Genomic DNA, 57,497 nt, shown 5'->3' with positions numbered 1-57,497 from the left:
TCTGCATACTGCGTCAGCACCTTCCCCTCTGGTTGGCGCAGCCGATGCGGCTCCGACCAACGATACACCGCTCCTTGGTGGAGCTTTTCATTGTCGCGCATACTTCGCTATATGCGCTGAAAAATTCTTCATCTAGTGAGAATTTCTTCAGATCATGCCCAGCAAGGGCCTATCCGTCAACCCACAAAACGTCCGAATTTTGGGCATTTTGCTGCATTTCACGGCAGGCATGGTCCACATTGGCAACCTGGCGGCACGGCAATTTTTGCCGGTTGATGTCAGAATCGTGACCCAAACAGGCAATAATTGCCTAGCAATCCGGCAGATATTTCCTATCTGTGGAATATACGCACTCCGTGCACATTTGATTTTGCCAGATAAATTGAATTCCGGTACCCTTGGCACGTAGTTTGCAAAGTAAAATCTCAGACTATTTCATGGCATTTCTGATGCCTGCGTAGAAATCACAAGGATCAAAAAGACGAGTAACAGAACAATAAAATAAAAACTGGGGAGACGTGGCACCTCAGCCGAAAGGCTGAAAAGGAGAAAACCATGCGTCTCGACATAACGAAAGACTGTGCACTTGCAGTAGCAACAATACTGTCCCTATTAGGTGCGGCCTTTGTGAGTACCGCCCCCACGCAAGCCCGGGACTACCGGCCGGCACTGGCTGCCGCCGCGCAATACACCTACGATCCGGCCAACGAAGTGGACGTCGAACTCGTCCTGGCTGTCGACATCTCACAATCCATGGATACTGAAGAGCAGGAAATTCAGCGCGCCGGTTACGTTTCGGCCCTGACTTCGAGGGAATTTCTCGATGCAATCCAGGTTGGCCCGATCGGCCGTGTCGCCGTCACCTACATGGAATGGGGCGGTGTCGACGAACATTTCATCGTCGCCAATTGGACAATCGTTCAGGACGCCGCGTCTGCGTCCCATTTCGCTTCCAAAATCGCCGAAGCTCCGCTGCGCCAGGTGCAGCGCACATCGATTGCATCCGCCCTGCAGAAATCGGTCGAACTGGTTGAGAACAACAAGTACATGGGCCTGCGGCGCGTGATCGACATATCCGGCGACGGGCCGAACAACCAGGGAGGCTCGGTTACGGAAATGCGCGACCGGATGATTGCCTCGGGCGTGACCATAAACGGGCTTCCCCTGATGATGAAGTCGAACAAGAACACCTGGCAGGCGATGCTCAACCTTGATCACTACTACGAGGATTGCGTGATCGGTGGACCGGGTTCATTTGCAATTCCCGTTCGCTCCAAGGAAGGATTTGCAGATGCTATCCGCATGAAACTCGTCCTCGAAATCGCCGGACTGCACCTGAATGAACCCGACCCCTATTTCCAGCGTGTTTCGGCCCGTGAACCCGTGCGATGCAACCTTTTCGACTGACCGGGCCACGTTTCTTTCTTTGATTGACCGTGTTCCGGCTTGGAACACGGTTTTTTTGTTTCTGGCGGCCGGCGACAGCACCGTCCGACTGAACCGGTTCGGTGATTTCACATCGTCTTTTGCACATCGCCCTTTGCGCTGACGTGTCTTTGCGGCTAATACCAACCCGCCGTCTGTCATATCGCAATGAGGATCTGCATGTCCGAAATACCCACGCTCGCGCTTATCGCCCATGACGCCAAGAAAGACGTTATGGTTGAGTTCGCCAGGGGCCATCGGGACAAACTGGCAGCATATGATCTGGTCGGAACCGGGACCACGGGAGGACGCGTCCTGGATGCCTGTCCGGAACTCTCCCTCACCCGCCTCAAGAGCGGCCCGCTGGGTGGCGACCAGCAGATCGGCGCCCTGATCGCGGAGGGAAAGCTGCAGGGGCTGATCTTTTTCGCTGATCCCATGTCACCCCTGCCGCACGATGTTGATGTCAAAGCCTTGATGCGCCTTGCAATCGTTTACGATATTCCGATGGCGCTGAACGTATCCACTGCGGAAATACTCCTGCGGTCCGCGCGATTGAAGGGGCTTGGTACTACGTCAGATACGCCTGAGGTTGGTTCGACTGCATCATGAGTTTTTCCGATCATTCCAAATCATTTGCCTATCCGGTTCTGGTTGCCGATATCGGCGGAACCAACGCTCGCTTTGCGCTGGTCGACCACGCCAACGCACCGACCCGCATGTGTGGCAAGACCGCGACGGCTGGGCATTCCGATATCTCGTCCGCCGTCCGCCAGGTTGTCCTGCCCGAAACTGAAATCAAACCCAGAACAGCGATCATAGCTGTTGCCGGGCCGGTTACGGGCGATGCAATACCGCTCACCAACGCTGCCTGGGTTATCGAGCCCCTGAAGATGATCGCCGACCTCGGGCTGGATGAGGTCATTGTCCTGAATGACTTCGAAGCGCAAGCGCTCGCTTTGCCAGGCTACAGCGGCACGGATGTCGAACAGGTCGGAAAGGGCGCCGTTCGCAAAGACAGCGCGAAATTCGTGCTGGGGCCGGGAACCGGTCTTGGGGCGGCTGCCATGATCTTTGCGTCCGATACCTGGGTTCCGGTACCTGGCGAAGGCGGTCATGTGGAACTTGGCCCCGTGACCCGGGAAGACATGGATATCTGGCCGCATATCGAGCAGGTCGGCGGACGCATAGGCGCTGAACAACTCCTCAGTGGAACAGGACTGCCCCGTCTTGCGCGGGCCGTCGCAGTCTGGATGAATGCCGAGCGCCGGTTCGAGACACCGGCAAATATCACCCAGGCTGCGGACGACAACGACCCGATTGCCGTGAAGACACTGGAAGTGTTTGCACGATGCCTCGGTCGCGTGGCAGGCGACTTCGCATTGACCGTTCTTGCCCGGGGCGGAGTTTATCTCACCGGTGGCATAACACCGAGGATCACACGTTTCCTGACCGATGACGGTTTCCGGGCCGCCTTCGAGGCGAAAGCACCCCATGAGACCCTCATGGCCAAAATCCCGACTTTCATCGTCCGACACCCGGATCCGGCCCTGGAAGGTCTTGCCTCCTTTGCCCGGTCGCCAGACACCTTTGCGGTTGACATGCACGGGCGCCAGTGGACGTCCGGCCGCGTCGCCGCGACGGGCTGAACCGGCGGTAATGACCGTGCGCCGCGCTTTTGGAACAGCACTTCCCATTGACGGCGTTCTGCCGGACCTGCTCAGGACGCTGGACACCGGCACCAATGCGGTTCTCGTGGCCGAACCCGGCGCAGGCAAAACAACGCGTGTCCCGCTTGCCCTGCTTGATGCCAAATGGCGAAAGGACGGCAAGATCCTGGTGCTGGAACCACGCCGGCTCGCCGCCCGCGCAGCCGCACGCCGAATGGCGAGCGAACTTGGCGAAAAGCCCGGCGAAACCGTCGGCTACCGTGTTCGCATGGAGACCAGGGTCAGTTCCAGGACACGTATCGAGGTCATTACGGAGGGGGTGTTCACGCGCCTCATACTCGACGATCCCGAGCTTTCCGGGATTGCGGCCATCCTGTTCGACGAGTTTCATGAACGGTCCCTTGATGGCGATCTCGGGCTTGCTCTCGCGCTTGATGTTCAGTCCGCCTTGCGGGAAGACCTGCGGCTTCTCCCGATGTCCGCAACACTGGATGCTGCAAGTATTTCGAAACTGCTTGGCGATGCTCCCGTTCTGGAATGTCAGGGACGCAGTTTTCCGGTCGAAACGAAATATCTCGGACGTGATCCGAAGGACCGGATCGAACCGCAGGCCGTGCGCGCCGTCCGGCAGGCTGTCAGTGAGGAGACTGGCTCGCTGCTTGTGTTTCTGCCGGGCCAGGGCGAGATCAGGCGCACGGCCGACCTTCTCTCCGGCCGATTGCCCGCCAATTGCCAGGTTGCACCCCTCTACGGCGGTCTCGACGCAAAAGCGCAGGACGCCGCCATCAGACCGGCAGAAGACGGCACCCGGAAGATCGTGCTTGCCAGTTCGATCGCTCAGACATCCCTGACCATCGAAGGCGTGTGCGTTGTCATCGATTGCGGTCTAGCACGCGTTCCGAAATTCGAACCGCAAACGGGCCTCACCCGGCTTGAAACAGTGCGTGTATCGCGTGCCTCCGCGGACCAGCGAAGAGGCCGCGCGGGACGGACGGAACCCGGCGTTTGCTATCGGCTTTGGGACGAGGCTCAGACTGTTGCCCTCCCTGCAGCCGAAGCACCTGAAATCCTCGAAGCGGATCTCACAGGTCTCGTTCTGGATCTGGCGACCTGGGGCACGCTCGACCCGACAAGCCTCACTTTCGCCGACCCGCCTCCCTCAGCCGCCTGGAAAGAGGCCAAATCACTCCTGGCGGATCTCGGTGCGCTCGATGCGGCCGGTCATCTGACGAGGCAGGGAAAAGCACTCTCCAGTCTGCCGCTGCACCCCCGCCTTGCGCACATGGTGATTGAAGGTGCCGATCGGGGTCTCGGATATACCGCAGCCCTGATCGCACTGCTCCTGTCCGAACCCGGTCTCGGTGGCCGTGACCCGGATCTGCGCGCACGCTTGCGGGCTGTCCGGAACGAAAAGAGCCAACGTGCAAAGGATGGCCGCGCGCTCGCTTCAAGGTGGCTCAAACAGGCTGGTGGCAATGGCACCGGAGTTGAAATCGAAAGCGCAGGAATATTGTTGGCTCTCGCCTATCCGGACCGTGTCGCCCAGGCGCGTGGCCAGATCGGAAGATTCCGTCTCGCCAATGGCCGAGGCGCGGAACTGGAGCGCGAAAACGCGCTCGCAGACGCTGAATTCCTGGCGATTGCGGAAGTACAGGGAAAGGCGGCGAATGGCCGGGTCCAGCTTTGCGCTCCCATCACACGGAGTGAGATCGAAGAGCTTTTTGCCAGTGACATCGTTGAGGAGGACGAGGTCCAGCTGACCGGAGAAGGTGCTCTCAAGGCCCGCCGTGTCGTCCGCTACAAGGCCGTGGAACTTCAGTCGACATCAATCAGGTCGGCAGATCCCGCTGCGGTCGAAAGAGCCCTGATCAATGAGATCAGGCGCAGAGGGACGTCCCGTTTGCCGTGGAGCAAGGACCAGCAACGGCTGCGCAAGCGGGTCGCATACTCTCGTGAAAACGGTGCGGATGACCTGCCCGACCTTTCCGATCAACACCTGACCGGCACGCTTGATGACTGGTTGCAACCCTATCTGTCTGGCCTGACAAGTCTCGCAAGTGTGAATGCCGCTCTCCTCGGCAACGCACTTGCAGGCCTCCTGCCCTTTGATGCTGCCGCGAAACTCGATGCGCTTGCACCCTCCCACTTCACTGCGCCAACGGGCAGCAAAGTTCCGATAGACTATGGCGCTGCCGCCGGCCCGTCGCTTTCGATCCGTGTCCAGGAACTCTTTGGACTGACAATTCATCCTAGCGTCTGCGACGGCAAGCTTCCGCTGATCCTGGAATTGCTGTCACCTGCGCAACGGCCGATCCAGATCACAAGGGATCTTCCGGGATTCTGGGCGGGCTCCTGGAAAGACGTGAAGGCCGACATGAAGGGACGCTATCCGAAGCACCCGTGGCCAGATGATCCTACCCTGGCCGACGCGACCCGGCGAGCAAAGCGTCGCGGGACCTGACTCGCCCAGACCTGCGCCTGTTGGCGGGCGACCGCCCCGACCTGATGAACAGGGTGTGCATATTTCATTCACGAAGCGTTGTCTTGACCGTGTCACACAGCCTGCGCGATGGGACGGTCACAGATCATGTCTTGAATCGAGGACCAGGATGAACCGACTGCTTGCTGCCGGAACAGGCATTTTCGCTATGTTATTGGCCACTTTTTCAGTGAACGCTCAGGGGCAGGACTGGCAGACGATTCTCGATGATGCAAAGGGCGAGACCGTCTATTTCCACGCATGGGGCGGTGAACCGCGCATCAATGCCTATATCCAGTGGGCTGCCCGTGAAGTGGAGCGCGATTATGGCGTTCGCGTGGTTCATGTGAAAATCAGTGACACGGCGAGCGTCGTGTCGCAGGTTCTGGCGGAAAAGTCGGTCGGAAAGGCAACCGGCGGTGCCGTCGACCTCATCTGGATCAACGGCGAGAACTTCGCCTCCATGAAAACGAATGGTCTGCTTGCGGCGCCCGGCTGGGCGCAAACGCTCCCCAACTGGCAATATGTGGACGTCGAAAACAAGCCGACGGTGGTCGTTGACTTCACCGTGCCGACCGACGGGCAGGAAAGCCCCTGGGGAATGGCGAAGCTCGTTTTCATGTATGACAGCGCGCGGCTGGACACACCGCCGTCGACCCTTCGGGAGTTGATGGATTTTGCCAGGGACAATCCGGGCCGGTTTTCCTATCCCCAGCCGCCCAATTTCTACGGCACGACCTTCCTGAAACAGGCCCTCGTCAATACGGTCCCCGACAAGACCGTACTGTCCGAACCGGTCGACGATGCAGGTTTCGACGAAATCGTTGCACCCCTGTTCGCCTATCTGGATGAGCTTCATCCGCATTTGTGGCGCAAGGGCAGGGCTTTTCCCAAGAATGCCGCCGACATGCGCCAGCTTCTGGCAGACGGCGAACTGGACATAGCGTTTTCATTCAATCCCGGGGATGCATCAGGCGCAATCGCGAACGGCGAACTGCCGGATAGCGTGCGCACCTTCGTTTTCGACGGCGGCACAATCGGCAACACTCATTTCGTCGCCATTCCCTTCAACAGCTCCAACCAGGCGGGGGCGAAGGTCTACGCGAACTTTCTGTTGAGCCCCATGGCCCAGACACGGAAACAGGAGCCTGAAATCTGGGGTGATCCGACTGTTCTGAATGTCGACGCACTGCCGGCGAATGAACGGTCGCTTTTCACATCCCAGGATCTTGGCCCCGCGACCCTGGCGCCGGAAGACCTTGGCCCGGTTCTGCCGGAACCGCACCCGAGCTGGGTGAGCGCGTTGGAAGAGGCCTGGACGGAGCGATACGGTTCAGGGAGCGAGTGAGGGCCCTTGCCCAAATCAACCGGCAGACCGGACATTGCAACCGTTCTCGTTACGATCCTGCTTGCAGGACCGGTTCTTGCCGGTCTCGCCGGTACGATCCTGCCCGCTTTCGGCTATCTGCCGGTTCTCGGCTATCGCACGTTTTCAATTGAACCTTTTCGTGCCCTGTTCAACATGCCGGGCATTCAGATTTCCATTTTGTTGAGTTTCGGTACGGGTCTTGTTGCGTCGATCCTTTCATTGGCAATCGTGCTGTTGTTTACCGCCGGCTGGTCGGGAACCAGGACCTTCGTGCGGCTGACCCGATTTCTGTCACCCTTGCTGTCTGTGCCGCATGCTGCGGCAGCAATCGGGCTCGCCTTTCTCATTGCCCCTTCCGGGTTTCTCGTACGTCTTTTATCGCCCTGGGCAACCGGCTGGACGCGCCCGCCCGATCTCCTGATCCTGAATGACCAGGCCGGTATCGCAATGACACTGGGGCTGGTTGCAAAGGAAGTTCCCTTCCTCTTCCTGATGACACTTGCAGCCTTGAACAGGCCGCATATCCGCGACTTCTACAAGTCCGGGGCGAGCCTCGGGTATGGCCGGATGAGCACGTTCATCAAGGTGATATTGCCACAGATCTATCCGCTTATCCGCCTTCCCATGCTGGCAGTCATCGCCTATGCGACATCCGTGGTCGACGTGGCGCAGCTCCTTGGACCGACGACCCCACCACCGCTGGCGCCTCGACTGATCGGCTGGATGAACGATCCGGACCTGAGCAAAAGGCTGATGGCATCCGCAGGTGCCCTTCTCCAGCTCTTCGTCAGCGGGGTCTCGCTGATTGTCTACCTGCTTCTGGAGCGTGGCGTGACGCTTTGGCTGAAGTCGCGCTTTGAAAGTGGCCACCGGCGACGGCAGGACGCTGCAGCTCGGCAGGCGGGTCTTTGGGCGATGTCGATCATCGTTGCACTCATGACTGTCTCCATCGTTCTGCTTGTGGTCTGGACGACGGCGAAATCCTGGTGGTTTCCAGCTGTTCTGCCGCAGCGCTGGAGCCTTGCGAGGATGATGGATTCTTTCGGCACGGGTGGCCCTGCCCTGTTGGCAACCCTGTTGCTTGCGATATCTGCCGCCGGTATTGCGACCGCCCTGACCCTTTGGGTGCTCGAGGGGCGCGGCTTTCGCAAGAAACCAAGACACGGCTGGCTGAACACTTACATCTTTCTGCCCCTGCTTCTGCCGCAGATCAGCTTCCTTTTCGGTTTGCAGACACTGTTTCTGGTCGCAGACCTCAGCGGCACGATGGAAGCGGTCCTGCTTGCGCACCTGATATTCGTTTTCCCTTATGCGTTTCTTGCGCTCAGCGATCCCTGGAACCGGCTCGACCCGCAGTATGCAAAGGCAGCAGCCTCCATCGGCGCTTCGCGGGCTCGTATTTTCTGGCAGGTGCAGCTGCCGTTGCTTCTGCGCCCGGTGCTGGTGACTTTTGCGGTTGCCGCAGCCGTTTCCGTCGGCCAATACCTGCCGACGCTGATGATCGGTGCAGGACGTGTCGTTACCGTGACGACGGAGAGTGTCGCGCTGGCAAGCGGCGGCAATCGCCAGGTTGCCGCTCTATATGCCCTCTTGCAACTGGTCATACCGCTGTCAGGATTTGTCCTTGCAGCGCTGCTGCCATCGCTGGTGTTCCGAAATCGTGCCGCCATGCGGTTGGAAAGGTAGTTCTGAATGCTTGAAGCACTAGACCGCGCGGGTCTGACCCTGGAAGCTGTCAGCATCCATGTTGACGGCGCACCGCTGCTTGACATCGATTGTCACATTCCGCCTGGGAATATCCTGACAATCATGGGTGAAAGCGGCAGCGGCAAGTCCAGCCTGCTGGATTTCATCGCAGGATTTTTAAAGCCGGCTCTTCATGCCGAAGGGCGAATTTTCCTCAATGGCAAGAACCTGACTGATCTGCCTGCCCAGGAACGGCACATCGGGCTAATGTTTCAATCTCCCTTGCTCTTTCCCCACATGTCGGTGATGCAAAACCTCATGTTCGCAATACCCGCCAAGGTCAGGGGACGCCAGCACAGGAAGGAAATCGCGCGGCAGGCGCTCGAAGATGTGGGGCTGAACGGATTTGGAGACAGGGATCCGGCAACACTCTCCGGAGGGCAGCAGACACGTGTTGCGCTGATGAGAACCCTGTTGGCCCAACCGATGGCTTTACTGCTTGACGAACCGTTCTCAAGTCTCGACCAGACCCGTCGGGCAGAAGTGCGGGAGCTGGTGTTCTGTCAGGCCAGGAAGAATGACCTGCCGGTGCTCCTGGTCACCCACGATGAAGAGGATGCGCTTGCGGCCGGCGGATTGGTTCATTTTCTGGACAACCACAAAAACAACAACGGCTGCTCCAAGGTGCAGCAGCCGCAAATCTCGATCGCGAAACGTTGAGGCCCTATTCGGCCTGGTCAGCCGATTTCGCCTGCAGGAGCGAATAGTTGTCGATGCCGATCCGCTCGATAAGGTCGAGCTGGGTCTCCAGATAATCGATATGACTTTCTTCGTCGCTGAGGAGTTTTTCAAACAACGCCATGGACACGTAGTCCCCGAGGTCGCGACAGATTTCGCGTGCTTCATGATAGAGAGCGCGGGCGACATATTCTGCCGCAAGATCACCTTCCAGGCATTCCTTGACATTTTGACCGATGCGCAGCGGATCGAGTGTCTGCAGGTTGGGCAGCCCTTCCAGAAAGATAATCCGATCCATCAGATCCTGGGCGTGCTGACGCTCCTCGTCTGCTTCTTCCAGTTCCTTGTCGGCGAGCTTGCCGAAGCCCCAGTCCGCAAGAAGGCGCGCATGGACCCAGTACTGGCTGACCGCGGTCAACTCATGCCGCAAAGCCTTGTTCAGATAATCGATTACTTGCGGTTCACCCTTCATCAGACCCTCTCCAGATCACCGGCTCGCCGTTCGTTTCAAAGGCGCGGGTGCCGGTTCAGTTTCCCTTGCCTCTTCTGACCCCTTATCGTGAATGGTGTCAATAACCGACGGAAAACAACCCCCACATCGCGGCCGGCAACCCAGATGGCGAAAGACAGCTCCAGGTGTCGGCACTTTCCCGTTGGGATCGGCGCGCATTTCCTCTGCAGCTTTTCGGAGCTGCTCGTCAGAAAGAACATTACAGGAGCATATGATCATTGTAGGGTTCGGTCAGGATCCGTTTGCCCGGTCATATTGGCATTGTGGGTTTAATGCGCAATAACGAAACCCTACTATAAGAGTCAACTTTTTCTGCATCCCTCGTAATCTGGCAAGGATCTTACATGAGCGGCAAGGACACCTCCGACACCCGCCCCACACTTGTGTTGACTGGTGCCAGCCGTGGCATCGGTCATGCGACCGTGAAACGGTTTTCAGCGGAGAACTGGCGAGTGATCACCTGTTCCCGGCAAGCTTTTTCAGACAAGTGTCCCTGGCCCATGGGGCCAGAGGATCACATACAAGTCGACCTGTCCGATCCCGAAAACCTGGGATATGCAGTCCAGGAGATCCGCAAGCGGCTGGAAGCGAACGGATCGCGACTGAATGCACTGGTCAACAATGCCGGTATCAGCCCCAAGGGTCCGGAAGGTCAGCGCCTCAATTCTCTGAATACCGCAATGCACGAATGGCGAACGGTCTTTCAGGTCAACTTCTTCGGCCCTATTCTCCTGGGAAGGGGACTTTTTGAGGAAATGAAAGCCGCGAAAGGTTCCGTTGTGAACGTAACGTCGATTGCCGGCATGCATGTGCATCCCTTTGCCGGGACGGCCTATGCAACCTCGAAAGCCGCCCTGGCCTCCCTCACCCGCGAGATGGCAGCTGACTTCGGACCGCATGGCATACGCGTCAATGCGATCGCACCGGGAGAGATCGACACGTCGATCCTTTCACCTGGAACGGAAAAACTCGTTGCTGACATACCGCTGCGGCGCCTGGGGCTACCTGAAGAAGTCGCGGATACGATCTTCTATCTATGCTCGAATAACTCTTCTTATGTTACAGGCGCCGAGATCCACATCAACGGTGGACAACATGTTTGAACTCTACGTCAGCCATCCAATAAATAAATTCGATAAATTTATTTCGGCAACCTGAATATCGTATCCAATATACTTGGATTGCACTATTTTTGTGCAATATATCCAACTCGAACCCTAGTTTACCCAATATTCATTGCTCCTGCGAATACTGACAACGGGTAATGCTGTTCCTACAGCCGCGCGGGGATCGAATGAAACGTATATTGAAGACTTTGGTCGACCTTAAATTCGGATTTAAGGTCGGTGGTGGTTTTTTTGCAGTGCTGCTGCTGACCGCGATGGTTGGAGCCGTCGGGTTTGTGGCCATCCAGAACCTTTCATCGAGCTTTGTCGTTGCCGACCATGCGGCCCAGGTCGCCGGCCGGGTTCAGTCGACTTCCCTTAAAAGAGAAGACTATCTGAACAATCCGGCACCGGAACTGAGCGACGCGGTCCACCAGGAGATCGCCAGCATTGATACCGCACTTCAAAGACTCGAACACGAAGTTGCCGGAAACCCGGAAGCGGAAGACCAGGTCAGCGGAGCCAAGGAAGCTGTCGCCGAATTCGGGACGACATTCGATCAGGTTGTCGACCAGACAAACCAGCAGGCCTTGCGTCTTGCGACGCTGCAAGACAGCACGTCCGATCTCGGAAAACTGGCTTTCAACATCAGTGACGCGGTCGCGACCGAGGAAAAACGCGTCAGCGCGGAAGCTTTCTCCGCCGACAGTCGCCTGGATGACGCTTCTCAAATTCAACGCGGTATCTTCGAACTCAAGGACGGAGTAATCCAGGTCCAGCTCATGTATCTGGAAGGCAGCGGCAATCTTCAGGGTGAAGCCCTGGAAAACTCGATTCATATTGCACGCGGCCTGGTCTCCTCTGCCAAGCAGATGCGCTACAAGCAGGTCGAGGGCATGGACCCGAAGGCACTGGCCCAGCTTGCCGGTCAAACGAAAAATCTACTTGGTGCACTTGAAAATCTCACCAAGGACCTCGGCTTTTCAGAAGCTTACGAAGCCCGACTCGCGGTTGGCGAAGGCATCGAGGGCATGAATGCCCAAACGGTGGAAGTTTTGAAGCAGGTCGCCCCTGTGGTCGACAAGGCGAAAACCGATGCTCTGTCAGCCTCCACGAGACTGGCAACGATCCGCTCTATTTCCGACAAGGCGAAATCACTCAACCAGAATGCCCAGACAGCTCGCGCTGAACTCTTGTACCTCTTCGGCGCGTTTGGCGCGGATGACACAACAGAGGTCGAACACCAGATCGCCTCGCTCGCTAAACTTGAGGAAAGTCTGGTCAAGTATGCCAATGTTCTGCCTGCTGCGGCAGAAGCGATCGAGGGGATCGCGACGTCGATTGCAACACTCGACCGGTCCTTCAAGGAAATGCTGTCCGCCAAGTCCGAGTTGATTGTGAAACGTCAGCAGCTGGACAATCTGACCAGAAAGATGAGCGCTGATATCGCGGCAATCTCCAATGCTCAGTCCCAGGCCGCCAATTCCGCAGCCGGAGCTGCCGAGATGCAGATCATCATGACGATCCTGCTTGCCATTCTAGGTGGTGTCGGTCTGGCCTTCGTTTTGAACATGGCGATTACGCGACCGATCCAGACGATCACGAATGTCATGGATCGTCTTGCGAACGGCGACAACGAAGTTGATATCCCGGGTATCGACCGTGGCGACGAAATCGGCAACATGAGCCGCACCGTTCAGGTCTTCCGTGACAACGCCATTGAACGCGCGGAGCTACAGGTACAGAACGCACAGGAAGAAGCCTCGCGGCACGAACGTCAGCAGCGGGTCGACGATCTGATCAACAGTTTCCGCGCAACTGCCGAAGACGCCCTCGGATCCGTTGCGACCACCGCAGGCAGCCTCGACACGACTGCACAGGCCCTGACGGAGATCGCGCGCGACAGTGCCGGTTATGCCACCGAGACCCAGGCCTCGTCGAACGAAACGACGAACAACGTACAGACGGTCGCAAGCGCGGCGGAGGAACTCGCCGCTTCCATCGGTGAAATCTCCCGCCAGGTCGCTCAGACCACCGAGATCGTGGACCGGGCAACGACGGGCACACAGGTGACGAACGAAAAGGTTGAAGGACTTGCAGAAGCGGCAACGAAGATCGGCGAGGTCGTCACGCTGATTCAGGCAATTGCCGAGCAGACCAACCTTCTTGCCCTCAATGCGACCATCGAGGCCGCACGTGCAGGTGAAGCGGGCAAGGGCTTTGCGGTCGTCGCTGCCGAAGTCAAGGAACTGGCGACACAGACCTCGAAAGCCACAGAGGAAATCAGCTCGCAGATCACCGAAATCCAGAACGCGACCAAGGAATCGGTTGTTGCCATCGGCGAAATCACCGAAACGATGAACGAAGTCAACAGCTACACGACGGCGATTGCATCCGCCGTCGAGCAACAGGGAGCCGCGACGGCGGAAATTTCACAGAACGTGCAACGTGCCGCGGAAGGCACCGGCGCGGTCACGTCCTCCATGACACAGCTCTCCCAGGCTGTCGATCAGACCTCCTCGTCCGCGGACATGGTCCTGTCGGCATCCGGCGAACTGACGGAAAAAACCGACCAGTTGAAGCAGGAAGTCGAGCAATTCCTATCGGAAGTTGCTGCGGCCTGACCGGGAACCGCATCGGTTCAACAGGGCGGAGTGCCAGGCACTCCGCCCTTTTTCGTTCACCACTTCGGGCTGAACATTGACCTTGCCGCGCAGGACGACTAAGGCGAGAAGACACTCGAACAATCGAACCAACGAGAGATCATCGTGGCGGACAAGACCAACGCCCCTTCCTTTTCCCCATTCGGAAAACCGCCCGACCAGATCTGGCCCGTCATTCTGGAAACAAAGGGATGGAAAGACTACCGGCTGCTGGACATGGGCGCAGGCGAAAAGCTGGAACGCTACGGTCGATTTACGATCGTGCGGCCGGAACCCCAGGCCATGGGTGCCCGCAAGCTCAAGGAAAGTTTCTGGAACCGGGCGGATGCCGTCTTTTCCGGAGATACGGAGGAAGAAGGGCCCGGTCGCTGGAAGTTCTCGGGCAATGTGCCTGAAACCTGGCCGATGTCTTACGGACCGGCTCGTTACAACGGCCGTTTCATGTCGTTCCGCCATGTCGGTGTCTTTCCGGAGCAGGCCGCGCACTGGGACTGGGTGAACGGCAAGGTTCGCAGTGAACTTGAGCGCGTTCCCGACAGACCCCTCAAGATCCTCAATCTCTTTGGCTATACCGGCCTTGCTTCTCTGCTGCCTGCTGCGGAAGGTGCCCAGGTAACACACGTTGATGCCTCCAAGAAGGCAATCGGTTATGCACGTGAAAACCAGGCACTGTCCGGCCTCGACAATCTGCCGATCCGCTGGATCTGCGAGGACGCATCCAAGTTCGTTGCGCGGGAAGTTCGGCGCGGCAACACCTATGACGGCATCATTCTCGATCCGCCGAAATACGGACGCGGCCCCAAGGGCGAGGTCTGGGATCTTTACACCAGTCTTCCAGGAATGCTGCGGGATCTCAGGCAGTTGCTGACCGAGGACTCCCTGTTCATGATCCTTACAGCTTACGCGATCCGTTCCAGCTTCGTGGCCATACACGAACTCATGGCGGAAACACTGTCGCAACAAGGCGGCCTGCTGGAGTCGGGGGAACTCGTCATCCGTGAAGAAAACGGCGAACGCGCGCTGTCGACATCGCTCTTTTCCAGGTGGAGCAGCCGATGATCGAAAAGCACCAGGGCGCGGTGAAACAGATCACCAGCCATTCGAACCCCATAGTCAAGGAAATCAAGGGCCTCGTAGCGCAACGCAAGCACCGGAATCAGTCAGGCCTGTTCGTTGCCGAGGGTCTGAAGCTGGCAACCGATGCGCTGGAGGCCGGCTGGAATGTGCGGTATCTGGCGATCGGCCCGGAAGCCAGGAACAATCCAGCTGCCCAGAAGGCCGCTGCGAACGCCAAGGCACGCGGTGCGTTGATCCTTGAAGTCTCGACAGCTGTGATGTCGGCAATGACCCGCAAGGACAATCCCCAGACGGTCGTCGGGGTCTATGAACAAAAGATCCTTTCTGCACAAGATATCGACCCAACGAGCGGCGTCCTCTGGGTTGCCCTCGACAGAGTGCGCGATCCGGGAAATCTCGGAACGATCATCCGGACAGTCGACGCGGTCGGAGGAAGCGGTGTCGTCCTTGTCGGCGATTGTACGGACCCGTTCGCGGTCGAGGCCGTTCGGGCGACCATGGGCTCCCTGTTTCATGTGCCGCTCGCCAAGATGACAAAGGAAGAATTCAAGACATTTGCCGCAAAGTGGCCCGGAACGGTCGCCGCCACCCACTTGAAAGGCGCCGTCGACTACAGGACGCCCGATTACTCCGAACCGGTCCTTCTGGTCATGGGCAACGAACAGAAGGGGCTTGAAGACGACATGGCCGCTGCCTGTTCCACCCTGATCCGAATTCCGCAAACGGGTCAGGCCGACAGTCTCAATCTGGCTGTTGCAACCGGTGTTGCACTCTACGAAATCCGCCGAAACCACCTGGAGCTCTGACTAGATGCGATTGTTTGTCTTTGGTGTCGGCTATTCGTCAACAGCGTTTGTCGAGGAAGTGCGCGACCAATTCGAATGGATTGGCGGAACGACCCGCTCGACGGAAAAAGCAGACGCACTCAGGAAGCTGGGAGTAGAGCCCTTTCTTTTCAATGGCGAAGCAAAGGGTGATGGCATTGCCGGGGCGCTGCAGCGGGCAACACATGTGCTGATTTCAATTGCACCGAACGAAACCGGTGATCCGGTACTCAATCATCACGGAGAAGATATCGCCTCCGGGAAACCAGACTGGACCGGCTATCTGTCAACGGTAGGTGTCTACGGCAATCACGATGGTGCATGGGTTGACGAAACCACGGTCTGCAAACCGGTCTCCAGGCGCTCCGTACAACGCGTCGCAGCCGAAGAAGCCTGGTTGAAGTTTGCAGCGGAACATGATCTGCCGGTTCAAATTTTCAGACTGTCCGGAATCTATGGCCCCGGACGCAACACGTTCGAGAACTTCAAAAAGGGCAAAGCCCGGCGGCTCGTCAAACCGGGTCAGGTCTTCAACCGGATCCATGTCGCAGATATCGCGAGCGCCATGAGCCTGGCCATGAAACGGCCTGTGACCCGGGTCTTCAACATAACCGACGACGAGCCTGCTCCCCCGCAGGACGTTGTTGCCTTTGCCGCCGAGTTGCTTGGTGTCGAGCCGCCGCCGGAAATTCCGTTCGAGACCGCTGACCTGACGCCGATGGCCCGATCTTTCTATGGAGAAAACAAGCGGGTCTCAAACAAGCGAGTGAAGGAAGAACTGGGATACTCCTTCAAGTATCCCAACTATCGTGTGGCACTCGAAGACCTGCTACAACCGAAACAGGTATAGTCCATCATCTGCCCGGATCGTTAGGCCAACCAAACAATGCGCATTGCATGGAAGATATTCGGAATCTCGCTGATCGTGTTTCTGGTCATGGCGACCGCTGCCACCTATTCGATCTACAAGATCTTCGAGATCAACAAGGAACTTCAGCTGATCTCGCAGGTCTTTTCGCCACTCCGGCATGAAGTCGCGCAAATCGAAGTGATTGCGTTAAAGGAAGAGCTTGAACTGGAGCGGGTTGAGAAACTGGAAGCGGAACTGCGCGCGGACCGTCTTGAAGCACTCAATTCCGGAGCAACCGATACGGAAATCGATGCCGCGATCAGTGAACATCCGGACATTGAAGCGAGGATCAACCACCTGGAAGCAAGGCTCAAGGCGGGTCTCAACCTGTTCGAGACCCATGCAAACACCGTTGAGTCTCTTCTGAGATCGGCTGAAAGACGCGTCCGTTCCGCTCAGGACACGGCCTCGTCTCTGACGGACAAGCTGGAACTGGCAGCCCTCTATCCGACGCTGATCGCGATAGAAACACAACACAGCAGTTTCCACAGCCATGCACTCAATCTGGTGAAGTCAGCGGACCTGCCACCAGCGACACGGGAAAACCTTGAGGAGCAGTTGGAGAGTGAAGAACAAAAACTCACAGAACGGCTCGACTCGCTTCGCCAGCATGTCAGCGCCTTTACCGACCAGTCTATTGCTACCGCTGCTCTTCACGAGCAACAGGCCCTATATGCCAGCATAGCGGCAACGGCCTCCGCCGGTGCGTTGGCCTTGTTGCTTTCAACCCTCGTCATATCCGGCATCCTCAAACCCATGCGGGCCCTTTCGTCCGGGGCAAAGCGTGTCGAGGATGGCGACTTTGACGTCCGGCTCCAACCGCTGTCGCGCGATGAGATCGGTGCCCTGACCCAAAGCTTCAACACAATGGTCGACGGTCTGAGATCGACGCAGAAGATCAAGGACACGTTCGGCCAGTATCTTGATCCGCGTGTGGTTACAGGTCTGATCTCGGATCAATCCGACGCGTCGGCGGGCGAGAAAAAGGTGGTCACCGCATATTTCTCCGATCTGGCTGACTTCACAACGATATCCGAGCAGTTCACACCCGGTGGTCTCGTTCGGGTCCTCAACAGGTATCTCGACCTGATGTCGACCGAGATCACCGACCGCCAGGGCGTGATCGACAAATATATCGGTGACGCGATCATGGCTTACTGGGCCCAACCGTTCAGCAATGACGGGGATCAGGCAACACTCGCGGTTGAGAGCGCCCTCAGCAATGTCCAACTGATGTTGCAGTTCCAGAAGGAACTGCCGGAACTGACCGGTCTTCAAAAGAACCTGCCGGTCCTGAGGCAACGGATCGGACTTGCGACCGGCGATGCCGTGATCGGCTCCATCGGGTCGGAAAAGACCAAGAACTATACGATCATGGGCGACACGGTGAACCTTGGCGCGCGGCTGGAAAGCGCCAACAAGATCTATGGCACCCAGATCCTCGTTTGCCAGAGAACCCGGGACACGGTCTCGGCAATCGAATTCCGCGCAGTCGACAAGATCCAGGTGAAGGGCAAGACGGAGCCGACCAGTGTCTACACCCCGCTGGCGCGATCAGACGAAATGACCGAGGATCTGTCGAAATTGCAAACCGCTTCAGAAGAAGCACTTCGTGCCTTCTCCCAGGCACGCTGGTCGGAGGCGCAGCAGGCTTTTGAAGAAATTCTTGGAACTTTTCCAAACGATCAGATCGCTACGGTATTTCTAAACCGGCTTGAACTGATCTCGGCGCAGGGCGCACCGGCCGACTGGGATGGCGTGTGGCATTTGAATACGAAGTAATCTGAAAGTCGCTGGATCCGGCTGCCAGGGTCCACATCCAGTTTTTCGGAATCCGAAAAAGAGCTCAACCTTGACGCAGCCTCCGGAACACCTCAGCGTCAGCATCAATTCAAGTTTCCCAAAGAACCAATGATCAAGAGGTCGATAGCATGAGCATGTGGCGCGTTTATCTTTCCGGTGAGATTCATACCGACTGGCGTGAAAGAATTGTCGACGGTGTGAAAGCACTGGACCTGCCGGTGGAATTTTCCGCTCCGGTGACAGACCATTCGGCGAGCGATGATTGCGGCGCTGTCATTCTCGGCGGCGAGGACAAGAAATTCTGGTATGACCACAAGGGTGCCAAGGTCAATGCGATCCGGACCCGTACGCTGATCGAAAAGGCGGACATCGTCGTCGTCCGGTTCGGGGATCAGTACAAGCAATGGAACGCGGCCTTCGACGCAGGCTACGCGTCTGCGCTTGGAAAATCGCTGATCGTCGTTCACGATCCGTCGCTGACCCATCCGCTCAAGGAAGTCGACGGTGCTGCGCTTGCCGTTGCCGAAACGTCGGAACAGGTTGCTGAGATCCTGAAATACGTGATCCTCGGGCAGTTGGACAGGTAACTGCGTATTGCCACGGCGGACCGGTCCGGCGACCGCCGTGCATCGATTTGCGGTCCTGGACTTGTCTCTATCTTCGAAGTCCGCGTCTTCGCCAAATCGTCTGTCTAATTGGCTCTGTCCTTCACTTCTCTTTGCAACGAGAGAAGAGCTTCCACCCAATCCTCATCAGTGTCTTCGCGTGCCTTTGAAATCTTGGCATCAATGTCTGGGAGCAGTTCGTGTTTCTCAAAGTTCAGACAAATCTTTTTGACCCGGTCAGCGCCGGGCCAATTCATGTCTTTCAGCCACTCCAAGAGGTCGGGAACAAACTGCACAACTTTTGAAGGCTCAAGACCTTCGAGTAATTCGGCTGCATTTTCCCATTGGGTTTTCCGAAGGTTCTGGATCATTAGCGGAGAAAGATCGTCACCGATTTTCCGCCTAATGGACTCTTTAGCTGAGGCTTGCACTTCTTTTGGCTGCTTCCAATCCAGGCCAGCAAGTTCTTCGGTGAAAAAATCTGTTGGATCCATGCACAATCCGTTTCAGTTTCCTATCGATCAGAGCGGATGTGGCCGCCAATCTGTGTTGCACTGACTTGCAATCCATCCACTCTTTTGGTTCATGTTTTTTGCACCCGTGTCGTGTCTCATTATTTCCGGACAGCAAAAAAGCTCTACGGCAGTCTCAACACCCTTGTTCTGCCAGGATGAACAAACACCGCGAGCGCGGCCTAGATCAAGCGTTTTAGGTCGTACCTTGAAATTAACAAATTCCTTACCATACTAAGAGAAGCTAAGACTTCCCGCACTTATTAGCCGGGAAAGCTGATTCCTTCTGAAATTGAACTGCGCAAAAGTTTGCGGCGGCACACAGTAGCTGCGCACGTGCGTGTTTATTTCAAAAGGAAATTTGGAAAGTACTTTAGCGCTATCAGAAACACTGTCATCAAGACGTCGAAAAATGAAGGTAGAAACTCAAACTGTATGTCTCGATGAGTAAAATTGGAAAGTAAGCTCCATGCAACATGGAAATGTGAAATGGTTTGATAAGGGCCGCGGTGTCGGCACAATCGAACCCGAAGACGGCGAGGACATCCTCGTTGACATCTCGGCCCTGCACCGGTCCGGCATCGACACCTTGACGGAAGGCCAGCTTGTGGTTTTCGATCTGGAGTGGCGCCGTGGGCAGATGGTGGCTGAAGACCTGAAAGTCCTGTAAAGTCGCTTTACAGAACTTTCCGAATGCAAGGGCGGTTCGACCGCCCTTTTTTATTGGGGGAAACATGCAGACTGATGAAAGGTTGCAGGAAGGCATCGCAGCACATCGCAAAGGTGATCTGGAAACTGCACAAGACATTTATTTGGAAATATTGAACAAGGATCCGGAACACGCGGACGGACTACATTTTCTCGGCTTGCTGCATTTTGATGCGGGACGAGCCGACAGCGCGATCGATCTGATCCAGAAATCGCTTGAAAATGATGAACGCAACACGTCGGCCCTCAATAATCTCGGCAACATTCTCAAGATCGTCGGCGAGCCAAAGGCAGCATTTGCAGCCTATGTTCGCGCCGTGGAACTCGATTCCAGGCACGAAGAAGCGTGGAAAAACATCAATGTCCTTCTGCGGGCGTCGGGCGACTATGACGAAATCCTGACGATCATGTCGGAGATCGTTCGCCTCGACCCTGATAATCCCAACGCCTGGCATACCTACGGCCTCGCGCTGATGTTCACGGGTTCGAAGGAGGAAGCTTCAGACGCCTTCGAGAAGTCGCTCAGGTTCGATGACCCGAAAGCGCCGCAGGCTCTTTGGCGCGCGCGCGTTCTGAGTGCACTTGGACGCCCCGATCTTTCCAAAATCCACCTCGAGAATATTGTCGCTGCCGATCCGGAGAACAAGGCCGCGCACTATCATCTTTCAGCGGTACGCGGAGATGACCTGCAACACGCTCCGGAGGACTATGTCAAAACCCATTTCGACAAGTTTTCCGACTCGTTCGATGAAGTTCTTGAAGGTCTCGGGTATCGCGCGCCGGAACTCGTGGCCGAGGACGTTGTTGCGCTCGCCGGTCAAAAGACGGAACCCTTTCCGGACGTCGTCGATCTCGGCTGCGGAACCGGTCTGTGCGGTCCGCTGATCAGCGACCACTGCGGCAAGCTGACCGGTGTCGACCTGTCCCGCGGCATGATGGAAAAGGCAGCGCAACTGAACGTCTATGACTTTCTGGTCGAGGGAGAACTGGTTTCCTTCCTGAATTCGGACCTGCCAACCCGTTTCGATCTGGCTGTTTGCGTCGATACGCTTTGCTATATCGGCAATCTGCGCCCGTTCATGAAGGCACTGGCAGGTGCGCTGAAACCCGGCGGTATCCTGGTTGCCAGTGTTGAACATCTTGTCGACGATTCCGGACCCGATTTTCGTGTCGACGCCTCCGGGCGCTACGCACATACACCTGATTACATTCGCAAATCCACTGAAGAAGCTTCGCTGATTTACAAGACGGACCGCCAGGAAGTCCTGCGCAAGGAACTTGGTCAGGAGGTTCAGGGGCTGATTTTCCAGATCCAGAAACCAGAGGCGAACTGAACCAGATTGTCACGGTCGCACTTGCGGCCGTGACCGGACCATTCGCGGAGGGCGGGTCGCAAATCGGCACCCGGCGAACTATCATCGCCTCACCAAGGAAGTCATCTTGCCGGCCGGTATGTCAAAGAGAAGCGCTCTCACGTTCATTCTGATCACGTTGATCATCAACTCCATGGGTATTGGCCTGATGATGCCGGTCATGCCTTCGCTGCTGACCGAGCTGACGTCGCTCCCGGTGAGCGAGGCAGCTCGATGGGGCGGAGCCCTCAGTGTGATCTACGCGTTGATGCAGTTCCTGTGCGGACCTACGCTCGGCAATCTTTCGGACCGGTTCGGGCGTCGGCCCGTGCTGCTCGTGTCCATGTTCGCGATGGCTGTCGACTACCTGATCATGGCCCTTTCCTGGCATCTGGTGATCCTTTTCATAGGCAGGACGCTGTCCGGCGTTGCAGGTGCGACCTTCTCGGCAGCTTCCGCCTATATTGCAGATGTTTCCTCAAAGGAGGACCGGGCCAAGAATTTCGGGCTGGTCGGCGCCGGCTTCGGCGTCGGCTTCGTGCTCGGCCCGATGATTGGCGGCTTCCTGGGCGAATATGGACCGCGAGCGCCATTTTATGCCGCAGCGTTGCTTTCCTTCATCAATTTCCTGTTCGGCTACTTCATGCTGCCGGAGACCTTGAAGGAAGACAACAAGCGCTCCTTCGACTGGAAGCGCGCCAATCCTCTTGGTGCCCTGAAACAGATCGCCAAGTACCCTGCCGTCCGAACACTTCTGCTGGCCGTTTTCCTGTTCGACATTGCCCATTATGTCTATCCGGCGGTCTGGAGCTACTACGCCGAGGAGGTCTTCGCATGGACGCCCGGTGACATCGGTCTGTCACTTGCCTTTGTCGGTGTCGGTTTTGCGTTTGTGCAGGGGTACCTTATCCGGGTGCTGGAGCCGAAATTCGGACCAGGACGAACCCTCTTGATCGGGCTTTGCGCCAACCTTGTCGCCTTCGCAGGCCTGGCTGTCGCCGATACGGGCTGGATGGCCTATGCAATGGTCACGTTCGCCGCATTCGGTGCGCTGGCAACACCCGCCTTCACAGGACTGATGTCAAACCGAATTCCTGATAATGCACAAGGCGAACTTCAAGGCTTGATCTCAAGCGCCGCGGGTCTTTCCATGGTGGTCAGCCCGTTCGTCATGACACAGACCTTTGCCCATTTCTCCGGCCCAGATGCAGTTATCTCATTTCCCGGTGCGCCGTTCGCGCTTGCGTGGCTCCTGATCCTGGCGTCCATGCTGATCGCGCTGCCCTTCATGAAACTGAAGCAAAAACATCTGTCCGACGCCACCGCCTCGGAACGGGAAAACCCAGCGGAGTAGTTCCCAATGTCCGAGGTCTCCTTTCTCGATGGACCACGCCTGCCACCGGCCTCCGGCGGGGCTGCCAGGCACCTCATCGTTCTTCTGCACGGCTACGGGGCTGACGGCAACGACCTGATCGACCTGGCTCGTTTCTGGCAACCTCTTTTTCCGGAAACGGCCTTCGTTTCGCCGCATGCACCAGAGCCCTTGCCGTTTGAAGGCTTCGGCGGGCGCCAGTGGTTTGCCCTGAACGAGCGCACGCTGACGGAATACCGGATCGGCGCCGAAGCTGCCCAGCCCATCCTCGACCGGTTTTTGGACCGGGAACTGGACAAACTTTCACTCGATGGGCAATCGCTCTCGCTCGTCGGCTTCAGTCAGGGGGCGATGATGACACTGCAATGCGGCCTGCGCCGGACAACGCCACCCGCCGCGCTCATTGCCTATTCGGGTCTGCTTCCCGGGGCAGACAGGTTCAATCGGATCAACACGAACACTCCCGTTTTGATCGTCAACGGTGCTGAAGACGACGTCGTGGCAAGCTATCACGGCAGAGCTGCGCGTGATGCGCTGGCCACCGCCGGGCTGCAGGTCGACTACCACGAGTTGGAAGGCCTCGGTCATACGATCGACGACAGGGGTCTGTCACTCGGCGGAGTCTTTCTCAAAAGCCACCTTTTCGGCTGAAATCCAACCCCGATCCGTTTCCCGGCGTTACTGGTTAATGGCCTATTAACCCAATTGCCGGATGCTGTCAGGATCTGTGCCGGACCAGGAAGGGCCGGCGAAACCGGGATTCAATCACATGCAGATCTCCGTCGAAACCACGACCCAGAGTTCGAGCCTGTTTTCAGCTTCCTTTTCAAGCGGTGGTCCAGAAGGATCCGGGCACGGTCCGAAAGGTCATGCATACGGACACGATATCGGCCAGCGTAACGGCCATAACAAGGCCCCTGCCGTATCCGTTCTCGAGGCGGCGAGCAAAAAAGCCGAAGAAGATGCCGTGGTTATCGCCACGCTTCAGCAAGCTGTCGACAAGGGCAAGGGCGAAGACGACGAGAAGAGCAAGGACAAGGCCCTTGCGACCGTCGAGGATTACCAGAAAGCTGCCGGAAAACTGAAAGCTGCTCTCGGCGAGGAAGAAAAAGGTCCTTCCGCTTCCCTTGCATATGAAAGCGCCTCCATTTCCACCACCACCATCGAGGCGGAGATCGGCGGCGAGACCGTGTCAGCGCAATTCGTTTCTTTTGAACGGGTTTCCTACAACAGCGAAACCGGGCTCTCGGTTCGTTCGGCAAGCGCGTCCAGCATCGAAGGCGAGTTCGACAACGGCTCCTTCAGCTACCAGAGCGCGTCTGTCAGCGAACTCTATGCCGGAACGGGCGAACAGGTTTCGAACCTCGCCGGTCTGTTGGCGTAACCAAACCATCCGCAAGACTTCGACACCAAATCCTGGCATCGTCGCCCCGGACGCCGTGTGGCAAATATCCGGGGTCGGCATGTGTCAGAGCCCGAGACAATCCCCAACTTCCAATGGGTGAACGCACCCTGGTCCCGGTTCAAGATGTGCCTGAGCGGGATGACGACCAAAGGACTGGAGGCAAGGACGCTTATGCCTCCTTGCCCATCAGAAAGTCTTCAAGCCTTCTTCAGATACGCCACCAGCACGTCCAGGGCCGCCTGAAGATCCGACTTGTGGATCATTTCCGTCACCGTGTGGATATAGCGCGTACCGACGACGATGCCGACGGCCTTGGCACCTGCGGCAGCCTGCTGTGCCGCTGCCCCGTCCTGGCCACCCGCCGCCAGCATCGTGCGCTGGAACGGGATCTTTTCCTTTTCCGCAAGCGCCTCGAATTCCTTTACAAGATCACGGTCGGCGATGAAGCTGCTGTCCTTGACATGCAGACCGAAGCCATTGCCCTGGACCGTCGTCCTGTCCTGTTCGGGAACGCCAGGCGTGTCACAGGCAAGGGTCGTGTCGACACCCAGGCCGATATCCGGCTTGATGGCAAAGGAAGCGGTTCGCGCACCGCGCAGGCCAACCTCCTCCTGACACGTAAAGGCAACGTGGATCTCGCATTCGTGCTTTGACTTGCCAAGCCCCTTGACGGCCTCCACGCCGAGCCAGCAAGCGATACGGTTGTCGAGTGCCTTAGAAACGATCTTGTCTCCGATCTCGATCAGGGGCTCGTCCATCGTCACCATGTCACCGACCTTGACGACGTCCCTGGCCTTGTCGCCAAGCCCGATATCGACCACGAAGTCCTTTGGCTCAGGAACCTTTTTTCGTTCCTCGGGCGAAGAGATGTGGATGGGTTTGCCGCCCGGGTTCATGACGCCCTTGAATTCACCGTCGTCGGTGGAAACGAGAACCCGGCGTGAGAACAGGTTGCGCGCATCGAAACCGCCGACCGGCTGAACGTGAAGAAACCCCTTGTCGGTGACATGCGAGACCAGGAAGCCGATCTCGTCCATGTGACACAGGAGCATCACCTTCTTCGGGTCACCCTTCCTGGAACTCTTGCGACTGTTCCGCCGGCACAGAAGTGATCCCATCGGATCCACGGTCACTTCGTCAAAAAGCCCCTTGATCTCGTCTTGAATGAGTTCGCGTACCCGGTGCTCGTGCCCCGGGACGCCCGGTGTTTCGCACAGACGGCGAAGTAGTTCGATATTCATGAAACATCCTGTCGGAGTGGTAAAAAATCCGGACAGATCCTATGCCGAAATCAACCTCCGGATAAAGGGCGGCAAACGCGTATTGTGGGTTGCAATTGCCACGGGAGCTGAAAATCTGCAGAATTCCAGCAATTCGATTAACCGATTGCTCTCCAAATTTTCCGATTAAGTCCTATCTTTTTCAAATTGCCATTGCAGTGTCGTAATTGGTCGCAAACATTTAAGGACAGATAACATAAGCGTGTGTGGCGGACCTGCGAACAGACGCTGCCCCTTCCAGATTGACCACCCCGGGGACCAACCATGACCCAGAAAAGACGTTTTATTCTATCTATTGACGGCGGCGGTGTCCGCGGACTTATTCCATTGCGCATTCTCGAAACGCTTGAAAGCCGCCTTGGCCAGCGGGGCGTCAACAAGCCAATGCATCAGATTTTCGACCTGATGGCCGGAACTTCGACCGGCGGACTGATCACTGCCGGACTGAGCGCACCGCGGCCCGGCGGGACAGCCGGAGAAGCCGCCGCCACCATTGCCGAGCTCAGAAATTTCTACGAGCGCGAGGCGCGGGACATCTTCAAGAATTCCATCACGGCACGGCTGGCGCGCGCAGTGAGCAATCCGCTCGGGCTGTTCGACGAGACCTATGACGCGCGGCCTTTGGAAAAGCTCCTGAAAGAAAGGTTCGGCTGGACCTCCATGGCCAGCGCGCTGACAAAACTGGTCCTCACCGCGTATGACATTGAACAGCGCAAGGCCGTGTTCATGACCAACGGACTTGAGGAAAACGGCAGCCGGCCGAATGACTACTATTTCTGGCAGGCCGTGCGCGCGACCACGGCTGCACCTTCCTATTTCGAACCTGCCCGTGTCGAGAACCTCACCCTGAAGAGCGATGAGGCTCTTGTCGACGGCGGTGTCTTCATGAACGATCCGGCAATCGCGGCCTATCTGGAAGCCCGCAAGATCGGCTGGGACCAGGACGAGTTGGTCATACTGTCACTTGGAACCGGCAAGGCTGAAAAACGACCGTTCCCCTACAAGGAAGCGATTGGATGGGGCGCGCTCGGATGGATGCAGCCCTCCAAGGGTGTACCCATCCTGTCCATTTTTGCGGACGGACAGTCTCAAACGTCCGCCTACCAGGCACAGCACCTTTTCGACGAATTGCCCAACGTGACGTATCACCGTCTGAACGCTGTTCTCGACGCGGAAGCCGAAGACATGGACAACGCACGCCCAGGCAACATCATCGCGTTGAACGGAGCAGCCGATCGGGTGATCCGCGACCACACGGTTCTGCTCGACGAGTTAGCCGATCTGTTGAAAGCCCACATGGAAACATCGGAAACGGATGCGCAGCATCCCGATTTGGTGCATGCTGCCTGAAGATCAGGCTGCCGCATTGCCGACAGGCAGGATTGCGGCAACCTGCCGACACAGATGCACGAGGCTGACCCGTGACCGAGCGTGGACGATCTGAGCGGACTTTCCGGAAGAGACATTTTGCCGGCCTGGTGGCGTTGATTGCGGTTGTCGCTGCCAGCCCCTCTCTTGCCGCGGTCACACCTGTCCCGGCGGCCAAATCGGGCGGAACCGCTTCTGTGGACTATCAGCCGAGCCTCACAGTTGTTGCCGGTGTCCCTGTTCCTGCGAAAAAACGGGAAGTTCCGGAGGGCTACGTCGCAACGAAACCCAAGCTGGTGCTTCGCTCGCAATTGCCGGCAAAGGACTATTTCGGCGCCGCGAACGGCCCGGCTCCCCTGAAAGCGCGTGCAATTGGCTCCTACGCCAAAGGTTGTCTTGCCGGTGGTGCTTCGCTTCCACCTGACGGGGCGAGCTGGCAGGCAATGCGACTTTCGCGGAACAGAAACTGGGGACACCCGGAACTGATCGACTATCTCAAGGATCTTGCGACCGATGCACCGAAAGTCGGCTGGAACGGTCTTCTGGTCGGAGATCTCGCCCAACCCCGCGGCGGACCCATGCTCTCTGGCCACGCCAGTCATCAGATCGGCCTTGATGCCGATATCTGGCTGACGGAAATGCCGAACCGGAGGCTTACGGTTGAAGAGCGCGAGGAAATCTCCGCGATTTCGATGCTCAAGGGCCCTCTCGATATCAAAGGCGCCGATCGCCGGGTTGATCCGAGAAAGTGGACAGATACCCATGCGCGCCTGATCCGCCGTGCGGCCTCCGACAAGCGGGTCGCCCGGATCTTCGTCAATCCGACAATCAAGAAGGCCCTGTGCGAATTCGAAAAGAGCCGTGACCGTGCCTGGCTGCGCAAGGTGCGCCCGTGGTGGGGGCACCACTATCATTTCCATGTCCGCCTTGCCTGTCCGAAAGGAAGCGGCGGCTGCAAGAACCAGAACCCCCCGCCTCCGGGAGACGGATGCAGTTCACATCTGACCTACTGGCTGTCCGACGAACCATGGGTGCCGAAGAACCCGCCCAAGCCGGGTGAAAAACCGAAAATCGTCAAAAAACGACCAATGGCACTCGCAGCCCTACCCAAAGCCTGCCAGACTGTGCTGACGGCGCAGTAGGATTGTTCTCCGTTCCAGTGTCATTGACCATGCCCCGGATCACCGGTTTGCCAAATTTTCAATCGCTGTCGCAGTCGCGAACTTGTCAGGCATGACGATCAAAACGCATATCGGCACAGAACGCCTACCGGCCTTCAGGCGCTCTCGTGTCGCTCAATACCTTCGTCAGAAACACCAGATCCAGCCAGCGGCCAAATTTCGTGCCCGTTTGCGGCAATCTTCCAGTGACTTCAAAGCCAAGCGCCTCGTGGAGACGGATAGAAGCAAGGTTGTCGCCGTCGACGCCCCCGACAAGAACGTGAATCCCGTCAGCTTCAGCGATCTCCAGAATATGGAACATCAGATTTCTGCCAATCCCCTGCCTGTGCCTTGATGGATCGACATAAACCGTATGTTCAACGGTGAACCGGTAGCCCTCCTTCGAACGGAATGGCCCGTAGCTCGCAAACCCGGCCACTCTTTCCTGTGTGTCCACCGCTACAATCACCGGGAAGCCCTGGCTTTTTCTGGCTTCAAACCAGATCACCCGGTCCTCCAGCGTCTCCTCGCAGCCTGTCCAGGCAGCCGTCGTCTCTCGCACCGCATGATTGTAGAGCGCCAGGATGGCGGGGATATCTTTGGCTTCAGCGTTTCGAATATGCATGGTTCATCTCATTTGCGGGCAGTTCGAATTCCGCGGGTGATGCCCGATCTCACGGCGAATTTGAATTGTCATGATAAATATCATGCCTGATATACGTCATTTGCCGGTAGGGAACCGGCACCGCTGAACAGCTGCAGCACCTGACCATCGTTTGTTCCGCAAAAAAGCAACGGATTTCCGGCTACCACGCGCGCATTTTTCTGGTCGAAAGCAAATTGCAGTGGTAAAGGGGCGGCCATGACGACGAAGACGCTTTCCAACATCCGAAATTTTTCCATCGTGGCCCATATCGATCATGGCAAGTCGACGCTCGCCGACCGTCTGATCCAGATGACAGGAACGATGACCGACCGCGAAATGACCGAACAGGTTCTCGATTCCATGGATATCGAGCGCGAACGCGGTATCACGATCAAGGCTCAGACTGTCCGGCTGATCTACACTGCAAAGGACGGCCAGCAGTATACGCTGAACCTGATCGACACTCCCGGCCACGTGGACTTTGCCTATGAGGTTTCACGTTCGCTGGCCGCCTGCGAAGGCTCTCTGCTTGTGGTCGACGCCTCGCAGGGTGTGGAAGCGCAGACGCTCGCAAACGTCTATCAGGCGATCGACAACGACCACGAGATCGTCACGGTCCTGAACAAGATCGATCTGCCGGCTGCCGAACCGGAGCGCATCAAGGAACAGATCGAAGACGTCATCGGGATCGACGCCTCCGATGCCTGCATGATCTCCGCGAAGACCGGACTCGGTGTCGAAGATGTGCTGGAAGCGATCGTCCACAAGCTGCCGGCGCCCAAAGGTGATCCGGGCGAAACCCTGAAAGCGATGCTGGTCGATAGCTGGTACGACACCTATCTCGGTGTGATGGTCCTGGTACGCGTCATCAACGGCTCGCTGAAGAAGGGTCAGAAAATCAAGATGATGGGAACGGGCGCCTCCTACGACGTCGACCGCGTCGGTGCCATGACGCCGAAATTCATTCAGGTGGATGAGCTTCGTTCCGGCGAAATCGGTGTGATCACCGGATCCATCAAGGAAGTGGCCGACACACGGGTTGGCGATACGATCACGCTGGACAAGAAGCCGTGCGCAGAACCCCTGCCGGGTTTCAAGCCAGCCCAACCGGTCGTATTCTGCGGTCTCTTTCCGGTCGATGCCAACGACTTTGAAGACCTGCGCGCCGCGATGGGCAAGCTTCGGCTCAATGATGCGAGCTTTTCCTTCGAAATGGAAACTTCCGCAGCGCTCGGATTTGGCTTCCGGTGCGGGTTCCTCGGCTTGCTGCACCTGGAAATCATCCAGGAGCGACTGTCGCGTGAATTCAACCTGGACCTGATCGCGACCGCGCCGTCTGTTGTCTACCAGATGACGCTGACAGACGGCTCGGATTTCGAATTGCACAACCCGGCGGACATGCCGGATGTCGTCAAGATTACAGAAATCCGCGAACCGTGGATCCGGGCAACGATCATGACGCCCGACGACTATCTCGGTGCCATCCTGAAGCTCTGTCAGGAACGGCGTGGTATCCAGGTGGATCTTTCCTATGTCGGTTCACGCGCCATGGTCTCCTACGACCTGCCGCTCAATGAAGTCGTCTTTGATTTCTATGACCGGCTGAAATCAGTTTCCAAAGGTTACGCCTCATTCGATTACCAGATTTCCGACTACCGGGCGGGCGACCTCGTCAAGATGTCGATCCTGGTCAATGATGAGCCGGTGGATGCGCTGTCCGTCCTCGTCCACCGCAGCCAGGCGGAGCGCCGTGGCCGGGCCATGTGCGAGAAGCTGAAGGACCTGATCCCGCGGCACATGTTCAAGATTCCGATCCAGGCCGCCCTTGGTGGACGCGTGATCGCCCGCGAAACCATTTCGGCCCTGCGCAAGGACGTAACCGCGAAATGCTACGGCGGCGACGCGACCCGAAAACGAAAGCTTCTGGAAAAGCAGAAGGCGGGCAAGAAGAAGATGCGCCAATTCGGCAAGGTCGAGATCCCTCAGGAAGCCTTCATCCAGGCCCTGAAGATGGATGAGTAAGGAACCGGCTGTCACGAAGCCCTGCGCAAGACCCGGAGATTGTCCAATCGATTTCAAACAGGCAGAAACCGCACTTGCGGCATTCGCGGCATAGGCAGTTTGCGAGGTTCGTGCGCACGTGTTCTGCTGACCGGTGATAATAACCGGTCACTCGCAAAAGACATGTACACTGTGTGATGTCCTGTATAGTTCTCCTGGTATCGAAAACCTGTTCCGGAACCTGCAGGGAGGCTCGGCTGCTCAACTCTGCTGCATGAGGACGCTTGTTATTCACAATCAAGTATTTTAAGCGACTTGCGACTGCTTCACCGTCTTACGTTCTGATGAGATTCGTATGAAAATTGCTTTTGTCAAACAGGATGTTTATCAGGACCTATATGTCTGTCCGGCAGGGACAAAAGACGCGCATGCGCTGCTCTTTTCCTCAATGATGAGGGTCGGGCCGGTCGGGCTGTTCACCGAACTCGACACTTCCTTTTACATTGTGGATGAGGATCCGGCTCCGGAGTGTCAGATCTATCGAAGCGTTATTCCGAAAATCGCAGATGACGTGAAACTCCTGAAGACCAAGACGATCGAGCATCTTCCAGGTGAAGAGTTCAAAAGACCCGGCAGTCCGTACGCAAACGGTCATTTCTCTGTGCCTTGCCGCTCAATCGACTGGTCGGATTTCGACGTTGTCATTTCGATCAATGTTTCAATTCCGAAAGACGTCATTCGCCAGCATCCGCAAGTCTTGTTCTGCTACATGATCGGCGAAGCGAACCTGGCCTCGAAATGGGCGGAATTCGGCTACGACGTTTGCCTGAACCAGCTGATCTCAAACAACATCACGTCGAAAATCGGCGGTGCGGTCGACTTCCCCTACACATTTGTTGGTCCGCATTGTCTTGAAAACCTCCTGAGGCAGGAGTTGGGACGAGGATCTTTGCAGGACGGCGTATATGCAGAGATCAACATGTCCTCGGAGCGGCCGGTCCAATCTCCTCCCGATGAGCTCAAACCCCTCGTTGACGACGGTTATCGGGTTCGCATCCACAGGCAGAACATCAAAGAAAATCTGCAGGAACTTTACGATGCAAAATACTTCGTCAAACTGGGAGGACGACTGATCCGGGGCAACTCGGTCATTGAAGCTGTTTCCTGCGGAACTCTCGTGCTCCTCCCTCGCGACACACTGATCCATGAGGAGTTGATTCCCGAAGGCTGCTCGGTTGAAAATCTCGAAGAATTGACAGAGAAAGTCCGGTACCTGGACGACAATCCTCTTGAGTACGAGCGCCTGTTGAACCTGCAGCGCGATGTCGTTCGAAAGATGTGCTTTGAAAATGCAGTGACCTCGCTGGAGCGATGCCTTCAGGACAAAAGAAAAATAATGTCGAAGGGAAGCTTTCTTTCCCAGGTACTTCAACGCAAACGGCGCGCCTCGGTCAAAACCGATCTTTTCCTTGCGAAAACGGCAACGCGCTTCAGGAAAAAATACTCAAGGGTCAGGCGTGCGTTGAATCTCAACTGAGGAGCTGTTCCGGATTTGCCCACGGGCATGACAATCATTGCCTGCTGCGGTCCACGACATTCATCGCCACAAAGAACTGCTTCTTCTTGTGCACTGAGTTCATCCTGAATCCGACTGCGCATCGCGCATAGCAATCTTCGGCGGTCGAGTTGTGATGGCTAGGTGAGCCGCCTTCTGTCCAGTCAACCTTTTCAGTCCACGGCAACGACCTGGCCGGTTATCGCGCCTTCGACACATTTTGCATACGCCAGACCGACGCGTCTGGAAGATACCAATTCGTGCCCTGGAAACCAGGCTCCGTACTGGTCAGAGGAAACTTCAAGCAAGCCGGGACTGACGACGTTGAGGCGCAGGTTTTTCGGCAGGTCGATTGCCGCAGCCTTCACAAAACCGGCCAGGGCGCCGTTCGCCGTTGCAGCCCCTGCCCCCATCAGGACCGGATCCCGGTCCAAAATGCCGCTGGTCAGGGTGAAGGATCCGCCATCATTCACAGCGTTCAGTCCGGCAAGCACAAGACCGATCTGCGTCAGGACCTTGTTTTCAAGGCCATAGCGAAACGTGTCGGCCGTCATGTCGCTAAGGCGACCGAATTCAACTTCTCCGGCTGCCGATATCACTGCGTCGACCGGGCCTGTCTGCAAATACATTGCCTCGACGCTCTCAGGCGATGCGAGATCCACCGTAATGTCTCCGGAGGACCGGCCGGCCGTGATGATTTCGTGACGGCTGGAGAGTTCCTCAAAGGCAGTCTTGCCGACGTCACCGGATGCACCAACGAGAATGATCTTCATGACAGATCTCCTTCGATTTTCTTGTATGTTTCAATCTTGTAGGCAAGTACCTTTGAACATTGATCCAGGTCAGCGCGACGTTCCCGAAGCCGCACTTCGTGCCGGAGCAGCAAGGCCTTGCGTTCCGGGATGCTGGACGCACCCTGGCGGTAGAGTTCCGCAAAGCGCCGCATTTCCTTCATCGGCATCCCGGTCTTGCGCAGCCAGTACAGCAGGGTGAGCCATTCTATGTTTTCCGGCGAAAACCGGCGCAATCGATCCGGGCCGCGCTTTATTGCCGGCACAAGACCCGATTTCTCGTAGTACCTGATCGTGTCGGCGCTCAGGCCCGATATCGTCGCTGCTTCGGAAATCCGCATTGGCTTCACCTCTTTGACTTGAGGCAAATCTACGGGTCTGGAGTGGCTCCAGGTCAAGGACAAAGATCAATACAAAAAGGGCCCGCAACGCTTTGCGGCAGGGCTCCTGAAACCAGAAACGGCGCCGGATCTGGTCCAGGCGCCGTTTTCTGATTGCGATTTTTTCCAACCGGCCGCAAGTGCCGGGCCGATCGGGTGTTTTTTGTGACCGGCGTTTCTGCCGGTCAGCAGTTAGCGCCGGGTGAGCGGCAGATCCGCGAGTTCACGCGGGCTCATGCGCTGGATAGCCGGATGGGACAGCGGATCGGTCCGGTCGTACCAGGACGGTGATGTCGCTCTTGCCTGACGGCGCATAAACAGTTTCAACATGATATTCAGTCTCCTTATTATTGTTCTTTTCTTCATGGCCAAATTCCTTCTTTGAATTTAGCTATGCTGACTACATAGATCCCTTTTCCGCTTAAAAAAATCGACTTCTTCTGAATTTCGATATAGAATTTCTATAATGAAAAACCTTAACCGAATCCACATTACCGGATTGCGCGCCGTCGAAGCGGTCGCAAGGCTGGGCTCGATCAAATCGGCGGCCGAAGAGCTCGGCGTGACAGTCGGGGCGGTGAGCCAGCAAGTCCAGAAAACGGAAGGCCAGCTGGGTGTCCAGTTGTTTGAACGCCAGAACCGGCTGTTGCTGCCGACCGCCCACATGCTTGCCATGCAACCGCATCTGACGTCTGCCATGTCGTCTCTTTCCATCGCCGTCGCAACCACTGAAAGAGGACGGGAAGACGCATTGACCATCTCGGTTGCGCCCGTCTTTGCCGGAAAATGGCTCGTCTGGCATTTGAAGGAATTCAACAAGGCATATCCCGGCGTCAGGGTACGGGTCGAAGCCACAGTCGAACTTGTCGATCCCGACACAAGCGACGTCGATCTGTGCATCCGGGTCGGACACGGTCCCTATCGCGGACTGAATGCGGAGAAACTTCTCAATCAAAGGGTCTTTCCCGTGTGCAGTCCCGCGCTCGCACGGAACATCCGTGAACCGGCGGACATAGGAAAACTGCCTATCATCCACGACCCTGGGCAGATGTTCACCTGGAAAACCTGGCTGGATCTTTTTGGCCTTGACGAAACGATCCTGCGGGATGGCCCGACCTTCTCCGACGGCTCGTTGTGCCTGGACGCGGCCATCGCCGGCCACGGTGTCTTTCTGGCATGGGAAACCCTTGCAGTTTACGCGGTCAAGTCAGGACAGGTCATCGCTCCGTTTCCGCAAAGGCCCGCGACCGGGATCGGTTACTGGCTGATCAGCGGCAGAAATGCGCCGCGAACGAAAGCGAAGCAGGCTTTCAGCGATTGGCTGAAGAAAGAACTGCAGGCCTCCATCGGACGGCCCAAAGGTGCGGATGAGGTGAACGCCTAGAGGCTGCCGTTGATATCAAGGCGAAGAGGACTTCCGAAAGGCAGACTGGCCGTTTCACTTGCAGAACTTCACCTTGAGATTGACATGATGTCCGTCCAGCAGCATGGGCGAAAAGCACCAGGTTGAATGACCCATCGCACGAAATGCACACACATGCGTTCCACGGGATGAAGTGGCCGAGGCAAACTGCCTTTTCCCTTGCCATTGCCACGCCTTTCGCTAAATTGACGCGCATGACCAGCCAAGATGCACATCGCTGCCATGATCGCAAACGCGCCTATGCGTTGCACACACGCGCCGTGCGCTTTCCTGAACGGCAGGGTCCGGCCTGTGGGCGATTTATGCGCTAATGCGCTTTTATTCCGGCGCTTTTCCAATCACCGGGGGCTCACGCAATAATGCGCTTGAGGCCGTGGCATTGTGCGCAATTATTCGCTAAAAGACCCCGACTTTCATTTCCGCGCTTTGTGCGCGAACCGACAACCGAGCATGCATGTCCAATCTCGATAACCTAGAATCCGATCTTCTTACGGCCATTGACGGCGCGGAGACCGAAACCGCACTGGAAGACGTCCGGGTCCACGCTCTTGGTAAGAAGGGCCGTATTTCCGAGCAAATGAAAACACTCGGCAAGATGACCCCGGAAGAACGACAAGTGATGGGTCCGGCGCTGAACGGCCTGAAAGCCAAGATCACTGACGCCATCAGCGCTCGCAAGGACATCCTGGCAGAAGCTGCACTGGAGCAGCGCCTTGCCAGCGAAACAGTCGACGTCACGCTGCCCTTGCGTCCTTCACCGGCGGAGACCGGCCGCATCCATCCGGTCAGCCAGGTGATCGACGAACTCACAGCCATTTTTGCGGATATGGGATTTTCCATTGCCGAAGGCCCCGACATCGAAACCGATGAGCTGAATTTCACGGCGCTGAATTTTCCCGAAGGCCATCCGGCACGCGAGATGCACGACACGTTTTTCTTCAACGAGAAGGAAGACGGTGAACGCCTGCTGCTGCGCACGCATACTTCCCCGGTTCAGATCCGCACCATGCGGACCCAGGAACCGCCGATCCGCGTGATCATCCCGGGGCGGACATATCGCTGCGACAGCGATCAGACGCACACGCCGATGTTTCACCAGGTGGAAGGGCTCGTGATCGACAAGGAAAGCCATTTCGGCCATCTGAAATGGGTTCTGCAGGAGTTCTGCAAATCCTTCTTCGAAGTTGACGACATCAAGATGCGCTTTCGTCCGAGTTTCTTCCCGTTCACCGAACCGTCCATGGAAGTCGATATCCAGTGCGACCGGTCCGGCGGCGAAGTCAGGATCGGCCAGGGCGACGACTGGCTGGAAATCCTCGGCTGCGGCATGGTTCATCCGAACGTTATCCGCAATTGCGGACTTGATCCGGATGTTTATCAGGGATTTGCCTGGGGCATGGGGATCGACCGGATCGCAATGCTGAAATACGGCATGCCGGACCTGAGAGCCTTCTTCGATGCAGATGTCCGCTGGATCCAGCACTATGGCTTCCGCCCTCTCGACCTGCCGACGCTGTTTGGCGGCCTGTCCAACTAATCACCCGGACCCTGGGGGCAACACTTCATGTCACTGCTGACCCGCATATATCTCGTCATTGCGCTGACCCTTGCAGCAATCCTTCCGGCCGCGGCCCAGACCGCGGACAAGGACGAGCGCGTGCCGACTCCGACCTCCTTCATGGAAGCCTGCGCCGAGAAGATCGAGGCGCGCGGACGCCTGCGCTTTTGCGATACATACTTTCGCGACAAGCTCGGGACGGAGGCCGACGCCCTGCTCTATCTGCGTGACCGGATCACCACGCTGCGTGCCAATCATGAGGCAAGCTCCGCCGAAAAGTACCAGAGCTTCCTGCAGGCCATCTACATCGTGGCGTTCCTGACAATTGCTTCGATCGTGCTGATCGCCAGCGACAAGCGCATTAGCGGCACTGCCAAATGGGCGGGCCTGACAAGTACGGCCGCTTTGCTGGTCATGGTCATCATCGTTGCGATGGGCTGGCTCGGAAAATACCGGGCGGAATATGCCGCCCAGGTAGAGCTTGGCATCCTGCGCGACCGCATCGAGGCGGAAGCCGCCCAGGCGATTGCGACAAACCAGCAGATCACGCCGGACATGGTGGGCCAGTGGACCGGTGAATTTGGTGCGATCGGACGCCGTTTCGCGGAGAACTACGGCGATGCGACTGTTCTGCCAGAAGTTGGCCGCTTCGGTAACTGACGCAGCGATCTTGAAGAATTCGCGGCCTGATAGCGCCGCCCAAGCGATAAAGAGTAAGGCAGATGAAATTCACCCTTTCCTGGCTCAAGGAACACCTTGATACCGACGCCAGCCTGGAAGAGATCGTGGAACGTCTCACGATGATCGGGCTGGAAGTCGAAGAAGTCACCAACCGTGCCGACCGGCTGAAGCCGTTCAAGATCGCGAAGGTCCTTGAAGCCGAACAGCATCCGAATGCCGATCGGCTGCGCGTGCTCAAGGTCGATACCGGGCAAGGCGAACCGGTCCAGATCGTCTGTGGCGCGCCGAACGCGCGCGCCGGTCTGGTCGGTGTGCTCGGCAAACCGGGCGATCACATACCCGGTCTCGACATTACCTTGTCTGTCGGCAAGATCCGCGACGTGGAAAGTTTCGGCATGATGTGCTCGGAGCGCGAACTGGAGCTTTCCGACGAGCATGACGGCATCATCGATCTGCCCGAAGATGCACCTGTTGGCGTCAACTTCGCCAAATGGGCGGGGCTCGACGAACCCGTGATCGAGATCGGCCTGACGCCAAACCGACCGGATTGTACCGGTGTGTACGGCATTGCCCGGGATCTTGCGGCCGCTGGCCTCGGCAAGCTGAAGGAACGCTCGCATGAGCAGATCCGCGGCAACTATCCCTGCCCGGTCAGCGTCTCTCTCGACTTCGGCGACACCAGGCCGATGTGCAAGGCGTTCGGCCTGCGAATGGTCAAGGGCATCAAGAACGGTCCGTCGCCGAAGTGGCTGCAGGACCGCCTGACCGCAATCGGGCTCCGACCGATCAACATCCTTGTCGACATCACAAATTACCTCACGTTCGACCAGGGCCGTCCGCTCCACGTCTTCGACGCGGACAAGGTGCACGGCAATCTGGTGGTCCGCCGTGGCAGGGCCGGCGAAGGCATCGACGGCCTGAACGGCAAATCCTATGAGCTTGACGACACTGTCTGTGTGATCGCCGATGACAACGGCATTGAAAGCCTCGGCGGCATCCTGGGCGGCGAACCGTCCGGGTGCACCGAGGATACTGTCAACGTGCTGATCGAATCCGCGCTCTGGGAGGAGGACGACATTGCCGCAACGGGCCGCAAGCTTGGCGTCAACACAGATGCCCGCTACAGGTTCGAACGCGGTGTCGACCCGGACTACATGATGCCGGGTCTCGAATATGCAACGCGACTGGTGCTTGATCTTTGTGGTGGTGAACCGTCGGAAACAACGCAGGCCGGCCGCGTTCCCGACAGCAGCAATATCATCGATTTCCCCTATTCGGAGATCCGCCGACTATCCGGTGTCGAAGTTTCGCAAGCAGAGGCCAACCTGACCCTGAAATCTCTCGGATTCTGGATCTCGGGTTCCGGCGACACGGTCAAGGTCGCAGCTCCGAGCTGGCGACCGGACATCGAGGGCAAGGCCGACCTGGTGGAAGAAGTCGTGCGCATCCTCGGGCTTGATCGCGTGCCGCTTACTCCTCTTCCGCGAACGGGGACCGTCGGCCAGAAGGTCCTCACAACCGGACAGATCCGTCGCAACAGGACCAGGCGTGCACTTGCCACACGCGGATTCAACGAAGCCGTCACCTGGTCCTTCATCTCCAAACCGCAGGCGGAACTCTTCGGTGGCGGAAACGCCGCACTGGAGCTTGCAAATCCGATTTCGCCTGAGATGTCGGACATGCGCCCGAGCCTGCTGCCGGGCCTGCTTTCCGCCGCCCAGCGCAATGCTGACCGCGGCTTTGGTGATGTCGCGCTGTTCGAAGTCGGCCAGGTGTTTCAGGACGATACACCCGAGGGCCAGAAGATGGTCGCCGCGGGCGTTCGTCGCGGCACTGCGAAATTGCAGGGTGCCAGCCGTCACTGGTCCGGGTCTTCCACAGGCGTCGATGTTTACGACGCCAAGGCGGATGCGGAGGCCGCGCTTGCCGCCATCGGTGCCCCGGTTGAAAAACTGCAGGTCCATACGGATGCTCCAGGTACCTTTCATCCCGGTCGTTCCGGCTGTCTGAAGCTCGGTCCGAAAAACGCACTTGCCGTCTTCGGTGAAATCCATCCAAGGACGCTTGCTGACCTCGACCTGGAAGGGCCGCTGGTCGCGTTCGAGATCTATCTGGATGCGCTGCCGCAGCCCAAGACCAAGGGTGGACGGTCAAAAGGCGCGCTGAATGCCAGCCACCTGATGCCGGTCCGCCGCGATTTTGCTTTCCTGGTCGGCAAGGACGTCAAGGCCGAGGTCCTGCTAAAGGCGGCTCGTGGCGCGGAGAAGACCCTGATTGCCGACGTGACGCTGTTCGACATCTACGTGGGCCAGGGCGTGCCGGACGATCAGAAATCGGTGGCAATCGATGTTCTCCTGCAACCGCGTCAAAAGACGCTGACGGATGAAGAAATCGACGCTGTTGCCAAGAAGATCATCGCCAATGTCGAAAAGGCAACCGGAGGAACACTCAGAGGATAATCTGATCCTCATCGCGGTCGGCTGCGTTGCAACGAGTACCCGGGATGCAGCGCAGCACCCACGACTGCGCAGACCGGTCGTTCCCTTCCGGCGACAGACCGATCAGCGGACGTTCCGGCTTCTGAAGCACTTGTTGCCGACAGGACATTTGGGGTTGTCCTTCGTCGGTGCGAATTTCGGGCGCATCATATTCGCTTCAGGCAGGCAATAGCTGACATTTGCAATAAATTTGTCGAAGGTTGACGGACCCGTCGTCATGACGACGCTGCCACGCTGCTTGACGAGTGACTGGGCCTGCGCGCAAGTCATCTGCCTGGTGTCCGGCCGAGCCGATTGAGCCTGAGCGGCCGGAGGGCCCGACACCAGCAACATCATGACGCCGACGGTCAAAACGGCTGCCCGCCCAGGCTCTCGTGACGTGTTTTGTAGACGCGACATTCTTGTCCCTCCAGCTTGCTGTCAAGGCTCGAAAATCCGGGATCACCGGTAAGCGATCAATCGTTGAACTTCAAGATCATCGGATCGATACAGACCCGCACCCGGCACTGCCGAACGTCCTTGGTCGGCACCCATTTGTTGCGCGTCACTTCCCCGTGCTGACAAGAATTCCGGGTATAGACGTATCTGTCGAACGTGTACTGACCGGTGCTCAGGACAACGGCACCATTCCTTTCAATCATCGACTGAACTTGCGAGCACGTCATGGCACGCGAATCCGGCCGCCGGGACTGGGCGTCGGACGGTTGTACGGAAGCTGCCATCAAGGCCATCGACCCGAGCGTCAATGGCAGCCATTTTGAGATAGATTGCATCGCAAGCGCGTAAGTTCTGCTCATTCGAAACTTCCAAAACTGATGACCCCACATTCAAAATGGCACCCGGTGCCGGTGTGTCAAGCAAGATGACGATGTACAGCTGGACCGCCATTTTCAACCGCCATTTGAAACCTCGTCAAAGCTACGGATGTCTCAAACCTCAGAATCGGCTAGTGTTTTCGTCCAGTCCAGCAGGTTGATTTCATGACAAGCACTCCAGTAACCGATGGCGCGACAGCCCGCCTTGGCGACCCATACGGGGCCTGTGAGCAGCAGCGCTGCGAACACCTTGCGACAATTCTTTGCGCAGTCCCGCACGTCATGCAGATCCTCCGCGCGGCCCGCGATCTTGGCCTGCCCGATGCCTGGCTGGTGTCTGGCGGGATCTACCAGACGGTGTGGAACGTTCTGACCGACCGACCGCTTCTTCACGGCATCAAGGATTTTGATGTCATCTATTTCGACGGCACAGACCCATCATACGAGGCCGAGGATCTGGTTATCCGAACGGTCATCTCGGCCCTGCCCGATCTTGCCCATCTCGTCGAAGTGCGAAACCAGGCCCGTGTACATCTGTGGTACGAACAACGCTTCGGACGGCCCTACCGGCCACTGGACTGTTCGATGGATGCCCTGACGACCTATGCGGCACGTACACATGCAGTCGCCGCGCGCCTTACCCATACCGACGAACTTGTCATTCATGCTCCCTTCGGACTGGCGAACCTGTTCGGCATGCGCCTGGTGCCCAACTACGGACAATTGAATCCCGAAACCTACGCCGAAAAGGCGCTGAGGATGAAAGCGCACTGGCCGGAACTGGAAGTCGTTCCGTGGCAGACCAGTGAACAACGCGGTTGAGAAAACCGCTTGCCGGCACAATCGGGAAATCCATTCCGATTTCGCGGATTGTTCTCGGACGACAATGCAAGATTTAACGACGGCACGAACGAAGAGCCACGGTCCTGGAAATCCTGCAATTCACATCGATACACCCGGTTGCCTCGCAATTTGATCGGCCTGTCTACTGATCAGATGTTCACGCACGTGGATGTCTTTGTCCGGTCCATCGCTACAAAGGTTTTGAATTTCCTGATGTTTTCGTTGCCAAAGAACAGTCGCTGCGTAACGGCCTCGTACTCTGCCATGTCACTGACGAGCAGGATCAGAATGAAATCTGTTTCGCCTGTCACATAATAGCATTGCTGAATTTCCTCGGCTTGAAGAAACTCTGCCTTCACCTCGTCAATTCGCCCACCCGATTCAGTCTTCAGTTCGACTTCAGCCACGATTGTCAGTGGAAGTCCGACGTATCCAGGTTCGAGCACAGCGACCTGCGAAGCGATCACGCCGTCATTTTGCATGCGCTTTATGCGGCGCTGAACAGCAGGTGCGGACAGGCCTACGCTTTCGCCAATCAATCGCTGCGGTACGGTCGCATCCTGTTGAAGAATTCTCAGAATCGCCAGGTCGAAGGTGTCGAGAGAAAGAGATGGTTTCGCTTTTTTCACAGCCACAACACGAACTTTTTTTGCAAAACAAGGTGCAAAATATAGCGCAAATTTCGAGAAAAGTGAGCGAATATTTCGCCATTATCGAAAAAGGAGCGCTTCTCATGTTCGACCAGTTCGAAAAGGCCAATGTTCAGTTTTTTGCGGCGCGCGCCAGAAAAGAGCCCAATGTGCCCAGCGCGCTTTCCCGGGAGAAATTCGACCTGGCGGAAAATGAGATCACATGCTGGGATGGATATGAAAAAACCCCGCTGGTTCCACTCGACGGGCTGAGCAGGGCGCTCGATCTGGGGAGCATACACTACAAGAACGAAGGCCCACGCTTCGGACTGGGAAGTTTCAAGGCGCTTGGTGGCGCTTACGCGGTGATGCTTCTTCTTCAGCGCGAGATTGCCAAATCCAGTGGCAAGCCCGTAAGCCTTGCCGAAATCCGCAAGAAAACATTCGCGGAAGAGGCCGCCGCTCTGACCGTGATTTCAGCCACGGACGGAAACCATGGCCGTTCGGTAGCCTGGGGTGCTGCCCGCTTCGGTGCCCGTTGCCGCATCTATATACATGCGGAAGTGAGTGAATACCGTGCCCAGACAATTCGCACGCTGGGCGCAGAGATTATCCGCCTGGACGGAGATTACGATGCAACGGTCGCCCAAACGCGGGTAGATGCCGAAAAATACGGTTGGCACATTGTTTCTGATACTTCGTGGGAGGGATACACCCAGACACCCACGGAAGTCATGGCCGGTTATGGAGTAATGGCGCGCGAAATCGTGCGGGACCTGCCAACTGCGCCGACACATGTTTTCCTTCAAGGGGGCGTTGGCGGACTGGCAGCTGCCGTAAGCAAATCTTTTCACGACGCCTGGGGCGCGGACGCTCCCCGTGTTTTCCTGGTTGAACCAGAACTCGCACCATGCCTGTATGCGAGCGCTGCAGCCGGGGCCATGACTGCCGTGGACATCGAGGCAGAAACGATTATGGCGGGCCTGTCATGCGGTGTGCCTTCCGCGGTCGCCTGGCCGGTCTTGTCTGCTCTGGTCAGCGGCTTCATCACGATCCCTGAACACGTGGTCGCACCGGCGGTTCGCATGCTTGCCAACGGCAATGCAACGAACCACCGCATAGAGGCTGGTGAAAGCGCGGTCGCCGGACTTTGCGGTTTGATCTGCGCTGCAACGCAGCGCGATTTGCGCGACGCAATGGTGTTGAACGAAGATGCGCGCATCGTACTGATCGGCTCGGAAGGTGTAACCGATCCAACGGTCTTCAACCGACTGCTGGCAGATGCCAAGTAAACGAGGCATACGGTCAAAATATCCATTCGAACCGTGCGTCGAGTTCGGGAGCCATGGATGCATGCTCATCAATCCATTGTGAAAACAAAGTCCGCTTCGTTGGAACGAGGATGATCGAGGCAGGCCGTAGGAACCGCTTTGTGCCTGCTGCGGGTGCCGACAGGTTCACAAAGACCGGTGTTCGTCGTCGTTGAGGGGTCGGACACGGAATATCTACCTCGAAATCGTTGCCGACGTATCCGGGGTATCCTACAGCTTACCATGCGAATATTTTCACTGTCCTTGGCTGCAAGTGCAGTTCTCGAACCGCAACAAATGAGATATCTCGATGCCAGACTTTGCCATTTATCCGAGTTTGAAAGACAAGACCGTTCTGGTTTCGGGCGGTGCCCAGGGCATCGGCGCCGAAATTGTGGAAGCATTCGCCGCGCAAGGCGCCCGTGTCGGATTTCTGGATCTGGATGAAACCGCGAGCGAGGCAATTGCCGCTTCGAAAGAAAATGTCACGTATGAAATCTGCGATCTTCGCGACATTGGGGCAATGCAATCCGCGCTCACGAAATTGACGGACCGTCTCGGGCCAGCGCATGTCCTTGTCAACAACGCGGCACGAGATGACCGACACGATTGGAAAGACGTGACGCCTGAATACTGGGACGAGCGCCAGGCCACAAATCTTCGCCACATGTTTTTCGCGATCCAGGCCGTCGCACCGGGCATGATGGAACGAGGAGGCGGTTCGATCATTAACATGGGGTCGAATTCGTGGTGGGAAGCCGGGGGTGGTTTCCCGGCCTATGCCACCGCCAAATCCGCCGTGCATGGACTGACACGCACCATGGCCCGGGACCTCGGCGAAAGCCGCATCCGCGTCAACACCGTGGTTCCTGGCTGGATAATGACCGCGCGGCAGAAAGAACTCTGGGCAACTCCGGAAGCACTGGAAGCCCATCGCACGCGTCAATGTCTCCCGGATCTGATCGATCCTGTTTATGTTGCCCGCATGGTTCTCTTCCTTGCGTCTGACGACGCGGCGATGTGCAGCGCGAACAATTACATGGTCGAAGCAGGATCAATCTGAGGCAATTCACCGGATCCTTGCTGTCTGCGTGCGAGTTCAAGACCACCGCCGCCAGGTGGGTGGATTGAACCGCTTGCTGGTCTGTTTGATACCTGTTGTGCGCGCATCCGGGGGTCAGTGGAGGACACCTGGATGCCAATTCCGATGCGAAAAGAAGGGCAAGACAGGGCGCTCTTGCAAACGCTGGAGATACAGCCGAGTGACCAGCATTCGGCTGCTGCGATTTGCGTTAGCCGGCCTGCCTGGCAACGGCGACAGCTTCGCTTTCCGGTTGGTCTGTCACTTCAGACTGCGCTGCCGACAGAAGACGGCCCCGGACGAGCCCCCTTACCGAATTGCCGACATAGATTTCCTCGGCGGTTGCCAGGTCCTCGGCAGTGAGATCTGCTTCCCGGGCAAGGCCGCGCTCAAGCAAGCCGGCGCGCAGTGTGCCCGGCAGAACGCCATGTTCGAGAGCAGGCGTCAGAAGTTCGCCGTCTTTTTTCAGGAAGAGTGTCATGTAGCTGCCCTCGGTCAGATTACCGTGCTCGTTCCTGAACAGGACTTCCTGGCAGCCGGTTTCGGCCTGGTAGCGTTTCCGGGTGTCGTCATAAAACGCCCTGTTGGTCGTCTTGTGATAGAGGAAGCGATCCGTTGAGAGTGTTTTTTCCCGTGCCAGAACCAGATTGAAGACGGTCGTCTGATCAACCGGTGTCAGGTCGGTCGATGTGATGGAAACGCCGCCGTCGGCGTTCAGAAGGAGGCGGACACGGCGAGGTCCCGTGAATTCAGACGACGTGTCGAGCAAAGCCCGGCGCACGCCGTCGAGGTCACACCGGAAACCGAGGTAAGCCGCTGATTTGTGCAGTCTCTGCAAATGCCGTTCGAACAGCAGGTAGCCTTCGGAGGGATCAAAGGCCATGGTCTCGATCAGCTCGAAGTCTGGCGTATCCTCAGTCATGAATTTCAGCTTGAGAATGCACTCGTCATATTCTGGTGCGGCTCCGGAATCGAAGACAACACCGGATCCGGTTCCCGCTTCTCCGGTGCCGTCGTCGCGCAGCACAAGCGTGCGGATTGCGACGTTCAAACGAAAATCACCCCCGGGCGCCAGGCAGCCGATGGATCCGGTATAGACACCGCGTGGTCCGCTTTCCAGATTGTGCGCGATCTGCATGGCGCTCAGTTTCGGAGCACCTGTGATCGACCCGCACGGAAACAGATGTTTGATCACGCTGGAAAAGCCGACACTTTCGGGGACACGGGCCTCCACGGTCGATGTCATCTGGTGAAGGCTCGGGTAGCGCTCGACATCACAAAGTTTCGTGACCCTGACGGTGCCCGTATCGGCGATCCTCGACAGGTCGTTGCGCATCAGGTCGACGATCATGGTGTTTTCCGAGCGCTGCTTGGGATCACTTGCAAGTTCCCTGGCAATCCTGACGTCTTCCGACGCAAAACGGCCACGTGGCGCAGTGCCTTTCATCGGACGGGTCCGCAGGCAGGTACCTTCACGCTCCAGAAAGAGCTCCGGCGACAGGGAAAGAACCGTTCTGTCGCCCGTCCGGACAAACGCAGCGAACTCGACGGGCTGCCGCCGCATCAGATCCAGAAACAGGCTTTCCGGTGTCCCCTCATGCGCGAACCTTGCCCTCATCGTCAGATTGACCTGATAGATGTCTCCCTTGGCGAGATGCGAGCGAACCTGTTCAAACGCCTTGCCGTAGCCTGACCTGTCCATATCGAAGTCCGGCCGCTGCACGAAAGCATCTTTGCCTTCGGCTGCCGTTTCCAGCATCTCGCGGGCTTCATCAAGGCCCAGTTCCCGGACATTTTCATAAACGCCAAACCAGAGGAGCGGGTCTCCGGTGTGCCTGAACCGACGCTTCAGTTTCTCCTCGAAGGCAAAGCCGAGTTCATAAGCCATGTACCCGGCGGCAAACTTGCCCTCCGCCTGGACGGCCTCCAGTCTTGCCAGGCAATCCGTCACGTCTTCGAGCGCCGAACAGGTGACGATCTCGACAGGGTCGAAAAAGTGCATTGCCGAGCGCTGCTTCAGGAGATCCAGAAGCAATACCGATCCGGACTTTAGCGCGCTTACAGACATCTTCCGTGCCGATTTCCGATGGATGCAGAATTATCGACCATAATGTGCCCTGTTTCAGATGGCTCAAGTGGCTCGTAAAGAGCGGCTCATGACATCCAAGCGACATCAGGTCAAGTTTTCTCTCGGCAGGATAAAAAATTGGCCGGCTGATTGATAGCCGGCCAGATCAATTGCAGACGTCTTTTTTTGGTAACTGCAACAAACGTCACACACAGGTCCCTGTCTGTGACGGGTTGTCTTATGCCGCCGCAACGTCGTCCAGGAACGTGTCGATCGCACGGCGCATGTCAGAGGTTTCCGCATCCAGCACTTCGGTTGCCTCGGCCATGGAAGAAGCCGACTGGCTGGTGCGTTCGACCGATTCGCGGACACCGCCGATGTTTTCCGCAACCCGTCCTGTTCCGTCAGCAGCTTCCGCAACATTGCGGGAGATTTCCTGTGTAGCTGCACCCTGCTCGTCGACGGCGGCCGCGATCGCGGCGGTGTAGCTGTTGACTTCATCCATGGTGGCGGCGATAGCGCCTATGGATTCAACCGCATCCTTGGTTTCCGCCTGAATGGCCGAAATCTGGGCGCCAATCTCCTCGGTCGCCTTTGAGGTCTGGGTGGCGAGTTCCTTCACTTCTGCGGCAACCACAGCAAAACCCTTGCCTGCTTCGCCTGCGCGTGCCGCCTCGATCGTGGCGTTCAGAGCGAGCAGGTTCGTCTGTTCGGCAATTGCCTGGATCAGCGTGACTACTTCACCGATGCGATTGGCAGCTTCCGCCAGACCAGCCACTTTCCTGTTGCTGGTTTGCGCATTGTCAGTTGCCTGCATCACGATGCTGGTGGTCTGTTCGACCTGACGCGAGATCTCGGCGATCGAGGATGACAGTTCTTCGGCAGCAGAAGCGACCATCTGCACGTTGGACGATGCTGTTTCGGACGCATCGGACACGGAAATCGCGCGGCCGGTGGTATCCTGGGCGACAGATCCCAGCTCTTCCGCAGACCCGCGCATTTCCTCGACCTTGACACTCACCCCATCCAGCTTGGCCGCAACCTCTTCCTGGAAGGCCATGATCCTGTGTTCGATCGTTGCCTGTTTCGCGCGCTCCGTTTCAGCGTGCCTGGAGTTTTCATCCTGCAAGTGGAATGCCTCGGCCTGAGCCCTTTCGGCTTCTTCGCGCGCCTGGTCGGACGCGGTGAAGGCTGCTGCCAGCGAGTTGGTCATCCACCAGAGCGCGCCAACCTCGGCGACAACGATGACGGCATGGAAAACAACGCGCGTGAAATCCGCGCCATTCGGGAACACTGCCCAGGGCATCATGAAATTCAGAGCCAGATGGTGAACGGCAACAACCGCGGCATAGGCAACAAGAGCGCGCCAATCGACCCAGCTTGCCAGAATTGCCAGCACCGCGAAGAAATACATGTGGCCGTCGAGCTGAAACGAGTTCTGTCCGGCAGGCACCGAAAGTGCCGCGACGAACAGCGCGACCAGGCCGGCCAGGGACATTGACGTCGCCAGGCGTGTTTCGGTGCCGGCACCGAATTTAAACCAGGAAAGAGTTGCGGCCACACCAAGCGCGAGTGCCGCACCTGCAACGACAACGAAGGAAACGTTTCCAAACCACCACGCGGTCATCGCAACGAGAGCAACATTGAACCACGTGAAATAGATGACGATCTTTGAAAACCGTTCCCGGAAGCAATCCAGGCCCGAAAGTCCTGCCAAACTATCGCTCATATAGACTTCTCCAGTGAAACACCTGACCAGCGCGCGCATGCATAAGCGATGGCGGTCGAGGCGACAAAACCGGCTCCTGCGCGATAGAGCCGGTCGATAAACTGCGGATCGGGGGATTCGGTCAGCGCCACCCAGGTGCCATCTCGTATGAAAATGATCTGGCCTTCCGCGCCTGCTATTACTTCCATAGCCGGCTTGCCCCAGGGCTTTGCAAATACCGCGACGGGGCCTTTGCCGCCCGGCGCCAGCGACGCAAGCAACATCAGGGAACAACATCCCAGAAAATAGGCTCCCGCGAAGATCTTTGCGGAGCGTGTCATCGAATCAACCCCCGGTACCCCTGTACTCGTGCCGACGATTGCGCGGTAATTTTAATAAATGCTGAATTATCGAAGTTAGAGCATTGAAATCAGTAATTTTTTCAAGAATCAAAGCGTAACGCGAGAAAACCCCGAAACAGATACGAAGTATATCTCTCGTAAAATTTACATATGCCGTGCGGCGAAACAGAAGCGCCGCAGTCACTGGACTGCGGCGCACTCGACTTCAGAAATCGTTTTCAGATCAACGGTCAGCCTGCGGCGGGGCACGCAACGCCGGTTCCCCCTATGCCGCAATATCCGGCAGGATTCCTGGCAAGATATTGCTGATGATAATCTTCAGCAAAATAGAACGTATCCAGTTCCCGGATCTCCGTGGTGATCGAGGCGGAAACACCACCCTGGTTCAGGGCCACCTGGTAGGCATCGCGTGTCTGCTCGGCAAGAACAAGGTCTTCCGGCGAATTGACATAGATTGCCGAGCGGTACTGCGTACCCGTATCGTTGCCCTGACGCATGCCCTGCGTTGGATCGTGACTTTCCCAGAACACCTTCAACAGGTCTTCCAAACGGATCGCATCGGGATCGTAAACGACAAGAACCGCTTCCGTGTGTCCCGTCCGGCCGGAGCAGGTTTCATTGTATGTGGGATTGGCGGTATGACCACCCGCATAACCGACGGCGGTTACATGAACTCCCGGCAGTTGCCAGAACAGCCTTTCGGCCCCCCAGAAGCATCCCATGCCCAAAAGCACGGTCTTCATTCCGTCCGGATAAGGCCCGTTGAGAGACTTTCCGTTCACAAAATGCGCTTCGGACGGCGCGATTGCCACCGTACGCCCCGGCAGGGCCTCTTCCTTTCCGGGCAAGGAGAACTTTTTGGTCAACATGGTCATGAAGGACATTGCGGATCTCCCATAAGAACAGCCCCCTCCCCGGCAAACCAGACAGGGAAGGAGCTCCGTCACAATCATTGACCGCAATGTGGCGCACTCGCGCCGACATTCCAAGAGGCATCACGCAGGAGTGTCCCCTGGCGCGCCTTCAGTCTGTTCCGCCGGCTCCTTCAGGCGAACTGTGTCTGGTAACGCTGGCGCCTCGCGCCGAGCCACAGAAACAGCAAACCGAACGGCGCGAATACTGCCCAGACCGGCCAGGTCATGAGTGTCAGCAACACCGGATCCCAGAGCGCGGGATGGATGTGACGCTCAATGGCAGGCTGAAGGATCGGGAAAGTATCGGGGAAAAGATTGAACAGGAGTTGCCCCAGGGGTTGGAGTTGAACCTGAGACTGGGCAATCGACGTGCTGGCGTCGGAGATGCCGGCAATAATAGCGACGGCAAGCAATGCCAGTCCCGTCAGACGGAATATAAATTTCAATACGCTGAACATTTTGATATCTGACCTTATAAAAATTTTTTTCGTCGAGCACATATTTTGTTCTTCCGCCAGACACATCGAAAAATGGAAAATGCCGGGCGCTGACTTAAGGTAATAGCGCAATTCTATTGTACAAAGATTGACGTACAACACATTCTTGTGAGTTTTCCTGCAACAAATCGGATTTTGGGCCACCGACGATCGTGTCAGAGCCGATTGATCCGAGCCATGTTCCACAGGTTGGCACCCGTTCAAAAAAAACTCGTTCAGGCGCTTGCACTTGACCTATAGCTGAGTATATTGCGCGGCACTCAAGCGGGGCTACGGTGCTGCTTCGGATGGACAGGTGGCCGAGTGGCTGAAGGCGCACGCCTGGAACGCGTGTATACGGGCAACCGTATCGAGGGTTCGAATCCCTCTCTGTCCGCCATATTTTTTTCTAATTCCGTGATTTCATTGTGCTTTTAATTCAAGGCTGATAACAGCCCATCATACAGACCATCACTCAAGTGATTTTTCCACAATTTGTCCAGATTGATTTCATCCCGCGCAATTTCAGTTGCGACTCAGATCATCCACGCTTACCGTTTGCAGCGTGAGTTGTGAGCGAGAAGCTTCCTCCTTCTCGCATCGAACAAAGAGCGCAGGACGTGCTTGCTAATCCAGCCAACCCGTTTGACGGGCCAACGTGGAGGCATGCATGTCTAAGCGACATCAGCGTGATCTTTTTTCAAGCACGCCAGATACCCAGTACAACACGCCGCAGATGCATGGCAGGACGAGCGAGAAAGCTCGGTATTGTGCTTCGACGTGCGCCAAGTCCCAAAAGCAGCGCAAGAAACAATCTGCAAAGGTCCATTTTGAACGCGTTCACTTGAATGTTGAGGACGTGGCCGCCTGGTACAGTGTCAGCGTCCCGACAATTTGGCGGTGGCACAGGATCAACTCTAACTTTCCCCGCGGCCACAAATTGACAGCCGGCTCAACGCGTTGGTTTCGGACTGAACTGGAAGCCTATGACAGGAGCTTACAGGAGAAGACGTCGTGAGCGCGCTCCGGAAGACCAGAGCCCGGCCCCGCGGCAGCAGGCGTTTCCTGGGCAAAGCACGGGCAAATTGGCTCTACACCCAGCCGGAAGTCCAGGTGCTCTTCGATGTTTGCCCTAACACCATCCGCAACTGGCGCCGCAATGGCCTGAGGTCCTACAAGGCCAATGTGCGCTTGTTTCTCGGGCGGGACCTGAACGCGTTTCACAAGCGCCGCTATGAAGACGCCAAACGGCCCTGTCGTCCCGGCGAAGTCTATTGCGTTTGCTGCAAGCAGAAACACCTGCTGCATGAGGTGCCGTTTTCCGTTGATCTCATAGGCCGCTTCCGAACGCGGGTTCTCATGACCTGCCCTGCGACCGGCGGCACCTCTGCAACCTATGTTCGTGAGACCGATCTCACTTCATTGACACAACAATTCAACCACAACTCCAGCCCGATCTCCGACGATTAAAGATTCTTTTGAGACCGCACTGAATTTGCGCATTTGCCGAAAACTGGGAGGCAAGAATTGCAACCGGGGAATCTGGAACTGATCCGCCGCTATCAAATACACATGCTCGAGGCGCGTGGTTTGAGTGCAAAAACCATCGACGCTTATTTACGCCATGTACTCCAATTTGCCGGTGCCATCGGCAACAGGGATTTCAACACCTTGAAACCGGAAGATATCATTCGGTTCAAGATTCAGATTTTCGATCCGAACGCTGAAGACATCCATCCTGACGAATTGGCTCCAAGAACCATTGTACAGACCTTCAACAGCCTCAAAGCTTTCCTGAACTGGCTGAGGGAGCAACCGGGCCACAAAAAACTGGCGCCGGATCTTCCGGACTACTGCAATCCCTCCAGGCGCCTCGCCGCCCTCTCGCGCGTTCAAAACGCCAGACACGTGCCGACCCTGGAGGAGCTCAGGATCATCCTGCGAGCAATGCCGGATCAGTCTTTCAAACAACGGCGCGACCGGGCAGTGATTGCGTTCCTGTTTCTGACCGGCATGCGCGATGGTGCAGTGATCGGCCTGCAGATGAAGCATGTTGATCCAGACGAACGGCACGTCTTTCAGGATCCGCGCGACATACAAACCAAGTTTTCCAAGACGATACCGACCACCTGGTTCCCTGTTGGCAACGACATCGAAGAGATTGTTCAATTCTGGTTTCGCGAACGCTGCGAAGGCGGCGCGACAGACACATCTCCGCTGTTTCCAAGCCTGCGGCAATCGATCGACCGTCAAGGTCTCGTGTCAAAAGAGACCTTTTGGCAATCTGCCGACCCGATCCGGAAACTGGTGCAGCATGCCTGTAAAGCCGCCAATGTTCCCGTCTTTCAGCCACATGCCCTCAGGAAAACACTAACCGCAATGGGAGAAGAGCTCTGTCATTCCATCCAGGAGCTGAAAGCATGGAGTCAGAATCTTGGACACGAAGAGCTTGGCACCACGCTGCAACATTACGGCAAGGTTCCCGAAGCGCGGCAACACGAACTAATCGGAAACATGCGCAATCGAAACCCCCGGCCCGACACACGGCGACTGATCGACAAGCTCGGCCGAATGAGCCCGGACCACGTCAAGCTGTTCGAGAGCCTTATTGACGGGTTCGATCCATTGAAGGTTAACCATCGCTGATTGCGACGTTGAAAGAAAATACTCGTTCCGAGGATGAGATGATCGACATTCGATCAGTCTTGTTCCAACGCCACGAGCCACGACGTATGCTCCCGATGCCTGCCTGGAAGCAACTTCATGGAGTTCACTTTGGCAGCTGTTGTTCCAATCCGGCAGACGGGCGTACCAAGGTTGAACACGGAGATCCGGCGGGCCGCAACATTCATGCCCTGTTAACCGTAGGGCGTGCTGGTGGCTTCCTCGCAAATAAATTCCACCTTCTCAGGAAGCGCGGAAGACTGGTGGTTTCACGGCGAATATTGCGATTCCCACAGTGACGTGAAGTCGCTCGATCACACCAGGGCCATACGTCTCCCCTTGTTTTTTTCGCTATCCTGATTATATCGCCGACGATGAGCAAAACCGCGCGACATTTCAGCAGGATCGCAGCGACGCTATTTTTGGCGTTCGCTTTGATTGCCCTTGCGCGCGCACCGATGCAGCACCAGACGGCCGGAGCCTCCGAGCCGACAACGATGCAAGTCAGCATACCATGTGAGAACATGGCCAAGCATGCTGCCGCCGACGTGCAAGGTGTTACCCACGACCATGGATCCTCCGGAAACGACAGGTGTTGCGGAGGAGCTCTTTGCGCCGGCTATACATTCGATGGCGTCGCCGCTGGTCTTGCCCCTGTCCTGCGTGTCTTGAGCTTTGCGCAGTCGCCACCTGATGTCCTGCATGTGGCAGATATCACTCTCCCCAAACGTCCTCCACGATTCCTCTGAAACGCCATCTCGCGGAATTCCGCGAGCTTTCGTTGTTGAACCGGCCGTCGGCTTGTTGGCGATGGCAAACCAGAGGTTACCATGCGTGGACGCTATTCCGCGCTCAGCATCCTGGCCCTTGCCGCAGGCGTGGCAGGCGGGGTGTTTCTTGAGCGACTTTATCTAAATCCAGCCAACGACGCTGCATCCGGCGAAGCTGACATTCTCTATTGGGTTGCCCCAATGGACCCCAACTTTCGCCAACCGGGTCCCGGCAAATCGCCGATGGGGATGGATCTGGTCCCGGTTTATGCCGGTCAGGAACCATCTGGCGACCCGACCGAGGTGCAGTTATCAGCCGCCGAGATAAATGCAATCGGCGTGCGAACCGCGCTCGCGCGTGTCGGTGAAATCTCCCAACAGATCGAAACGGTCGGGTTCGTCGGTTACGATGAACACCTCACCAGTCACGTGCACACGCGCGTCGACGGATGGATCGAAACTCTCAATGTACGGGCCGTCGGCGATCAGGTGAACAAAGGCGAGGTTCTCTTCGAACTCTTCTCGCCTGAATTCGGTGTCGCCAGTTTCGACTTTCTCCGATCCCTGAACAACGGCAATGGCCTGTCCCTCGAAGCGGCCCGCAACAAGTTGCGGAGCCACGGCGCTTCCGAGGCGCAGATTGCCGAAATTGAAGAAAGTGGCGAAGTCGCCCGAAGCATCAAGGTAGAGGCCCCGCGCGACGGTGTGGTGATTGCCCTGGGGGCCGCTGACGGCATGTTTTTGCAGCCTGGAACCCAGGCCATGTCGATCACCGACCTCAACGAGGTCTGGCTAATCGTTGATGTCTTCGAGCGCGACATCGCCCGGCTGTCGGAAGACATGCGTGCGATTGCCCGTTTCGAACATCTGCCGGGGCAAACCTTTGAAGGTGAGATCGACTACATCTATCCGGAACTGGACCCGCAAACACGGACCCTCCCCGTCCGGCTTCGCTTCGACAACTCCGACGGACATTTGCGACCCAACATGTTCGGTAACGTCACGCTCGTCCCGAACGCGACGCGCACAGCGGTAACCGTGCCGACCGAAGCCATCATTCGCACCGGAGCCGCGGAACGAGCAATCATCAAAGTAGGTGAAGGCACCTTCAAACCCAGGTTGATCACGACAGGCTTGCGCGACAATTTCGGCGATGGTGGGCGGACCGAGGTCGTCCAGGGGCTCGCCCCTGGCGAAGAGGTCGTCGCCTCTGCCCAGTTCCTGATCGACAGCGAGAGCGCGCTCAGCGCCGGTTTGATGCGGATGGCACCGACCAACGAAGCTCCGGCGCGCGGAACTGGTGAGCTTATCGCCCTGGATCGTGCTGCCCGCGTCGCGACCATTCGCCATGACACGCTGGAAAGCCTCGACTGGCCTGCGATGACGTCCCGCTTTCCAATTCAGTCCGGGGTCGCACTTCAGAGATTGAACGAGGGACAACAGGTCGCCTTTCGTGCGGCCCGTGGTGCAGATGGCCTACTGGGCCTGATTGAGCTCGGCGGAGATGACGGCATCGACGCGACCGGCACCGGTATGGTGCTCGCAGTCACACAGGACGGCAAGCTGACGCTGGATCACGGACCCATTCCGGAACTTGGATGGCCCGCGATGCAGATGGATCTCGATGCTGCCGGTCTTGATCCGAGCTCAGTTCCGTTGGACGTCCCGGTGGAGTTTGATCTGTCCAAGGATGACGGTGGACTGTTCTCAATTGTTGCTGTGCGTGAAGCAGGTGGCGAAAACGATACATCTCCGTCCCCCAAACAGGATGAGCCGACCGCGTCCCCTCCGATCGTGGTGTCGGGGACGATCGACTCCGTCGATCCCAATGCCGGCAAGGCCACCATCACGCATGGGCCTATCGCTGAGATCGGCATGCCAGGCATGACCATGGACTTCGCCGTAAACGAGGGTCTGGACCTTGAAGCACTGCCGCTTGGCACGGAGACATCTCTGACGTTCGACCGTCCGGATGGACTGACAATGGTGTTAGCAAAAGCAGATCTGGTGGCTCCTCCGATTGAGGTTCGCGGCACCGTCAACACCGTCGACAAAGACGCCAGAACCGCGAACATCACGCATGGCCTGATAACAGAAATCGGTATGCCAGGCATGACCATGGTCTTCGAAGTCGATAAAGGTCTGGACCTTGAAACGCTCCCGCTTGGCGCTGAAACATCGCTGACCTTCGAGCGCCCGGATGGCCTGACGATGGTTCTCGCAAAAGCTGAGCCCACAACTCCGCCCATGGAAGTGCGCGGCACAATAAACACGGTTGATGCAGATGCCAGAACAGCCAACATCACGCACGGTCCGATGGCGGAAATCGGCATGCCCGGCATGACAATGGACTTTGCCGTCGATGCAGCACTCGATCCGAATGATCTGCCTTTGAGCCGTGAGACGACGCTGCTGCTCCGGCGCAATCCGGACTTCTCAATGACCTTGATTGGCTTGCGCCAAGAGGAGGCCATGTGATGATAGCTGCCATAATTCGCGCCTCCATCGCAAACAGGATCATCATGCTGGCCGTTGCCGCTATGATCGCTGTTGCAGGAATCTGGGCCGTTCGCGAAACACCCGTCGACGCGATCCCCGATCTTTCCGACGTCCAGGTTATCGTCCGCACTCCTTATCCGGGACAGGCCCCGCAAGTCGTGGAAGATCAGATCACCTTTCCCCTTGCCTCTGCCATGCTCGCAGTTCCAGGAGCAAGTGATGTGCGCGGGTTTTCCTTCTTCGGTGACAGTTACGTCTACATCGTCTTCGAGGACGGTACGGACCTCTATTGGGCCAGAACCCGCGTCCTGGAATATCTCGGCCAGATCACGGCAAACCTGCCGGAGGAGGTTTCTCCGCAGCTCGGACCGGATGCCACCGGTGTTGGCTGGATCTACCAGTACGCCTTGATCGATCGGACAGGCAATCACGACCTGTCTCAACTCAGGGCCCTTCAGGACTGGTTCTTGAAATACGAACTGCAAACCGTCGACGGCGTTTCGGAAGTCGCCACCATCGGAGGCATGGTCAGACAGTATCAGGTGGTCGTCGATCCGAACAAACTCAGAGCCTATGACATAACGTTGGCGCAGATCCGCAATGCCATGCAGGCGGCCAACCGGGAGACCGGGGGGAGCGTGATCGAGATGGGCGAAGCGGAGTTCATGGTTCGCTCCACCGGCTATGTCGACGGACTGGCGGATCTTGCAAAGGCCCCGTTAATGGTCAATGACCGGGGAGCTGCCCTGACACTGGGGGACGTTGCCGAAATCCGTTTCGGACCGGAGATGCGCCGGGGCGTCGGTGAATTCGGCGGCGAAGGCGATGCGGTCGGTGGGGTTGTGATCCTGCGCTGGGGTGGAAATGCGCTTGCCACGATCAAGGCCATCGAAACCCGGATCGGGGAGTTGCGCGGAAGCCTGCCGGAGGGTGTCGAAATCGTGACCACTTACGACCGCTCCGGTGTCATCGAACGAGCGATCGACAATCTTCAGAAAAAACTGACGGAAGAGTTCATCGTCGTGGTTCTGGTCTGTGCAGCCTTCCTTCTGCACATACGGTCTTCCCTTGTTATTCTCGTTTCCCTTCCGCTCGGCATCGCGGCCGCTTTCATCATCATGAAGCTGCAAGGCGTGAACGCCAACATCATGTCACTTGGCGGAATTGCCATTGCCATCGGCGCGATGGTGGACGCAGCGATTGTCATGATCGAGGCGATGCACCGGCGCATTGAAAACGAAAAGCTGACAAAGGAAAACCGATGGCGAATTGTCAGTGAATGTGCCTCTGAGGTCGGACCCGCCCTGTTCTTCTCACTTGCAATCATCACGGTCAGCTTTCTTCCCGTCTTTGTGCTGGAAAGCCAGGAAGGACGATTGTTCAAACCGCTTGCTTTCACAAAGACCTATGCGATGGCAGCGGCGGCGATACTGTCGATCACGCTCGTACCCGTTTTGATGGGTTACTTCGTTCGGGGCCGTATCCTGCCGGAAAGCAAGAACCCGCTGAACCGGATCGTCATATGGCTTTACCGGCCGTTTCTGGACGCGGCCGTCGCCTGGCCGTGGGCGACAACACTTCTGGCAGCGGCACTTGTTGCATCCATGTGGTGGCCGTTGCAACGGATCGGTACCGAATTCATGCCGGAGCTCAACGAAGGTGACTTCCTCTATATGCCTACGCTTTACCCAGGCGTTTCCATCGGCAAGGCAAGGGAGGTGCTTCAGCAGTCGGATCGTCTGATTGCAACTGTTCCGGAGGTTCTGACCGTACACGGCAAGCTGGGCCGGGCGGAAACCGCT

Annotated in this window: 53 protein-coding genes and 1 tRNA gene (2 of these 54 running past the window's edge); 36 read left to right on the top strand and 18 right to left on the bottom strand. The window is 57.2% G+C overall.

Annotated features, from left to right (window positions below):
• Nucleotides 1–7: the beginning of a sugar-binding transcriptional regulator gene (locus ACO6TI_RS11090; RefSeq protein WP_029062127.1), read on the bottom strand. It extends 977 nt beyond the left edge of the window; 7 of the gene's 984 nt are visible here — the first part of the coding sequence; its start codon is at nt 5–7; the stop codon falls past the left edge of the window.
• Between the two features lie 548 nt (nt 8–555).
• Here ACO6TI_RS11090 and ACO6TI_RS11085 point away from each other — a divergent pair.
• The 7 genes from ACO6TI_RS11085 to ACO6TI_RS11055 all read left to right on the top strand — a co-directional run bounded on the left by ACO6TI_RS11085 (nt 556) and on the right by ACO6TI_RS11055 (nt 9,349).
• Nucleotides 556–1,407, top strand: a complete 852-nt coding sequence (locus ACO6TI_RS11085; protein WP_082442959.1) for a DUF1194 domain-containing protein — start codon at nt 556–558, stop codon at nt 1,405–1,407.
• Nucleotides 1,408–1,605: 198 nt separating this feature from the next.
• The gene (locus ACO6TI_RS11080; RefSeq protein WP_055120418.1) at nt 1,606–2,037 is read left to right on the top strand and encodes a methylglyoxal synthase; all 432 of its coding nucleotides are present in this window, start codon (nt 1,606–1,608) and stop codon (nt 2,035–2,037) included.
• Nucleotides 2,034–3,074: an ROK family protein gene (locus tag ACO6TI_RS11075; protein ID WP_422384945.1), complete on the top strand. Its 1,041-nt coding sequence runs from the start codon at nt 2,034–2,036 to the stop codon at nt 3,072–3,074. Before ACO6TI_RS11080 ends, ACO6TI_RS11075 begins: the two co-directional genes overlap by 4 nt.
• Nucleotides 3,075–3,084: 10 nt before the next feature.
• Entirely contained in the window at nt 3,085–5,556 is a 2,472-nt protein-coding gene (gene hrpB / locus ACO6TI_RS11070) for an ATP-dependent helicase HrpB (protein ID WP_422384944.1), read from the top strand.
• 148 nt (nt 5,557–5,704) lie between these two features.
• Nucleotides 5,705–6,922 carry an ABC transporter substrate-binding protein gene (locus tag ACO6TI_RS11065; protein ID WP_422384943.1) on the top strand — a complete coding sequence of 406 codons (1,218 nt, stop codon included), beginning with the start codon at nt 5,705–5,707 and terminating at the stop codon, nt 6,920–6,922.
• Between the two features lie 6 nt (nt 6,923–6,928).
• Nucleotides 6,929–8,629, top strand: coding sequence for an ABC transporter permease (locus tag ACO6TI_RS11060; RefSeq protein WP_422384942.1), 1,701 nt, complete (start codon nt 6,929–6,931; stop codon nt 8,627–8,629).
• 6 nt (nt 8,630–8,635) lie between these two features.
• Entirely contained in the window at nt 8,636–9,349 is a 714-nt protein-coding gene (locus ACO6TI_RS11055; protein WP_422384941.1) for an ATP-binding cassette domain-containing protein, read from the top strand.
• 4 nt (nt 9,350–9,353) lie between these two features.
• Here the strand turns inward: ACO6TI_RS11055 and bfr are convergent, their stop codons facing one another.
• Together bfr and ACO6TI_RS11045 are read right to left on the bottom strand one after the other, a co-directional pair.
• Nucleotides 9,354–9,839 carry a bacterioferritin gene (gene bfr, locus ACO6TI_RS11050; protein ID WP_029062134.1) on the bottom strand — a complete coding sequence of 162 codons (486 nt, stop codon included), beginning with the start codon at nt 9,837–9,839 and terminating at the stop codon, nt 9,354–9,356.
• Nucleotides 9,840–9,854: 15 nt separating this feature from the next.
• Nucleotides 9,855–10,097 (bottom strand): (2Fe-2S)-binding protein, encoded by a 243-nt coding sequence (locus ACO6TI_RS11045; protein WP_082442963.1) that lies wholly within the window; start codon nt 10,095–10,097, stop codon nt 9,855–9,857.
• Between the two features lie 125 nt (nt 10,098–10,222).
• Between ACO6TI_RS11045 and ACO6TI_RS11040 the strand changes: the two genes are divergently transcribed.
• From ACO6TI_RS11040 to ACO6TI_RS11010, 7 genes are all read left to right on the top strand, one after another.
• Nucleotides 10,223–10,981, top strand: coding sequence for an SDR family NAD(P)-dependent oxidoreductase (locus ACO6TI_RS11040; protein WP_055120100.1), 759 nt, complete (start codon nt 10,223–10,225; stop codon nt 10,979–10,981).
• Nucleotides 10,982–11,172: 191 nt separating this feature from the next.
• Entirely contained in the window at nt 11,173–13,608 is a 2,436-nt protein-coding gene (locus ACO6TI_RS11035) for a methyl-accepting chemotaxis protein (protein ID WP_159100693.1), read from the top strand.
• A 144-nt stretch (nt 13,609–13,752) separates the two neighbouring features.
• The gene (locus ACO6TI_RS11030) at nt 13,753–14,706 is read left to right on the top strand and encodes a class I SAM-dependent methyltransferase (protein ID WP_055120104.1); all 954 of its coding nucleotides are present in this window, start codon (nt 13,753–13,755) and stop codon (nt 14,704–14,706) included.
• Complete coding sequence (locus ACO6TI_RS11025) at nt 14,703–15,530, top strand: TrmH family RNA methyltransferase (RefSeq protein WP_055120106.1); 828 nt, start codon at nt 14,703–14,705, stop codon at nt 15,528–15,530. Before ACO6TI_RS11030 ends, ACO6TI_RS11025 begins: the two co-directional genes overlap by 4 nt.
• Before the next feature lie 4 nt (nt 15,531–15,534).
• Nucleotides 15,535–16,398 (top strand): SDR family oxidoreductase, encoded by an 864-nt coding sequence (locus ACO6TI_RS11020; protein WP_196999005.1) that lies wholly within the window; start codon nt 15,535–15,537, stop codon nt 16,396–16,398.
• Nucleotides 16,399–16,434: 36 nt separating this feature from the next.
• Nucleotides 16,435–18,240, top strand: coding sequence for an adenylate/guanylate cyclase domain-containing protein (locus tag ACO6TI_RS11015; protein ID WP_422384940.1), 1,806 nt, complete (start codon nt 16,435–16,437; stop codon nt 18,238–18,240).
• Between the two features lie 149 nt (nt 18,241–18,389).
• Nucleotides 18,390–18,848 (top strand): YtoQ family protein, encoded by a 459-nt coding sequence (locus ACO6TI_RS11010; protein ID WP_055120424.1) that lies wholly within the window; start codon nt 18,390–18,392, stop codon nt 18,846–18,848.
• A gap of 104 nt (nt 18,849–18,952) precedes the next feature.
• Here the strand turns inward: ACO6TI_RS11010 and ACO6TI_RS11005 are convergent, their stop codons facing one another.
• Complete coding sequence (locus tag ACO6TI_RS11005; RefSeq protein WP_422384939.1) at nt 18,953–19,360, bottom strand: DUF5071 domain-containing protein; 408 nt, start codon at nt 19,358–19,360, stop codon at nt 18,953–18,955.
• 487 nt (nt 19,361–19,847) lie between these two features.
• Here ACO6TI_RS11005 and ACO6TI_RS11000 point away from each other — a divergent pair, with 487 nt between their 5' ends.
• From ACO6TI_RS11000 to ACO6TI_RS10980, 5 genes are all read left to right on the top strand, one after another.
• A complete protein-coding gene (locus ACO6TI_RS11000; protein WP_029062142.1) occupies nt 19,848–20,048 on the top strand; it encodes a cold-shock protein in 201 nt (66 codons plus the stop codon).
• 64 nt (nt 20,049–20,112) lie between these two features.
• The gene (locus ACO6TI_RS10995) at nt 20,113–21,420 is read left to right on the top strand and encodes a tetratricopeptide repeat protein (RefSeq protein ID WP_422384938.1); all 1,308 of its coding nucleotides are present in this window, start codon (nt 20,113–20,115) and stop codon (nt 21,418–21,420) included.
• 118 nt (nt 21,421–21,538) lie between these two features.
• The gene (locus ACO6TI_RS10990) at nt 21,539–22,792 is read left to right on the top strand and encodes a TCR/Tet family MFS transporter (RefSeq protein ID WP_055120116.1); all 1,254 of its coding nucleotides are present in this window, start codon (nt 21,539–21,541) and stop codon (nt 22,790–22,792) included.
• Between the two features lie 6 nt (nt 22,793–22,798).
• Nucleotides 22,799–23,461, top strand: a complete 663-nt coding sequence (locus ACO6TI_RS10985; protein ID WP_422384937.1) for an alpha/beta hydrolase — start codon at nt 22,799–22,801, stop codon at nt 23,459–23,461.
• Between the two features lie 118 nt (nt 23,462–23,579).
• Nucleotides 23,580–24,194, top strand: coding sequence for a hypothetical protein (locus ACO6TI_RS10980; protein WP_055120425.1), 615 nt, complete (start codon nt 23,580–23,582; stop codon nt 24,192–24,194).
• A gap of 218 nt (nt 24,195–24,412) precedes the next feature.
• Here the strand turns inward: ACO6TI_RS10980 and ACO6TI_RS10975 are convergent, their stop codons facing one another.
• A complete protein-coding gene (locus tag ACO6TI_RS10975) occupies nt 24,413–25,456 on the bottom strand; it encodes a M42 family metallopeptidase (RefSeq protein ID WP_029062054.1) in 1,044 nt (347 codons plus the stop codon).
• Nucleotides 25,457–25,759: 303 nt separating this feature from the next.
• Here ACO6TI_RS10975 and ACO6TI_RS10970 point away from each other — a divergent pair, with 303 nt between their 5' ends.
• Together ACO6TI_RS10970 and mepA are read left to right on the top strand one after the other, a co-directional pair.
• The gene (locus ACO6TI_RS10970; RefSeq protein WP_196891392.1) at nt 25,760–26,845 is read left to right on the top strand and encodes a patatin-like phospholipase family protein; all 1,086 of its coding nucleotides are present in this window, start codon (nt 25,760–25,762) and stop codon (nt 26,843–26,845) included.
• A gap of 71 nt (nt 26,846–26,916) precedes the next feature.
• Nucleotides 26,917–28,005, top strand: a complete 1,089-nt coding sequence (mepA, locus tag ACO6TI_RS10965) for a penicillin-insensitive murein endopeptidase (RefSeq protein WP_422384936.1) — start codon at nt 26,917–26,919, stop codon at nt 28,003–28,005.
• Between the two features lie 124 nt (nt 28,006–28,129).
• On the opposite strand, the gene ACO6TI_RS10960 is transcribed toward mepA, so the two are convergent.
• Both ACO6TI_RS10960 and ACO6TI_RS10955 read right to left on the bottom strand, forming a co-directional pair.
• Nucleotides 28,130–28,648, bottom strand: a complete 519-nt coding sequence (locus ACO6TI_RS10960) for a GNAT family N-acetyltransferase (protein ID WP_422384935.1) — start codon at nt 28,646–28,648, stop codon at nt 28,130–28,132.
• Nucleotides 28,649–28,728: 80 nt separating this feature from the next.
• Nucleotides 28,729–28,911 (bottom strand): hypothetical protein, encoded by a 183-nt coding sequence (locus ACO6TI_RS10955; protein WP_422384934.1) that lies wholly within the window; start codon nt 28,909–28,911, stop codon nt 28,729–28,731.
• On the opposite strand from ACO6TI_RS10955, the gene lepA reads away from it, so the two are divergent.
• Nucleotides 28,886–30,691: a translation elongation factor 4 gene (gene lepA / locus ACO6TI_RS10950; protein WP_196998997.1), complete on the top strand. Its 1,806-nt coding sequence runs from the start codon at nt 28,886–28,888 to the stop codon at nt 30,689–30,691. The genes ACO6TI_RS10955 and lepA overlap by 26 nt on opposite strands.
• 334 nt (nt 30,692–31,025) lie before the next feature.
• Entirely contained in the window at nt 31,026–32,207 is a 1,182-nt protein-coding gene (locus ACO6TI_RS10945; protein WP_196898258.1) for a glycosyltransferase, read from the top strand.
• Between the two features lie 191 nt (nt 32,208–32,398).
• Here the strand turns inward: ACO6TI_RS10945 and ACO6TI_RS10940 are convergent, their stop codons facing one another.
• From ACO6TI_RS10940 to ACO6TI_RS10930, 3 genes are all read right to left on the bottom strand, one after another.
• Entirely contained in the window at nt 32,399–32,998 is a 600-nt protein-coding gene (locus ACO6TI_RS10940; protein WP_104704668.1) for a short chain dehydrogenase, read from the bottom strand.
• On the bottom strand, nt 32,995–33,357 hold the full coding sequence (locus ACO6TI_RS10935) for a MerR family transcriptional regulator (RefSeq protein WP_196898262.1): 363 nt from the start codon (nt 33,355–33,357) through the stop codon (nt 32,995–32,997). Before ACO6TI_RS10935 ends, ACO6TI_RS10940 begins: the two co-directional genes overlap by 4 nt.
• A gap of 231 nt (nt 33,358–33,588) precedes the next feature.
• Nucleotides 33,589–33,726, bottom strand: a complete 138-nt coding sequence (locus ACO6TI_RS10930) for a hypothetical protein (protein WP_173937411.1) — start codon at nt 33,724–33,726, stop codon at nt 33,589–33,591.
• Between the two features lie 136 nt (nt 33,727–33,862).
• Between ACO6TI_RS10930 and ACO6TI_RS10925 the strand changes: the two genes are divergently transcribed.
• The 4 genes from ACO6TI_RS10925 to pheT all read left to right on the top strand — a co-directional run bounded on the left by ACO6TI_RS10925 (nt 33,863) and on the right by pheT (nt 39,517).
• Complete coding sequence (locus ACO6TI_RS10925) at nt 33,863–34,780, top strand: LysR substrate-binding domain-containing protein (RefSeq protein ID WP_055120134.1); 918 nt, start codon at nt 33,863–33,865, stop codon at nt 34,778–34,780.
• Between the two features lie 493 nt (nt 34,781–35,273).
• Nucleotides 35,274–36,356 carry a phenylalanine--tRNA ligase subunit alpha gene (pheS, locus tag ACO6TI_RS10920; protein ID WP_055120136.1) on the top strand — a complete coding sequence of 361 codons (1,083 nt, stop codon included), beginning with the start codon at nt 35,274–35,276 and terminating at the stop codon, nt 36,354–36,356.
• A gap of 27 nt (nt 36,357–36,383) precedes the next feature.
• Complete coding sequence (locus tag ACO6TI_RS10915; protein WP_055120140.1) at nt 36,384–37,037, top strand: hypothetical protein; 654 nt, start codon at nt 36,384–36,386, stop codon at nt 37,035–37,037.
• Between the two features lie 62 nt (nt 37,038–37,099).
• A complete protein-coding gene (pheT, locus tag ACO6TI_RS10910) occupies nt 37,100–39,517 on the top strand; it encodes a phenylalanine--tRNA ligase subunit beta (RefSeq protein ID WP_196879063.1) in 2,418 nt (805 codons plus the stop codon).
• A 102-nt stretch (nt 39,518–39,619) separates the two neighbouring features.
• On the opposite strand, the gene ACO6TI_RS10905 is transcribed toward pheT, so the two are convergent.
• Together ACO6TI_RS10905 and ACO6TI_RS10900 are read right to left on the bottom strand one after the other, a co-directional pair.
• A complete protein-coding gene (locus ACO6TI_RS10905) occupies nt 39,620–39,955 on the bottom strand; it encodes a hypothetical protein (RefSeq protein WP_409855358.1) in 336 nt (111 codons plus the stop codon).
• Nucleotides 39,956–40,011: 56 nt separating this feature from the next.
• Nucleotides 40,012–40,353, bottom strand: coding sequence for a hypothetical protein (locus tag ACO6TI_RS10900; RefSeq protein WP_144436162.1), 342 nt, complete (start codon nt 40,351–40,353; stop codon nt 40,012–40,014).
• A gap of 183 nt (nt 40,354–40,536) precedes the next feature.
• On the opposite strand from ACO6TI_RS10900, the gene ACO6TI_RS10895 reads away from it, so the two are divergent.
• Complete coding sequence (locus ACO6TI_RS10895; RefSeq protein ID WP_422384933.1) at nt 40,537–41,193, top strand: nucleotidyltransferase family protein; 657 nt, start codon at nt 40,537–40,539, stop codon at nt 41,191–41,193.
• 170 nt (nt 41,194–41,363) lie between these two features.
• On the opposite strand, the gene ACO6TI_RS10890 is transcribed toward ACO6TI_RS10895, so the two are convergent.
• A complete protein-coding gene (locus tag ACO6TI_RS10890) occupies nt 41,364–41,843 on the bottom strand; it encodes an Lrp/AsnC family transcriptional regulator (RefSeq protein WP_055120427.1) in 480 nt (159 codons plus the stop codon).
• Nucleotides 41,844–41,905: 62 nt separating this feature from the next.
• Here ACO6TI_RS10890 and ACO6TI_RS10885 point away from each other — a divergent pair, with 62 nt between their 5' ends.
• The gene (locus ACO6TI_RS10885; RefSeq protein ID WP_422384932.1) at nt 41,906–43,135 is read left to right on the top strand and encodes a diaminopropionate ammonia-lyase; all 1,230 of its coding nucleotides are present in this window, start codon (nt 41,906–41,908) and stop codon (nt 43,133–43,135) included.
• Nucleotides 43,136–43,463: 328 nt separating this feature from the next.
• Nucleotides 43,464–44,216, top strand: a complete 753-nt coding sequence (locus tag ACO6TI_RS10880) for an SDR family NAD(P)-dependent oxidoreductase (RefSeq protein ID WP_422384931.1) — start codon at nt 43,464–43,466, stop codon at nt 44,214–44,216.
• A gap of 229 nt (nt 44,217–44,445) precedes the next feature.
• On the opposite strand, the gene pabB is transcribed toward ACO6TI_RS10880, so the two are convergent.
• The 5 genes from pabB to ACO6TI_RS10855 all read right to left on the bottom strand — a co-directional run bounded on the left by pabB (nt 44,446) and on the right by ACO6TI_RS10855 (nt 49,744).
• Nucleotides 44,446–46,302 (bottom strand): aminodeoxychorismate synthase component I, encoded by a 1,857-nt coding sequence (gene pabB / locus ACO6TI_RS10875; RefSeq protein ID WP_422384930.1) that lies wholly within the window; start codon nt 46,300–46,302, stop codon nt 44,446–44,448.
• 238 nt (nt 46,303–46,540) lie between these two features.
• Nucleotides 46,541–48,031 carry a methyl-accepting chemotaxis protein gene (locus tag ACO6TI_RS10870; RefSeq protein ID WP_055120152.1) on the bottom strand — a complete coding sequence of 497 codons (1,491 nt, stop codon included), beginning with the start codon at nt 48,029–48,031 and terminating at the stop codon, nt 46,541–46,543.
• Entirely contained in the window at nt 48,028–48,351 is a 324-nt protein-coding gene (locus tag ACO6TI_RS10865) for a hypothetical protein (RefSeq protein WP_209013517.1), read from the bottom strand. The genes ACO6TI_RS10870 and ACO6TI_RS10865 overlap by 4 nt, the downstream gene beginning before the upstream one ends.
• A gap of 251 nt (nt 48,352–48,602) precedes the next feature.
• Nucleotides 48,603–49,256 carry a peptide-methionine (S)-S-oxide reductase MsrA gene (msrA, locus tag ACO6TI_RS10860; RefSeq protein ID WP_104704659.1) on the bottom strand — a complete coding sequence of 218 codons (654 nt, stop codon included), beginning with the start codon at nt 49,254–49,256 and terminating at the stop codon, nt 48,603–48,605.
• A gap of 161 nt (nt 49,257–49,417) precedes the next feature.
• Nucleotides 49,418–49,744 carry a hypothetical protein gene (locus ACO6TI_RS10855; protein WP_063832831.1) on the bottom strand — a complete coding sequence of 109 codons (327 nt, stop codon included), beginning with the start codon at nt 49,742–49,744 and terminating at the stop codon, nt 49,418–49,420.
• A gap of 328 nt (nt 49,745–50,072) precedes the next feature.
• Here ACO6TI_RS10855 and ACO6TI_RS10850 point away from each other — a divergent pair.
• The 6 genes from ACO6TI_RS10850 to ACO6TI_RS10825 all read left to right on the top strand — a co-directional run.
• Nucleotides 50,073–50,162, top strand: a tRNA-Ser gene (locus ACO6TI_RS10850).
• A gap of 614 nt (nt 50,163–50,776) precedes the next feature.
• On the top strand, nt 50,777–51,232 hold the full coding sequence (locus tag ACO6TI_RS10845) for a helix-turn-helix domain-containing protein (protein WP_104704658.1): 456 nt from the start codon (nt 50,777–50,779) through the stop codon (nt 51,230–51,232).
• A 57-nt stretch (nt 51,233–51,289) separates the two neighbouring features.
• Complete coding sequence (locus tag ACO6TI_RS10840) at nt 51,290–52,408, top strand: tyrosine-type recombinase/integrase (RefSeq protein ID WP_104704657.1); 1,119 nt, start codon at nt 51,290–51,292, stop codon at nt 52,406–52,408.
• 542 nt (nt 52,409–52,950) lie between these two features.
• Nucleotides 52,951–53,175, top strand: a complete 225-nt coding sequence (locus ACO6TI_RS10835; protein WP_158705631.1) for a hypothetical protein — start codon at nt 52,951–52,953, stop codon at nt 53,173–53,175.
• A gap of 81 nt (nt 53,176–53,256) precedes the next feature.
• Nucleotides 53,257–55,674, top strand: coding sequence for an efflux RND transporter periplasmic adaptor subunit (locus ACO6TI_RS10830; RefSeq protein ID WP_104704655.1), 2,418 nt, complete (start codon nt 53,257–53,259; stop codon nt 55,672–55,674).
• Nucleotides 55,674–57,497 carry the 5' portion of a CusA/CzcA family heavy metal efflux RND transporter gene (locus ACO6TI_RS10825; RefSeq protein ID WP_104704654.1) on the top strand. Its footprint extends 1,356 nt past the window's final position, so 1,824 of the gene's 3,180 nt are visible here — the first part of the coding sequence; it begins with the start codon at nt 55,674–55,676; its stop codon lies beyond the right edge, outside the window. The genes ACO6TI_RS10830 and ACO6TI_RS10825 overlap by 1 nt, the downstream gene beginning before the upstream one ends.

This window comes from Roseibium album, assembly GCF_965233825.1.
GTDB lineage: Bacteria > Pseudomonadota > Alphaproteobacteria > Rhizobiales > Stappiaceae > Roseibium > Roseibium album.
This window is presented reverse-complemented; position numbering and strand designations above follow the sequence as displayed.

Excerpts from the sequence above, each read along its gene's own strand:
- ACO6TI_RS10960 (WP_422384935.1), bottom strand. The coding sequence starts at position 28,648 with ATGCATATTCGAAACGCTGAAGCCAAAGATATCCCCGCCATCCTGGCG.
- ACO6TI_RS11005 (WP_422384939.1), bottom strand. The coding sequence starts at position 19,360 with ATGGATCCAACAGATTTTTTCACCGAAGAACTTGCTGGCCTGGATTGG.
- ACO6TI_RS10985 (WP_422384937.1), top strand. The coding sequence starts at position 22,799 with ATGTCCGAGGTCTCCTTTCTCGATGGACCACGCCTGCCACCGGCCTCC.
- msrA (WP_104704659.1), bottom strand. The coding sequence starts at position 49,256 with ATGTCCTTCATGACCATGTTGACCAAAAAGTTCTCCTTGCCCGGAAAG.
- ACO6TI_RS11065 (WP_422384943.1), top strand. The coding sequence starts at position 5,705 with ATGAACCGACTGCTTGCTGCCGGAACAGGCATTTTCGCTATGTTATTG.
- ACO6TI_RS11075 (WP_422384945.1), top strand. The coding sequence starts at position 2,034 with ATGAGTTTTTCCGATCATTCCAAATCATTTGCCTATCCGGTTCTGGTT.
- ACO6TI_RS10855 (WP_063832831.1), bottom strand. The coding sequence starts at position 49,744 with ATGTTCAGCGTATTGAAATTTATATTCCGTCTGACGGGACTGGCATTG.
- ACO6TI_RS10975 (WP_029062054.1), bottom strand. The coding sequence starts at position 25,456 with ATGAATATCGAACTACTTCGCCGTCTGTGCGAAACACCGGGCGTCCCG.
- pheS (WP_055120136.1), top strand. The coding sequence starts at position 35,274 with ATGTCCAATCTCGATAACCTAGAATCCGATCTTCTTACGGCCATTGAC.
- ACO6TI_RS11015 (WP_422384940.1), top strand. The coding sequence starts at position 16,435 with ATGCGCATTGCATGGAAGATATTCGGAATCTCGCTGATCGTGTTTCTG.
- lepA (WP_196998997.1), top strand. The coding sequence starts at position 28,886 with ATGACGACGAAGACGCTTTCCAACATCCGAAATTTTTCCATCGTGGCC.
- ACO6TI_RS10945 (WP_196898258.1), top strand. The coding sequence starts at position 31,026 with ATGAAAATTGCTTTTGTCAAACAGGATGTTTATCAGGACCTATATGTC.
- ACO6TI_RS10930 (WP_173937411.1), bottom strand. The coding sequence starts at position 33,726 with ATGTTGAAACTGTTTATGCGCCGTCAGGCAAGAGCGACATCACCGTCC.
- ACO6TI_RS11000 (WP_029062142.1), top strand. The coding sequence starts at position 19,848 with ATGCAACATGGAAATGTGAAATGGTTTGATAAGGGCCGCGGTGTCGGC.
- ACO6TI_RS10935 (WP_196898262.1), bottom strand. The coding sequence starts at position 33,357 with ATGCGGATTTCCGAAGCAGCGACGATATCGGGCCTGAGCGCCGACACG.
- ACO6TI_RS10865 (WP_209013517.1), bottom strand. The coding sequence starts at position 48,351 with ATGACACGCTCCGCAAAGATCTTCGCGGGAGCCTATTTTCTGGGATGT.
- ACO6TI_RS11055 (WP_422384941.1), top strand. The coding sequence starts at position 8,636 with ATGCTTGAAGCACTAGACCGCGCGGGTCTGACCCTGGAAGCTGTCAGC.
- ACO6TI_RS10955 (WP_422384934.1), bottom strand. The coding sequence starts at position 28,911 with ATGTTGGAAAGCGTCTTCGTCGTCATGGCCGCCCCTTTACCACTGCAA.
- ACO6TI_RS11010 (WP_055120424.1), top strand. The coding sequence starts at position 18,390 with ATGAGCATGTGGCGCGTTTATCTTTCCGGTGAGATTCATACCGACTGG.
- ACO6TI_RS10900 (WP_144436162.1), bottom strand. The coding sequence starts at position 40,353 with ATGAGCAGAACTTACGCGCTTGCGATGCAATCTATCTCAAAATGGCTG.
- ACO6TI_RS10895 (WP_422384933.1), top strand. The coding sequence starts at position 40,537 with ATGACAAGCACTCCAGTAACCGATGGCGCGACAGCCCGCCTTGGCGAC.
- ACO6TI_RS10995 (WP_422384938.1), top strand. The coding sequence starts at position 20,113 with ATGCAGACTGATGAAAGGTTGCAGGAAGGCATCGCAGCACATCGCAAA.
- ACO6TI_RS10940 (WP_104704668.1), bottom strand. The coding sequence starts at position 32,998 with ATGAAGATCATTCTCGTTGGTGCATCCGGTGACGTCGGCAAGACTGCC.
- ACO6TI_RS11020 (WP_196999005.1), top strand. The coding sequence starts at position 15,535 with ATGCGATTGTTTGTCTTTGGTGTCGGCTATTCGTCAACAGCGTTTGTC.
- bfr (WP_029062134.1), bottom strand. The coding sequence starts at position 9,839 with ATGAAGGGTGAACCGCAAGTAATCGATTATCTGAACAAGGCTTTGCGG.
- ACO6TI_RS10905 (WP_409855358.1), bottom strand. The coding sequence starts at position 39,955 with ATGTCGCGTCTACAAAACACGTCACGAGAGCCTGGGCGGGCAGCCGTT.
- ACO6TI_RS11085 (WP_082442959.1), top strand. The coding sequence starts at position 556 with ATGCGTCTCGACATAACGAAAGACTGTGCACTTGCAGTAGCAACAATA.
- pheT (WP_196879063.1), top strand. The coding sequence starts at position 37,100 with ATGAAATTCACCCTTTCCTGGCTCAAGGAACACCTTGATACCGACGCC.
- ACO6TI_RS10990 (WP_055120116.1), top strand. The coding sequence starts at position 21,539 with ATGTCAAAGAGAAGCGCTCTCACGTTCATTCTGATCACGTTGATCATC.
- ACO6TI_RS10970 (WP_196891392.1), top strand. The coding sequence starts at position 25,760 with ATGACCCAGAAAAGACGTTTTATTCTATCTATTGACGGCGGCGGTGTC.
- ACO6TI_RS10870 (WP_055120152.1), bottom strand. The coding sequence starts at position 48,031 with ATGAGCGATAGTTTGGCAGGACTTTCGGGCCTGGATTGCTTCCGGGAA.
- ACO6TI_RS11035 (WP_159100693.1), top strand. The coding sequence starts at position 11,173 with ATGAAACGTATATTGAAGACTTTGGTCGACCTTAAATTCGGATTTAAG.
- ACO6TI_RS10915 (WP_055120140.1), top strand. The coding sequence starts at position 36,384 with ATGTCACTGCTGACCCGCATATATCTCGTCATTGCGCTGACCCTTGCA.
- hrpB (WP_422384944.1), top strand. The coding sequence starts at position 3,085 with ATGACCGTGCGCCGCGCTTTTGGAACAGCACTTCCCATTGACGGCGTT.
- ACO6TI_RS11025 (WP_055120106.1), top strand. The coding sequence starts at position 14,703 with ATGATCGAAAAGCACCAGGGCGCGGTGAAACAGATCACCAGCCATTCG.
- ACO6TI_RS10835 (WP_158705631.1), top strand. The coding sequence starts at position 52,951 with ATGGCCAAGCATGCTGCCGCCGACGTGCAAGGTGTTACCCACGACCAT.
- ACO6TI_RS10880 (WP_422384931.1), top strand. The coding sequence starts at position 43,464 with ATGCCAGACTTTGCCATTTATCCGAGTTTGAAAGACAAGACCGTTCTG.
- ACO6TI_RS11080 (WP_055120418.1), top strand. The coding sequence starts at position 1,606 with ATGTCCGAAATACCCACGCTCGCGCTTATCGCCCATGACGCCAAGAAA.
- ACO6TI_RS11040 (WP_055120100.1), top strand. The coding sequence starts at position 10,223 with ATGAGCGGCAAGGACACCTCCGACACCCGCCCCACACTTGTGTTGACT.
- ACO6TI_RS10980 (WP_055120425.1), top strand. The coding sequence starts at position 23,580 with ATGCAGATCTCCGTCGAAACCACGACCCAGAGTTCGAGCCTGTTTTCA.
- ACO6TI_RS11045 (WP_082442963.1), bottom strand. The coding sequence starts at position 10,097 with ATGATCATATGCTCCTGTAATGTTCTTTCTGACGAGCAGCTCCGAAAA.
- pabB (WP_422384930.1), bottom strand. The coding sequence starts at position 46,302 with ATGTCTGTAAGCGCGCTAAAGTCCGGATCGGTATTGCTTCTGGATCTC.
- ACO6TI_RS10925 (WP_055120134.1), top strand. The coding sequence starts at position 33,863 with ATGAAAAACCTTAACCGAATCCACATTACCGGATTGCGCGCCGTCGAA.
- ACO6TI_RS10830 (WP_104704655.1), top strand. The coding sequence starts at position 53,257 with ATGCGTGGACGCTATTCCGCGCTCAGCATCCTGGCCCTTGCCGCAGGC.